Annotated in this window: 40 protein-coding genes and 1 tRNA gene; 10 read left to right on the top strand and 31 right to left on the bottom strand. The window is 72.5% G+C overall.

Annotated features, from left to right (window positions below):
• The 3 genes from JCO01S_RS08795 to JCO01S_RS08785 all read right to left on the bottom strand — a co-directional run.
• Window positions 1–1,008, bottom strand: a 1,008-nt coding sequence (locus JCO01S_RS08795; protein WP_068253937.1) for a glycosyltransferase family 4 protein, incomplete at its 3' end; no start/stop codon positions are given.
• Window positions 1,005–1,832 (bottom strand): glycosyltransferase family 2 protein, encoded by an 828-nt coding sequence (locus tag JCO01S_RS08790; RefSeq protein ID WP_068253934.1) that lies wholly within the window; start codon window positions 1,830–1,832, stop codon window positions 1,005–1,007. The genes JCO01S_RS08790 and JCO01S_RS08795, both read right to left, overlap by 4 nt.
• 9 nt (window positions 1,833–1,841) lie before the next feature.
• Window positions 1,842–6,089 (bottom strand): alpha-(1->3)-arabinofuranosyltransferase domain-containing protein, encoded by a 4,248-nt coding sequence (locus tag JCO01S_RS08785; RefSeq protein WP_169796918.1) that lies wholly within the window; start codon window positions 6,087–6,089, stop codon window positions 1,842–1,844.
• A 168-nt stretch (window positions 6,090–6,257) separates the two neighbouring features.
• On the opposite strand from JCO01S_RS08785, the gene JCO01S_RS08780 reads away from it, so the two are divergent.
• The gene (locus JCO01S_RS08780) at window positions 6,258–7,526 is read left to right on the top strand and encodes a lipopolysaccharide biosynthesis protein (protein ID WP_068253928.1); all 1,269 of its coding nucleotides are present in this window, start codon (window positions 6,258–6,260) and stop codon (window positions 7,524–7,526) included.
• Window positions 7,527–7,539: 13 nt separating this feature from the next.
• On the opposite strand, the gene JCO01S_RS08775 is transcribed toward JCO01S_RS08780, so the two are convergent.
• Window positions 7,540–8,376, bottom strand: a complete 837-nt coding sequence (locus tag JCO01S_RS08775; RefSeq protein WP_068253924.1) for a class I SAM-dependent methyltransferase — start codon at window positions 8,374–8,376, stop codon at window positions 7,540–7,542.
• Window positions 8,376–8,936 carry a hypothetical protein gene (locus JCO01S_RS08770; protein ID WP_068253921.1) on the bottom strand — a complete coding sequence of 187 codons (561 nt, stop codon included), beginning with the start codon at window positions 8,934–8,936 and terminating at the stop codon, window positions 8,376–8,378. Before JCO01S_RS08770 ends, JCO01S_RS08775 begins: the two co-directional genes overlap by 1 nt.
• Before the next feature lie 64 nt (window positions 8,937–9,000).
• Here JCO01S_RS08770 and JCO01S_RS08765 point away from each other — a divergent pair, with 64 nt between their 5' ends.
• Entirely contained in the window at window positions 9,001–10,971 is a 1,971-nt protein-coding gene (locus tag JCO01S_RS08765; protein WP_169796917.1) for an acyltransferase family protein, read from the top strand.
• 11 nt (window positions 10,972–10,982) lie between these two features.
• The gene (locus tag JCO01S_RS08760; protein WP_068253915.1) at window positions 10,983–12,008 is read left to right on the top strand and encodes a nucleotidyltransferase family protein; all 1,026 of its coding nucleotides are present in this window, start codon (window positions 10,983–10,985) and stop codon (window positions 12,006–12,008) included.
• Here JCO01S_RS08760 and polA read toward each other — a convergent pair.
• On the bottom strand, window positions 12,005–14,671 hold the full coding sequence (gene polA, locus JCO01S_RS08755) for a DNA polymerase I (protein WP_068253912.1): 2,667 nt from the start codon (window positions 14,669–14,671) through the stop codon (window positions 12,005–12,007). The two genes, JCO01S_RS08760 and polA, sit on opposite strands and share 4 nt — an antisense overlap.
• Before the next feature lie 160 nt (window positions 14,672–14,831).
• Here polA and JCO01S_RS08750 point away from each other — a divergent pair, with 160 nt between their 5' ends.
• The 4 genes from JCO01S_RS08750 (at window position 14,832) to JCO01S_RS08735 (ending at window position 19,668) form a co-directional block, all read left to right on the top strand.
• Window positions 14,832–16,763 carry an acyltransferase family protein gene (locus tag JCO01S_RS08750; protein WP_068253908.1) on the top strand — a complete coding sequence of 644 codons (1,932 nt, stop codon included), beginning with the start codon at window positions 14,832–14,834 and terminating at the stop codon, window positions 16,761–16,763.
• A 31-nt stretch (window positions 16,764–16,794) separates the two neighbouring features.
• Window positions 16,795–17,235: a PaaI family thioesterase gene (locus JCO01S_RS08745; protein ID WP_439645695.1), complete on the top strand. Its 441-nt coding sequence runs from the start codon at window positions 16,795–16,797 to the stop codon at window positions 17,233–17,235.
• Between the two features lie 66 nt (window positions 17,236–17,301).
• Window positions 17,302–18,894 carry a hypothetical protein gene (locus JCO01S_RS08740; protein WP_157074531.1) on the top strand — a complete coding sequence of 531 codons (1,593 nt, stop codon included), beginning with the start codon at window positions 17,302–17,304 and terminating at the stop codon, window positions 18,892–18,894.
• A 21-nt stretch (window positions 18,895–18,915) separates the two neighbouring features.
• A complete protein-coding gene (locus JCO01S_RS08735) occupies window positions 18,916–19,668 on the top strand; it encodes a DUF554 domain-containing protein (RefSeq protein WP_084342771.1) in 753 nt (250 codons plus the stop codon).
• A 2-nt stretch (window positions 19,669–19,670) separates the two neighbouring features.
• Here the strand turns inward: JCO01S_RS08735 and JCO01S_RS08730 are convergent, their stop codons facing one another.
• The 14 genes from JCO01S_RS08730 to hisI form a co-directional block, all read right to left on the bottom strand.
• A complete protein-coding gene (locus JCO01S_RS08730) occupies window positions 19,671–20,273 on the bottom strand; it encodes an ANTAR domain-containing response regulator (RefSeq protein WP_439645694.1) in 603 nt (200 codons plus the stop codon).
• A gap of 27 nt (window positions 20,274–20,300) precedes the next feature.
• A tRNA-Leu gene (locus JCO01S_RS08725) sits at window positions 20,301–20,383 on the bottom strand.
• Window positions 20,384–20,429: 46 nt separating this feature from the next.
• The gene (pyk, locus tag JCO01S_RS08720; protein ID WP_068253901.1) at window positions 20,430–21,914 is read right to left on the bottom strand and encodes a pyruvate kinase; all 1,485 of its coding nucleotides are present in this window, start codon (window positions 21,912–21,914) and stop codon (window positions 20,430–20,432) included.
• A gap of 17 nt (window positions 21,915–21,931) precedes the next feature.
• Window positions 21,932–23,389 (bottom strand): glutamate synthase subunit beta, encoded by a 1,458-nt coding sequence (locus JCO01S_RS08715; protein WP_068253898.1) that lies wholly within the window; start codon window positions 23,387–23,389, stop codon window positions 21,932–21,934.
• Complete coding sequence (gltB, locus tag JCO01S_RS08710; RefSeq protein WP_084342770.1) at window positions 23,382–27,947, bottom strand: glutamate synthase large subunit; 4,566 nt, start codon at window positions 27,945–27,947, stop codon at window positions 23,382–23,384. The genes JCO01S_RS08715 and gltB overlap by 8 nt, the downstream gene beginning before the upstream one ends.
• A 177-nt stretch (window positions 27,948–28,124) precedes the next feature.
• Window positions 28,125–28,949 carry a prolipoprotein diacylglyceryl transferase gene (gene lgt, locus JCO01S_RS08705; protein WP_169796919.1) on the bottom strand — a complete coding sequence of 275 codons (825 nt, stop codon included), beginning with the start codon at window positions 28,947–28,949 and terminating at the stop codon, window positions 28,125–28,127.
• A complete protein-coding gene (locus tag JCO01S_RS08700) occupies window positions 28,949–29,755 on the bottom strand; it encodes a DsbA family protein (protein ID WP_068253892.1) in 807 nt (268 codons plus the stop codon). The genes lgt and JCO01S_RS08700 overlap by 1 nt, the downstream gene beginning before the upstream one ends.
• On the bottom strand, window positions 29,752–30,234 hold the full coding sequence (locus tag JCO01S_RS08695; protein ID WP_068253889.1) for a DoxX family protein: 483 nt from the start codon (window positions 30,232–30,234) through the stop codon (window positions 29,752–29,754). The genes JCO01S_RS08700 and JCO01S_RS08695 overlap by 4 nt, the downstream gene beginning before the upstream one ends.
• Window positions 30,231–31,052: a tryptophan synthase subunit alpha gene (gene trpA, locus JCO01S_RS08690; RefSeq protein WP_068253886.1), complete on the bottom strand. Its 822-nt coding sequence runs from the start codon at window positions 31,050–31,052 to the stop codon at window positions 30,231–30,233. The genes JCO01S_RS08695 and trpA overlap by 4 nt, the downstream gene beginning before the upstream one ends.
• Entirely contained in the window at window positions 31,049–32,284 is a 1,236-nt protein-coding gene (gene trpB / locus JCO01S_RS08685; protein ID WP_068253883.1) for a tryptophan synthase subunit beta, read from the bottom strand. The genes trpA and trpB overlap by 4 nt, the downstream gene beginning before the upstream one ends.
• A complete protein-coding gene (gene trpC, locus JCO01S_RS08680; protein WP_068253880.1) occupies window positions 32,281–33,072 on the bottom strand; it encodes an indole-3-glycerol phosphate synthase TrpC in 792 nt (263 codons plus the stop codon). Before trpC ends, trpB begins: the two co-directional genes overlap by 4 nt.
• 10 nt (window positions 33,073–33,082) lie before the next feature.
• Complete coding sequence (locus JCO01S_RS08675) at window positions 33,083–33,667, bottom strand: Trp biosynthesis-associated membrane protein (protein WP_068253877.1); 585 nt, start codon at window positions 33,665–33,667, stop codon at window positions 33,083–33,085.
• Window positions 33,664–35,238, bottom strand: coding sequence for an anthranilate synthase component I (locus JCO01S_RS08670; protein WP_068253874.1), 1,575 nt, complete (start codon window positions 35,236–35,238; stop codon window positions 33,664–33,666). The genes JCO01S_RS08675 and JCO01S_RS08670 overlap by 4 nt, the downstream gene beginning before the upstream one ends.
• Window positions 35,235–35,618, bottom strand: a complete 384-nt coding sequence (gene hisI / locus JCO01S_RS08665) for a phosphoribosyl-AMP cyclohydrolase (RefSeq protein ID WP_068253871.1) — start codon at window positions 35,616–35,618, stop codon at window positions 35,235–35,237. The genes JCO01S_RS08670 and hisI overlap by 4 nt, the downstream gene beginning before the upstream one ends.
• A 96-nt stretch (window positions 35,619–35,714) precedes the next feature.
• Between hisI and JCO01S_RS08660 the strand changes: the two genes are divergently transcribed.
• On the top strand, window positions 35,715–36,359 hold the full coding sequence (locus JCO01S_RS08660) for a TIGR03085 family metal-binding protein (protein ID WP_068253868.1): 645 nt from the start codon (window positions 35,715–35,717) through the stop codon (window positions 36,357–36,359).
• A gap of 2 nt (window positions 36,360–36,361) precedes the next feature.
• On the opposite strand, the gene hisF is transcribed toward JCO01S_RS08660, so the two are convergent.
• On the bottom strand, window positions 36,362–37,150 hold the full coding sequence (hisF, locus tag JCO01S_RS08655) for an imidazole glycerol phosphate synthase subunit HisF (RefSeq protein ID WP_068253865.1): 789 nt from the start codon (window positions 37,148–37,150) through the stop codon (window positions 36,362–36,364).
• 36 nt (window positions 37,151–37,186) lie between these two features.
• On the opposite strand from hisF, the gene JCO01S_RS08650 reads away from it, so the two are divergent.
• Entirely contained in the window at window positions 37,187–37,723 is a 537-nt protein-coding gene (locus JCO01S_RS08650; RefSeq protein WP_245634379.1) for a nucleoside/nucleotide kinase family protein, read from the top strand.
• A 26-nt stretch (window positions 37,724–37,749) separates the two neighbouring features.
• Here JCO01S_RS08650 and JCO01S_RS08645 read toward each other — a convergent pair whose 3' ends face one another.
• From JCO01S_RS08645 to fmt, 7 genes are all read right to left on the bottom strand, one after another.
• Complete coding sequence (locus JCO01S_RS08645) at window positions 37,750–38,187, bottom strand: PH domain-containing protein (protein ID WP_157074530.1); 438 nt, start codon at window positions 38,185–38,187, stop codon at window positions 37,750–37,752.
• On the bottom strand, window positions 38,175–39,014 hold the full coding sequence (gene hisG / locus JCO01S_RS08640; RefSeq protein WP_084342769.1) for an ATP phosphoribosyltransferase: 840 nt from the start codon (window positions 39,012–39,014) through the stop codon (window positions 38,175–38,177). The genes JCO01S_RS08645 and hisG overlap by 13 nt, the downstream gene beginning before the upstream one ends.
• A gap of 10 nt (window positions 39,015–39,024) precedes the next feature.
• Window positions 39,025–39,288 (bottom strand): phosphoribosyl-ATP diphosphatase, encoded by a 264-nt coding sequence (locus JCO01S_RS08635; protein ID WP_068253859.1) that lies wholly within the window; start codon window positions 39,286–39,288, stop codon window positions 39,025–39,027.
• 11 nt (window positions 39,289–39,299) lie between these two features.
• A complete protein-coding gene (gene pnuC, locus JCO01S_RS08630) occupies window positions 39,300–40,013 on the bottom strand; it encodes a nicotinamide riboside transporter PnuC (RefSeq protein WP_068253857.1) in 714 nt (237 codons plus the stop codon).
• Between the two features lie 363 nt (window positions 40,014–40,376).
• The gene (gene rpe, locus JCO01S_RS08625) at window positions 40,377–41,033 is read right to left on the bottom strand and encodes a ribulose-phosphate 3-epimerase (protein ID WP_068253854.1); all 657 of its coding nucleotides are present in this window, start codon (window positions 41,031–41,033) and stop codon (window positions 40,377–40,379) included.
• A 31-nt stretch (window positions 41,034–41,064) separates the two neighbouring features.
• Entirely contained in the window at window positions 41,065–42,564 is a 1,500-nt protein-coding gene (locus JCO01S_RS08620) for an RsmB/NOP family class I SAM-dependent RNA methyltransferase (protein WP_068253851.1), read from the bottom strand.
• Window positions 42,561–43,493 carry a methionyl-tRNA formyltransferase gene (gene fmt / locus JCO01S_RS08615; RefSeq protein ID WP_068253848.1) on the bottom strand — a complete coding sequence of 311 codons (933 nt, stop codon included), beginning with the start codon at window positions 43,491–43,493 and terminating at the stop codon, window positions 42,561–42,563. Before fmt ends, JCO01S_RS08620 begins: the two co-directional genes overlap by 4 nt.
• Window positions 43,494–43,602: 109 nt before the next feature.
• Here fmt and JCO01S_RS08610 point away from each other — a divergent pair, with 109 nt between their 5' ends.
• Entirely contained in the window at window positions 43,603–44,205 is a 603-nt protein-coding gene (locus JCO01S_RS08610; RefSeq protein ID WP_218002250.1) for a heme-binding beta-barrel domain-containing protein, read from the top strand.
• A 33-nt stretch (window positions 44,206–44,238) separates the two neighbouring features.
• Here the strand turns inward: JCO01S_RS08610 and JCO01S_RS08605 are convergent, their stop codons facing one another.
• The 3 genes from JCO01S_RS08605 to coaBC form a co-directional block, all read right to left on the bottom strand.
• A complete protein-coding gene (locus JCO01S_RS08605) occupies window positions 44,239–46,206 on the bottom strand; it encodes a primosomal protein N' family DNA-binding protein (RefSeq protein WP_068253842.1) in 1,968 nt (655 codons plus the stop codon).
• Window positions 46,207–46,250: 44 nt separating this feature from the next.
• Complete coding sequence (gene metK / locus JCO01S_RS08600) at window positions 46,251–47,471, bottom strand: methionine adenosyltransferase (RefSeq protein ID WP_068253839.1); 1,221 nt, start codon at window positions 47,469–47,471, stop codon at window positions 46,251–46,253.
• Between the two features lie 68 nt (window positions 47,472–47,539).
• Window positions 47,540–48,766, bottom strand: a complete 1,227-nt coding sequence (coaBC, locus tag JCO01S_RS08595; protein WP_068253837.1) for a bifunctional phosphopantothenoylcysteine decarboxylase/phosphopantothenate--cysteine ligase CoaBC — start codon at window positions 48,764–48,766, stop codon at window positions 47,540–47,542.
• Between the last annotated feature and the right edge of the window lie 55 nt (window positions 48,767–48,821).

The following is a 48,821-nucleotide window of genomic DNA, read 5'->3' as shown; positions in this document are numbered from 1 at the left end:
GACCGCGGCGCGGCGGGCCGGGTCGGTGAGCCACCCGAGCAGCCGGTCGGCGAGGGCCTCGGCGGAGTCCTCGACGAGGTCGTTGGGCTCCCGGACAGCCTCGTCGTTGGTGCCGCACCGGGTGGTGACGACGGGCAGGCCACTCGCCTGGGCCTCGAGGTAGGCCAGACCGAGCTGCTCGGTCCACTTCCACGTCGGGCGGGGTGCGGTCGTGAAGACCGCGGCCGAGCGCATCAGCTCGGCGACGCCCGCGGTGTCGAGGGACCCGACGAGCTCGACGCCGGACCCGGGGCGGTCCGCCTCGGCCCGGACGAGGTGCTCGAGCGGGCCCCGGCCGGCCACCCGCAGGCGCGCCTCGGGCACGCTGCGGCGCACGATCCGCATCGCCTCCAGGACGCGGTCGATGCCCTTGTTCTCGGCCAGCGGCGAGGCGAAGACGACGATCGGCTCCTCGGTCGGTGCCTCCGCGGGGTGGAAGAGGTCGGTGTCGACGCCGGGCTTGACCACCCGGATCAGCTCCTGCGCGAATCCGTTCTGCAGGAGGTGGTCCCGGGCCGCATCGACCGTGCACAGCAGCAGGTCGGCGTCGCGGCAGGAGTTCAGCGCCTGCCGGTACGGCGGGATCCGGTACAGCGGCTGGTCCGGGAGGTTCTCCCAGGTGATGACCGCCTGCAACGGCCGGCGGGCACCGCTGCGGCGGGCGCGCCGACGCCAGGCCGAGGCCTGGCCCGTGACGAGCGAGCACAGCTCGAGGGAGGTCACCCAGTCGTACTCACGGGGGTCCTGCTCGGCCAGCCCCCGCACCCACGCGAGGGCGCCCGCCTCGATGAAGCGCTTGATCGGGCGCCGGTAGGTGCTGGGGATCCAGTCGACCTCGCCCGGGGGCTCCTGCCGGGCCATGGCCCGCACCCGGGTGCCGGGCATGAGGGACATCCAGTACAGCTCTCGGCGGGCCCGCTGGTCGGGCAGCGAGACCCAGAGCATCCGGCGCGCTCCCTCCGGGCTCATCGGGTGGCCCGGTCCTTGCGCCCGCGCCGGGCGCCGGCGGCGTAGCCACCGGCCTCCATGGCCCGCAGCAGGACCATGCCGACGGCGTGGGCCGGGTCGCGCAGCAGTCGCCGGTGGTTGCGCACGTAGGAGCGCAGCACCGCACGTCCCTGGGCGCTGACGGCACCCTCGTGCTCGCTGGCGAAGGCGGGGATGCTGCGGCCGTAGTAGTAGCGCTTGCGCAGCACCTCGGCGACGGTCAGGCGCCCTTCGTCGTGGTCGATGATGATCGGCGCGAGCTCGATCCCGGCACCCGTCGAGCGCATCTTCATGCGCAGGTCGGCGTCCTCCGGACCGGACATGTCCGTGTGGAAGGCCCCCGCCCCGAGCAGGTACTCGCGACGGACCAGACGCGGGTTGTGCAACCACGGGTCGTCCAGGTAGCACTCGCGCTCCAGGGCCCGGCAGGCCGTCCAGAAGCCGTCGCCGATCGTCCGCTCCGGCAGCGCGATGCCCACCGCCCCCGTCGCGGCGGCGGTCTCCAGCGCCGCCGCGATGCTCCGGGGCGGCAGGATCATGTCGCTGTCGAGCCACAGGACCCACTCCGACCCGGCCTCGGCGACGCCGGTGTTGCGCTGCGCGGAGCGTTCCGGCCCGGCGGTGATGACCCGGTCGGCGAGACGCCGGGCCACCTCGAGCGTTCCGTCGGTGCTGTGGTTGTCCACGACGATCAGCTCGACCGACGGCTCCTGCTCGACCACCGAGCGCAGGCAGGCCTCGATGGTGCGGAGGTTGTTGCGGGTCGGGACGACCACGGTCACCGAACCCGGGTCGGGTGACGTCACGGCTGCTCCTTACGGGTCACGCCTGAGGAAGGTGGCGAGGATCGCCAGGACCAACCCCGCACCGGCGATGTGGTGCGGGACCGTTGCCGACTTCACGGCATCCGCACTGACCGTACCCAAGGTTCCCGTGACCAGGCCCAGGTACGCGACGAAGACGACACCGGCGAGGACGACGAGACCCGCTCCGGCGACGAGCAGGGCTCCCGGCCGCGGGTCACCGCGCCGGATGAGCAGGACGACGGCCAGGGCGGCGAGCCCGCCGCCGATGCCGGTGAGGGCCAGCGCGCCGATGACGAGGGCGGCCTCGGCCAGGTTGCGGGAGGCCCCGCTGCGCGCCCGCAGCGCCGCCGTGAGCCCGCGGTGGCGGCGCTCCCGCCGGGTCCGCCCCCTTCGGCCCCCGGTGGTGGCCTCCTCGGGCTCCGGCGTGGCGACCGGCTCCTCGGGGGTGCCCTCCGACGGGCCGCCCACGGTCGCGGTCGCTGCCTCGGTCAGCTCGTCCACGGGCCAGTCGGCCGCCCGTTCGGTGCGTAGCTGGTCGCGCCGACGGCGCAGTAGCGGGGTGAGGAAGAGGACGAGGGCGGCGATGAGCGCGACACCGGAGACGAGCATCGCGACATTCGCCCGCCGCTGCGGGGTGTAGCTGATGTGGATGTCGTGCGCGGCGGTGTCGTCGACGTACCACCCCGTCGCGTAGCCGTCGACGACCACGGGCTCGCCGAGGTCGGTGCCGTCCTCGAGGGTGGCCCGCCACCGGGGGTCGTACCCCTGCCCGATCGCCAGGAAGTACGGCTGCGAGGCCTTGCCCACCTCGACGTCGATCGAGGAGGTGACGACCCCACGGTCGGCCTGCACCACGGGCGCGGGCACCTCGTGCGCCGCCGTGTTGCCCTGCGCGGCCGTGCTGCCCTGTGCGTCGCGCAGCATCAGCGAGTCCAACTGGATGCCGTCGACCGGGCGGAGCTGGTGCTCACCCCAGACGAGGGGTTCCTTACCGCAGCCGCGCCAGTCGCTCCCGGCCTCGCCGGTGCCGCTGATCCGCGAGGGGTCCTCCGGTCGCATGCGGACCGGCTCGCCGTCGATCCTCGCGACCGCGACGCAGCGGTCCTGCTGGCCCGTCTGCTCGATCTGCACGCCGGTGTCGATGGCGCTCACCCGCGGCGGGCGCTCCCCCGCCGAGTCGTCGACTCCCCCGAGCTCGACGCGGACCCGCTCGCCGGTCGTGCCGGCGGGCACCTCGACCGTGCTCGTGCCCTTGCCGATGCTGCCGCTCGCGACCTCCTCGCCGTCGACCAGGACGCGCGCCCGGGTGGCCCAGGCGGTGTCGTCGTCGTCGCCGGGGCCGGGCTCCTGGGTGATCTCGATGTCGGGGACCTCCCGCTCGGGCCCCTCGATCTGCCACCAGGCCTTGCCGAGCTTCCCGCCCGGGACCCACGCCGTCGCCTCGTCCTCGTCGGCGGCCCTCGAGGCGCGGCGGTCGAGGTCGTCGAAGTAGGTGCGGTTCGACCGCGCGGTGTACGTGGTGTCCATGCCGGAGAGCCGGTCGGCCAGCGGCTCGAGCGGGCCGTCCACGCGGACCGCGGCGCGGGCCTTGAAGGTGCGGTCGTCGGGCAGGGTGAAGTTCCGACGCAGGTCCTGCTCGGTGTCGTCACTGACCGAGTCGGTGTTGAGCGCCCGGGAGAAGCTCACGTCCAGCGGGACGCCGGTGAAGTCGCGTCGCTCGCCGGCGTCGAGCCTGCCGTAGAGGTCGTTCAGGGTGTTCGGCAGCCGGATCGTGCGGCGGGCGTGCGGAGCGTCCTTGCCGAGGTCGATCTCGGCGATCCCCACGAGGCTGACGCCCTCACCACGCAGGCTGTCCACGCGCAGCTTCACCGTCTTGGCGCGCACCCCGTCGAGGTCGACCCGGGCACGTCCCTTCGCGTCCGTGGTCACGGTCCTGTGGGTGTCCCCGGCGGTGACGGCCAGCTTCTCGATCTGCACCCCGCCGAGGGCGGTGGTGTCGATCGTCACCTTCCCGAGCCGCTGCTTCGTCGGCAGCGTCAGGGTGAGGCTCTCGCCCTTCGCCCGGCCGAAGTCGCCGAAGAGCCAGGAGGTGCTCGGGTCGCCGTCGATGGCGTTCTCCGGGATGCCGTGCGGCAGGTCGAAGAAGGCGCCGCCGGTCATCGTCGCCTTCACCTTGACCCCGCTGCGCACGAGGGTGCTCTGGTCCTTCGCGGTCCCGAGGGCCCGGCTCGTGCCCGGGTCCTCGTTCGCGGCGACCACCGCACCCTGCCCCTCGGTGAGCCGGTTGGTGATGGCGGACCTGCGACGGTTGGTGTCGGTCAGGACCATCCGGGCGTCCCGGTCCAGGAGGTGCTGCAGCTGCTTGCCGCTCATGTCGTGGGCGTAGCGGATCGACGGGGTGCCCTTCAGCAGGCCGGCCTGCTCCAGCGTGGGGATGGACCAGGCGTCGCCGGCGACGACGAGGGTGCCGGCGGTCGGCGTGGCGTGCACCATGGCGCGCGAGTTCTTGACCCCGTAGAGCTGGAGCGGGGGCAGCAGCGCCTCCTCCTGGGACTGCGGAGGCGTCGCCTTCGTGAAGGTGTTCTGCCCCGGCTCGCCGAAGTTCGCGATGCCCTGCAGGCCGTCGTCCTCGCTCAGCGCGGCGGCGGTCTCCCCCGGCCGGGCGCCGCCGGTGTCCTCCCACACGATGTCGTGGCGTAGCAGCACCTGGTCCACGCCCAGGTAGCGGGCGAAGGGGGAGACGTCCCGCGAGCCGGCGTTGCCCGACTGCAGCGTGTCGTCCAGGGCGGCGAGGAAGTTGCCGCCGGGAGGCGAGGTGTTGGGGTGGGTCTCCGGGATGACCGCGTCGCGGTGCAGCAGCGAGTTGGGCAGGTCGTCCGGCCGCTCCGGGGTCCACCGGTAGTGCGGCCGGGTCTGCCCCGGCAGCAGGAGCACCCGCTTGTCGGCGTCGCCCTGGTCGACCCGCTTCGCCGCCTGCTCCCAGTAACCGGGCACGTCCAGCGGCGAGACGTAGAGGTTGCCGGTCACCGCGGGCGCGATGAGCGCGGCGACCGTGGCCAGCCCGAGCCCGCCGGCGAGCGGCCCCAGCCCCGGGCGCCTGGCCAGGCGCGGCAGCACCCGCACCGCCGCGACGCCCAGGACGAGGGCGAAGGCGAGCGCGAGGCCGGCCCCGATCTTGTTCGTCGTGCGGAAGGCCTCGAGCGGCCCGACGGTCTCGAGCACCACGCGCAGCGCCGCGGCGAAGGGGGATGCCCCGTACCCGCCCGGGTAGAGCCCGACCATGATCACCGCGACCATCCCCGTCATCGCGGCGACGAGGCGGGCCAGCCGGACGGGCGCGACACGAAGGGAGGCGAGCGCCGCGGCGGGCCACAGCAGGGTGAAGAGGATGACGACGCCCGAGGTGAAGTAGATCGCGTACTCCGGCAGCCAGGGGCCGGCGTCCGAGGAGCCGTAGTAGGACCAGAGCCCGAGACCGCGCAGGACCTCGACGAAGGAGCTGACCTTCGCGATGCCGTCGAGGCTCTCGGAGCCCTCGACGATCTGGCTGCCGGTGCTGGTCGCCGCGGCGCCGGGTACCAGCCAGTAGGAGGAGACCGCGAGGACGAAGAGGGCCGACTTGCCGAGCGAGGTCGCGATCTCCCGCCAGGTCCGACCCCGCTCGGAGCGCACGAAGAGGGCGAGGGGGATGACGAGGAGGAGCTGGTAGACGGGCACGACCCCGACGTTCATGCCGCTCATCGCGAAGAACACGAGGCCGACCGCGGCGGGCCAGGCCCAGCTCGTCGGCTCGCGGAGGGAGCGGGTGAGCGCGATGAGCAGCCACGGCAGCAGCGCCATCGGGAGGGCGATCGCCAGGGTTCCTCCGGCGGCGACCGCGTAGGGGTTGGCGATGTAGGCCACGCCGGCGAGCAGCCCCGCCCAGCGACCCGCGGCGGGCAGCAGGGTGCGCAGCAGCCGGTTGGCACCCCAGGCGGCGAGTCCCCAGAGGATCAGGTGGTAGACCTTGAAGGCCATCTCGGGGTCCAGCCCCAGGGAGCGCAGCAGCCAGGTCACCGCGAGGACGGGCACCAGCCCGACGTTGAAGTTCGGGGAGCCGAGGTACGGCGAGAAGGTCCACGCGGAGAGGTACCTCGGCAGCACCTCCTGCGGGGCCAGGTAGACCTCCGGCTTGATGTCGGTGTTGAAGACACCCCAGCCATTGACGAAGACGATGACCGCGAGCACGATCAGCAGGACCCCGGAGAGGACAGGCACCCTCAGGAGCCTGGAGAGCCGGCTGCGCACTGGCACGTCTCCTCTCGTCCTGACCGATCCGTGACGCACCTGCAGCACGCCGACGAAACATCGTAACCGAGGAACCCGAGACCGCTACCGGGGCGTAACATCAGCCGGACAGCCCAGCCGTACCGCCCAGAGGATTCCATGTCGACACCCCTTCGCCGGGCGATCCCGTTCGCCGGGCTCGGACTCGGCGTCGCCATGGGACTGGCGAACGTCATGAGCTATGTCTTCGTGGCCCTGGTCTCCTCGACGCTCGGCCCGGAGGACTTCGGTGGCTTCTCGGCGCTGAACACCTACGGGATCCTGCTCGCGATGCCGGCGGGGGCCTTCCAGGTCGTCGTGGCGCGGCGCCAGACCGTGGCCACCCGCGACGCGGGTCACCACGTGACGGGGCTGGGCCCGGCACTGGCGGTCGGGATGATCCTGGCCGCCCTGAGCATCGCGATCGCCCCGGTGCTGCGCGACGTGTTGCGGCTGGAGAGCGCGTGGGCAGTGGTGTGGCTGGCGCTGATGCTGCCGCCCATGACCGTGACGGGCGCGCTCCAGGGGGTCCTCCTGGGCCGGGAGTCCTTCGGCCGGCTGTCCATGGTCTACATCGCGACGGCGGCCACCCGCCTCGGGGCTGCCGGGTGTGCCCTGCTGTGGAGCTTCGGGGTCACCGAGGTCTTCACCGCGATCATGGTCGCCTCGCTGGTCACGGCCGTGCTCGCGCTGCTCCTCACCCGGGCGGAGCTGGACCGGGGACGCGAGGCGCCCCGCTGGCAGGAGCTGCTCGACGAGCTGGTGCGCAACAACGTGGCGCTCGCCGGGCTGATGGCCATCTCCAGCGTCGACGTCGTCCTGGCGCGGACCGTCCTGGACGACCACTCCAGCGGGGCCTACGCGCTCGCCGCTCTCTTCGGGAAGGTCGTCTTCTGGGGGACCCAGTTCGTGGCCCTGACGATCGTGCCCACCATCGCCAGTGCCGGCACCCGCTCCACGGTCCGCACGACCCTCCACCGCTCGGGACTGGGTGTCCTGGCGATCGGTGGCCTCGTCGCGTTCGTGTGCTGGGCGCTGCCCGGCCCCCTCGTCGCGCTCTCCGGTGGTTCGGCATTCGTCGACGCCGAGCCCCTGCTCGTCTTCACCGCGCTCATCGGGACGATGTGGGCGGTCACCCAGGTCTGGCTCTTCGCGGGGATGAGCCAGGGGCGGCACGTGATGACCGTGGCAGTCTGGGTCGGTGCGGCCGTGCAGTCGGCACTCGTCCTGCTCTGGCTGAACGAGTCGCCGTACGAGGTGCTGGCGGCGGTGGGCGCGACCGCGACCGCCGTCGCCCTCGTGGGGTTGCTCCAGGTGCCGAAGGGGGCCCGCTCCCCCGCCCCGGAGTCGGCGGAGAACCTCGAGGCGCTGGACCTCACCCGGGAGTGAGCTCAAGAAGTGCTCAGTCGATCGAGCTGGCCTTCTTGGACGGGTAGAGCCGCTTCGCGAGCGGGATGAGACCGGGGAAGCGCTCGATGGCCGTCCAGGCGGCCTTCTGCCCCGGCCCGAGCGCCGCGCGGTAGGCCAACCGCCGCCACTGCACGTCCCAGGGCTCCGCGGCGCCCCGCGGGTTCGCGGCGTCCCGCCGGAAGGCGAGGGCGTGCAGGCCGTTGGCCCAGCGGGGGTCGTTGTTCTCCCGCGCGTCCCAGCGCCGGACGACCTGCCACTGGGGGTGCCGCGCGATGTACTCCTCGTGCGCGTCGCTGACCATCGGGTAGGTCGCGTCGTCGACGAGGACGATCGCCTCGTCCGCGAGCCACGGCTCGATGATCCCGAGCGCGAGGTAGTGCGAGAGGCCGGTGTGCTCGCCGTCGTAGAAGTAGACACCCACCGGCCGGTCGATGACCCCGGGGCGGCGCAGCAGCTCGAAGCAGTTGCCCTCCAGCAGGCGCACGTCCGCGTGGGAGGCATGGGCCCGCAGGTTGTGCTCCAGCTCCTCCCGGGCCCGCCGGCCCTGCATCCCGAACTCGAGGTAGTTCTCGAGGACGTAGAAGGTCTTGTCGGACACGCCCTGGACAGCTCCGCACATCGAGCGGCCCTTGTAGCTGCCGACCTCGAGGTAGCACTCGTCCGAGGGCATGACGCGCGCGGCGGCGTTGAGCACCGCCAGCTCGTTGGCCGAGGTGTAACCGGCGACGGCGCCGGCCAGCTCGGCGAAGTGGGGGTCGAGCGGGTCCCGCTCCTGCGGGTCGCCGCCGAAGGCGCGCTCGACCTCCTCGAGGAAGGCCTCGAGCTGCATCAACGCCACCCGTCCGAGGCCCAGTCGTCGTCGCTGCGGCGGTCCCTGGCGGGCCGCCGCCGGCGCTCCGTGTCCTCGTCCGAGCGCGCCGACCGGCGGTGCCGCGCGCTGCGGCTCTCGGCGGGGTCGAGGAGCTCGTCCCGATCGCGCTCGTCCTCGTCGCGGTCACGGTCGCGGTCGCGGCGCTCGCCCCGGTCCCGGTCGCGCTCCTCGTCCCGATCCAGCTCCTCGTCCTCGTCATCGAGGAAGGCACGGTTGCGCACGCTGTCGGTGCCGAAGAGCGCGAACCCGAGGACCACGACGAGCACGCCCAGCCCGAGCGCCAGCAGCGCCCTGGCATAGTGCAGCTGCTCGGGCGCGCCGCAGATGTTCTTCGCCTCGGTGTTCGGGGACGAGGGCGAACCGCACTCGAAGACGCCGCCCTCGGGCTTCAGGAGGTAGACGGGTGTGAAGTAGTAGTAGACGGCGACACCGATGAGGCAGAGCCCCACGATGACGGCTACCTTTGTCCCGGTCCGTATCGTGCTGATGGTGCGCGCCTCGCGCGTGGTCTCGCTCATGGCAGCAGTGTACGGACGAGTAACCGCCCGTCAGGTCCAGCCCCGGAATGTATTGGAGATCACCGTGCCACGCAGGTCGCCCGGTCCTCTCCTGACCTACCGGCCGGCCGTCGACGGGCTGCGCGCCCTGGCGGTGCTGTCGGTGATGGCCTTCCACATGCTCCCCGATGCCCTGCCCGGCGGCTGGTACGGGGTGGACACCTTCTTCATCATCTCGGGCTTCCTCATCACCTCGTTGCTCCTCGCCGAGTACCGGATGCGGCACGGGCACATCGACCTGCTCGGCTTCTGGCTGGCCCGCTGCCGACGGCTGCTCCCGGCGCTCTTCGCCGTCCTCCTGCTCGTGCTGCTCCTCGCCCCCTTCCTCACGGACCCGGGGCGGGTCTCCAGCGTCGGCACCGACGTCGTCGCCACTATCTTCTACGTGGCCAACTGGCGCTTCGTGCTCGGCGACGAGGCGTACTTCGGCGACATCGCCGCCCCCTCGCCCGTCCTGCACACCTGGTCCCTCGGGGTGGAGGAGCAGTTCTACATCCTCTTCCCGCTGCTCCTCATCGGGCTGCTCGCCGTCATCCGGCGGCGGGCGGCACTCGCCGGGGTGCTCGGCGTCCTGACACTCGGCTCGGCCGCGCTGATGATGGTGCTGCACCACCCCGGGCTGGAGCCGACCCGCGTCTACTACGGCACCGACACCCGGGCCCACCAGCTGCTCGCCGGGGCCGCGGTGGCCGTGCTGCTCAGCCCCGGTCCGGGGAGTCTTCCGCTCCGCGTGGTCCGCGGGATCGACCGATGGTGCCGATGGCTGTCCCCGGTGGCGCTGCTGGTGCTCCTCTCGGCGTACTGGTGGGCCGGCGACGCGCGCAACGCCCTCCTCGAGGGATGGCTGCTGCCGCTCTCGGGTGCCGTCCTCGTCGTGATCGTCGCGGCGACGAGCCCGTCTCGGTCACCGGTCCGGGAGCTGCTCTCCTGGGAGCCGCTGCGCCGCATCGGGGTCGTCTCCTACGGCCTCTACCTGTGGCACTGGCCGATCGTGGTCTTCCTCAACGACGAGCTCCTCGACCTCCCGACGCCGGCGCTCGTCGCGCTGCAGGCCGTGCTCACCGGTCTGCTCGCCGCCGTCTCCTACCGCTGGCTGGAGCGGCCGGTGCGCAGGCACGGTCTGCGCGCCCTCGTCCCCCGGCTCCCCCGGGTCGGCCCCACCGTGGCCGTCGCCGGGGTCCCGGTGGTGCTCGCGGGGGCGCTCGCCCTCGGTGTCGCCGGCACGTCGGTGAGCACCGCGCTCCCCTCGGGCCCCGGGGTGCACGTCGCCGAGGGCAGCTACGAGTCAGGGACCCGGATCACCCAGGCCGCCTTCATCGGCAACTCCGTCCCCGAGGGACTCATCGACTACTTCGACGAGGAGTCCTACCCCGACCTGCGCCTCACCGACATCACGAATCCCGGGTGCACGACGCTCGCTGCCCCGGGGTACGTGGACGGCGAGGAGAAGCCGGAGCAGGACGGCTGCACCCGGTGGCGGGAGAGCTGGCCGAAGCGCATCCGCGGCACCGACCCCGACCTCGTCGTGTACTTCGTCGGGCAGAACACCGTCACCGACCGCATGGTCGGGGGCGAGGTGGTCCGCTTCGGGACGCCGGAGTGGACGCGGTACATCAGGGACAGCCTCGATGACGTGCGCCGCATGAGCGGTGACCGGGCGATGGCGGTGGTCAACCTCTCGTGCCACGCCATGCCGACCTTCGGCAAGGAGGACCTCGAGCGGATCAACGACCGGAGCTACGTCGAGGAGGTCAACGAGACCGTGGCGGCGTGGGCCGACGACCACGACGTCGAGGTCATCGACCAGTACTCCCTGCTCTGCCCCGAGGGGCGCTTCAAGGACAGCATCAACGGCGTGCCGCTGTACCAGGACGCCCTCCACTTCAGCGACGAGTCCGGCGACATCTTCTGGCGCTGGCTGGCCCCCAGGCTGCAGCACGCCGCCGGGGCGCGCGAGGCCTCCCAGGACACCCCGTCGGACGGGGGCCGGTCCTGACCGCCGCCGTCGTGCTCGCCGGGGGTCGCGGCCAGCGGATGCACCCGCTGACGCTCGACTGCCCGAAGCCCCTGCTGCCCGTGGGCGGGCGCACCCTGCTCGAGCACCAGGTCGAGCGCCTCGCCGCGGCGGGCGCCGAGCGGATCGTGGTCTCGACCGGGTACCGGCACGAGGACTTCGCCGACGTCGTGGCGCGCTCGCGGGCCGCCGGGGTGGACGTCGTCACAACCCGCGAGGAGGAACCCCTCGGCACCGGCGGGGGTCTGCGGGAGGCGTTGCGGGCGCTGCCCGGGGCCGAGACGGTCATCGTCCTCAACGGGGACCTGCTCACCGGTCACGACCTGGGGGCACAGGTGGCCCGACTCGAGCTCGCCCCGAGCGAGGTGCTCGCGTGCCTGCACGTGCGTCGCGTGCCCGAGCCGCAGCGGTACGGCAGCGTCCTGCTCGGGCCCGGGCACCGGATCACCGAGTTCGCCGAGAAGTCCGCGGCGCCACCCGCTGCGACGATCAATGCCGGCACCTACGTCGTCCGGCAGCAGCTGCTGGAGCAGATCCCCGCCCGGGGGCGCGTCTCCCTGGAGCGGGACGTCTTCCCGCTCCTCGTCGACGCCTCGGCGCTCGTGGGACATCCGCAGGAGGCCTACTTCCTCGACGTCGGCTCCCCCGCCGCGCTGCTCCGGGCCAACCGCGACCACGTCCGCGGCCGCCTCCCCGGCACCGACGCGAAGGGAGACCCCCACCGGGAGAGCCTGTGCCTTCCCGGCGCGGACGTGGCGCCCACCGCGCGCGTGACGGGCGGCGCGGTGATCCACCCCGGCGCGGTGGTCGGCCCCGGGGCCGAGGTCACCGGTTCGCTGGTGCTCCCCGGCGCCGACGTCGGCGCCGGCTCCGTGGTGCGGGAGAGCGTCGTGGGCCGTCGCGTCGTCGTCGGGGCCCGGGCACGGCTGCTGGGCTGCGCCGTCGGCTCCGGGCAGCGGGTCGCGCCGGGAGAACGCCTGGACCAGGTACTGCGGCCGGCGGAGCCGACCGGGGCCTAGTGCGCCGCTTCGTGCCAGCTGGCGCCGAGGCCGACCGAGACGTCCAGCGGGACGTCCATCTCGCCCGCGGCGCCCATCTCGGAGCGGACCAGCTCCTCCACGGCGGCGGCCTCCCCCTTCGCGATCTCGATGACCAGCTCGTCGTGCACCTGGAGCAGCACCCGTGAGTCCAGGCCGGCGGAGACCAGCGCGCCCTGGACACGCAGCATGGCGGCCTTCATGATGTCGGCCGCCGAGCCCTGGATCGGGGCGTTGAGCGCCATCCGCTCGGCCATCTGCCGGCGCTGCCGGTTGTCGCTGCCGAGATCGGGCAGGTACCGGCGTCGGCCGAGCATCGTCTCGGTGTAGCCGGTGGCCCGGGCCCGGTCGACGACCTCCTCGAGGTAGTCGCGCACCCCGCCGAAGCGCTCGAAGTACTCCTCCATCAGCCCGGTGGCCTCGCCCGTGGAGATCCCGAGCTGCTTCGACAGGCCGAAGGCGCTCAGCCCGTAGGCCAGGCCGTAGGACATCGCCTTGACCTTGCTGCGCATCTCGAGGGTCACATCGGCCGGCTCCACGCCGAAGACCCGGGCCCCGACGAAGCGGTGCAGGTCCTCCCCGGTGCGGAAGGCGTGGATGAGGCCCTCGTCCCCCGAGAGGTGGGCCATGACCCGCATCTCGATCTGGCTGTAGTCGGCCGACATCAGCGACTCGTACCGGTCGCCGACGACGAAGACCTGCCGGATCCGGCGGCCCTCCTCGGTGCGGATCGGGATGTTCTGCAGGTTCGGGTCCGTCGAGGAGAGGCGCCCGGTGGCGGCGATCGTCTGCTGGTAGGTGGTGTGGATGCGGCCGTCGTCGGCCACCGACTTCAGCAGTCCCTCCACGGTCACCCGCAACCGGGTCGCGTCCCGGTGACGCAGCAGCGCCTCGAGGAAGGGGTGCTCGGTCTTGGCGTAGAGGTCGGCCAGCGCGTCCGCGTCGGTCGTGTAGCCGGTCTTGGTCCGGCGGGTCTTCGGCAGGCCGAGGGTCTCGAAGAGCACGACCTGCAGCTGCTTCGGCGAGCCGAGGTTGATCTGCTCGTCGCCGATGGCCGCCCACGCGTCGGCCTGGGCCTCCTCGACCTTGCCGGCGAAGTCGGACTCCAGCCTGGTGAGGGCGTCCATGTCGACGGCGATGCCGGCACGCTCCATCCGCGCCAGCATGTCGACGACCGGCAGCTCCACCTCCCGCATGAGCCGGGTGCCGCCGGTCTCCTCGACGAGCTCCACGAGCACCTCGGCGAGCTCGACGGCGGCCGTCGCCCGGACCATGGAGGTTCGGCCGGCCTCGGCGTCGTCGGCGGAGAAGTCGAGCATCCCCTGGTCCGGCTCCTCCCCGCCGCTGCCCAGGTCACGCCCGAGGTGGCGCACCGACAGGTCCTCGAGGTCGTAGGAGCGCTGGTCCGGGCGCACGAGGTAGGCCGCGATCGCGGTGTCGACCGCGAGGCCCGCCAGCGGGAGGCCGGTGGCGGCGAGCGCGAGCATCGGCCCCTTCGCGTCGTGCATGACCTTCGGCCGGTCGGGGTCGGCCAACCACGCGCGAAGGGAGTTCTCGTCGCCCGGGGTCAGGTCCGCGATGACGACGTGGGCGGCCTCGCCCCCGGACGTCGCGAGGCCCAGCCCGACCGCCTCGCCGGTCCCCCGGCCCCACTCCCCCGACACCTCGAGGCCGATCCGCTGGTCGCCGTGCTCGGTGAGCCAGCCCGCGAGCTCGTCCTCGCCGAGGACGCGTCCGCTGATCTCCACGCCGCCGGCGACCTCGGCCTCGTCGGTCTCGAAGGTCTGGAAGAGGCGGTCGCGCAGCACCCGGAACTCCAGGCTGTCGAAGAGGGTGTGCACCCGCTCGCGGTCCCAGGTGCGTCGCTCGAGGTCCGCGACCTCGACCGGGACGGGGGCATCGCGCACGAGGGAGTTGAGCCGGCGGTTGCGCAGCACCTGGTCCAGGTGGTCCCGCAGCGACTGCCCGGCCTTCCCCGTGATCTGGTCGACCCCGGCGACGATGCCCTGCAGGTCACCGTGGGCGTTGATCCACTTCGCGGCGGTCTTCGGCCCGACACCGGGCACGCCCGGCAGGTTGTCGCTGCTCTCCCCCACGAGGGCCGCGAGGTCCGGGTAGCGCTCGGGACCGACCCCGTACTTCTCGGTGACCGCCTCGGGGGTCATCCGGACCAGGTCCGAGACCCCCTTGCGCGGGTAGAGCACCGTCGAGTGGTCGTCGACGAGCTGGAGGGTGTCCCGGTCGCCGGAGCAGATGAGGACGTCCATGTCCTTCGCGCGGGCCTGCGTGGTGAGGGTGGCGATGACGTCGTCGGCCTCGTAGCCGTCCATGGAGACGTGGGTGATGTTGAGGGCGTCGAGGACCTCCTTGAGCAGCGGCACCTGCCCGGAGAAGGCGTCCGGGGTGGCGCTGCGCCCGGCCTTGTACTCGGAGTACTCCTCGCTGCGGAAGGTGGCCCGCGAGACGTCGAAGGCCACCGCGACGTGCGTGGGGTCCTCGTCGCGCAGCACGTTGATGAGCATCGCGACGAAGCCGTACACGCCGTTGGTGTGCTGGCCCGTGCTCGTCGAGAAGTTCTCGGCGGGGAGGGCGAAGAAAGCCCGGTAGGCCAGAGAGTGTCCGTCCAGCAGAAGAAGTCGACTCACCCGCGTCACCCTATGCGCTCCCCCTGACATCCGCGGCGGAGGTGACCGCCGGTGACGAACCCGTCACGTCACCCAGGCGTTCCCGACTACCGCCGCGTAGCATGTGCGCGGCCCGTCATCGGGCCCGCTCGGCCTGAGCGACCGAAGGAAGGAGCCGTGCGTGTCCGAGAGCCCCGTACCGCGCGGCTACCGCCCTCCGCTGGACGGCCTGCGCGGGATCTCCGTCATCGCCATCGTCCTCTTCCACGCCGGGGCGACGTGGGTGGCCGGCGGCTACTGGGCGGTCAACGTCTTCTTCATCGTGTCGGGCTACCTCATCACCGGTCTGCTGCTCGCCGAGTACGACCGTTGGGGCACCATCGACCTGGTCAAGTTCTACGTCCGGCGCGCCAGGCGCCTGCTGCCCGCGCTGGTCACCACCGTGGCCCTCACCGCGGTCGCCACCCGCTTCCTCCTCGGCACGTCGATGCCCGAGACGAGCAAGGGCGATGCCATCTCGAGCCTGTTCTACGTGGCGAACTGGCGCTTCATCCTCACCGGGCAGTCCTACTTCGCCGAGTTCGGCTCCGCCTCGCCCTTCCGCCACATGTGGACCCTGGCGATCGAGGAGCAGTACTACCTCATCTTCCCGACGCTCCTCCTCGTGCTGCTGACGTGGCTGCGCCGCAAGTGGCACGTCACGTGGGGGCTGGTCGTGCTCATCGGGGCGTCCGCGACCCTGATGTTCCTGCTCCGGCCGGAGCCGGGCGCGGACACCTCGCGCATCTACTACGGCACCGACACCCGGATGCAGGACATCTTCTCCGGCTGCGCGCTGGCGCTGGCGGTGTGGGCGGCACGCACCCGCGACCTCGCCCGGCTCGCCTCGCGGCGGCGGCTGCTCGACGTCGTCGGCGTCATCGGCGCCGTGGGCCTGATCGCCGCGCTGCTCCTCCTCCAGCTCTTCCACTGGGTCTACCCGTGGGGGTACCTGCTCTTCAACACCGGCTTCGTCGTCCTCGTCCTCGGCGTCGTCGAGATCGCGCCGGGCGGCCTGCTGGCCCGCGTGATGTCGGTGGGACCGCTCGTGTGGGTAGGCAAGCTCTCCTACTCCCTGTACCTGGTCCACTGGCCGGTCATCGTCCTGCTCGACGAGTCCGTCACGGGGCTGGACGGTATGGCCCTCTTCGCGCTGCGGATGGCGATCTCCTTCCCGCTCGCGGCCGGCTCGTACTACTTCATCGAGAACCCCGTACGCAGGGGCCGGCTCTCCACGCTGCTCACGCCCTCCCGGACCGGTCTGGTGGGTGTCACGGCCATGGCGCTCGGCGTCGCCTGCGTGCTGACCTCCTTCCAGGGCATCAAGGGCACGCCCAATGTCGCCACCGGTGATGCCCAGCGCGTCTCCGCCGACGCGGGATCCGGGGACTTCCCGCTGCTCATCGTCGGGGACTCCGTGGGCTTCTCCCTCGGGTACAACTTCCCGAAGGAGGACTTCCCGGACGTTGCGCCCACCGCCCAGGTGCGCTTCGGCTGCGGCACCGCGATCCAGCACCTGGCCGTCGACGGCCACCAGCAGGAGCCCGGCACCGAGAAGTGCGAAGGGATGTTCCAGGAGTGGACCACCGCCGCCGAGGAGACCCGGCCCAAGGCCGTCGTGTGGAGCCTCGGGGGCTGGGAGGTCTTCGACCACGTCGTCGACGGCAAGATCGTCTCCCCCGGTTCCCCCGGCTACACCGAGCACCTCGAGAGCCGACTGGAGGAGGGCCTCGCGGCCCTGCCCGAGGACGTCCCGGTCTTCATCCCCGACGTGCCCTGCTACCACCAGGAGTCCTTCGTCGTCGACGGCGAGGACCTGGCCCCCGACCGCAACGACACCAGCCGCAGCAAGGCCGTCAACCGGGTGCTGGAGGACTTCGCGAAGAAGCACGACCGGGTGCACGTCCCCGACACCTACTCCTACCTCTGCCCCAACGGCAGCTACGAGAAGCGGATCGACGGGGTGTGGATGCGCGATGATGGCGTCCACTACAGCGCCGAGGGCGCCCACGAGTTCTGGTCCTGGCTCATGCCGCAGATCAACGAGACCGTCAAGCGGGAGGGCGGCCGATGATGCCCCTTCCCACCACAACAGGAGGACCCACGTGAAGGACCTGACGTCCCCGCCCACCTCGACACCGACCCTGGAGGAGCTCAACGCCCACCGCGGCGCGCTCAACGAGCGAGTGGGCCTCGAGCTCATCGAGGCCACGCCCGAGCGGTGCAGCGCCCGGATGCCGGTGGAGGGCAACACCCAGCCGTACGGGATCCTGCACGGCGGAGCCAGCGTCGTCATGGCGGAGGCCCTGGGGTCCACCGGCGCGGCACTGCACGCGGCGACGCTGGGCAAGATCGCGATCGGCCTGGACATCAACGCGACCCACCACCGGGCGGCGCGGCACGGCAACATCACCGGTACGGCGGTCGCCCTGAGCCTCGGCGGCAGCATCGCCAGCTACGAGGTCACCATCGTCGACGACGACGGTCACCGCATCTGCACCTCGCGGATCACCTGCATGATCCGGGACCTGCCCCCGGGCGCCTGAGTGCGCCGACCCCGGTCCCGTGCGGGGTCCGGTCTCCGCGCGCTGCTGCGCGGACACGACCTCCTCATGGTGCTCGCGGTCCTGGCCGTGCTCATCGCGCCCGCAGCGGCGCTCGGCCAGGCCCTCGCCCACGGATGGGCCCCGCACGGTGACGACGCGACCATCGCCCTTCGGGCCGCCGACGTGCTGGACGGGCGCTTCCCCCTGACCGGGATGCGCAGCACCGCCGGTGCCGGCGTCGACCCCACCCTCTCGACCCACCACCTGGGGCCGGTGCAGTTCTACCTCCTTGCCGTGCCGTTGGCCCTCGCCGGTGGTTCCGCGGTCGGCATCGCCCTCGGTGGTGTCCTCTTCGTCGCCGTCTCCTCCGTCCTGACGGTGGTGTGGGCACGCCGGCTCGGTGGCTGGCCGGCGGTCCTGGTCCTCAGCGGTGGGCTGCTGCTCACGCAGTGGGCGATCGGTCCCGCCGTGATGTTCCGGCCCTTGAACCCCTTCGCCCCGCTGCTGCCGCTCTACCTGGCCCTGGTGCTCCTGTGGGCGCTCACCGCCGGTGACCGGCGCGCGCTGCCCGCGCTCGTGGTGGCGCTCTCCCTGCTCGCCCAGGCCAACCTGGCCTTCCTGCCCCTGGCCGCGGCCCTGGCGGTGGTCGCGGTCGTCGCGGTGCTGGGTCCCGGGCGCCTCACCTCCCCCCGGGCCGCGCGCCGGGTCCGGCGGGACCACCGGCTGGCCCTGCTCCTCGGCCTCCTCGTCTGGCTGCCCAGCATCGTCGAGCTGTTGGTCCACCGTCCGAACAACCTGATCCAGCTCGTGCGCTGGCTGGCCTCCGGATCCGGCTCGCAGGCCCAGGACCCGATCGGTCCGGCGGCGGCGTTGCAGCACCTGAGCCTACTCGCGCCCGTCCCCGGGGGCTTCCAGCGCTACCGCCTCTCCCTCCTCGACGAGACGAGCACCACGGCCGTCGTCGTCGGCTGCGTGGTCCTCGCCCTCCTGCTCCTCGCGAGTGTGGGCTGGCTGCGGGCCGACGGGCGCCCGGTCAGCGTGTGGCCCGCCCGGATCGCGCTCGTGGCCAACCTCGCGGTGCTCGCGACGGCGTCACAGTTGCCGCCGGCGTGGGCACCGCCGTACTGGGTGATCACCTGGTTGCCGGTGGTCGCCTTCAGCTATGCCGCGCTCGTCTGGCGCGTGCTCTCCCACCTCGGCGGGACCAGCCCGGACCTCACTGCCCGGCTGCGCCTCCCCGTGGGCGGGGCGCTGGTGGTCGGGGGCGTGCTCGCCGCCGCGCTGGCGCTGTTCCCGAGCTGGACCGTCAGCGATGCCATGACCGGCGTCGGGCGCACCGCCGCCGCCTCGCTCGGCCCCGGGGAGGGCCGCGCCGCACGCATCACCGGGTACGGGGCCACCGCCAACCTCGGGGCGGTGCCGGCCGTCGCCTGGCACCTGCACCGTGCGGGGTGGCAGCCGCACTACTTCTGGGCCTGGCCCTACGACGAGGGCACCGAGCACCTCTGGTCCGACACCGCACCACCGGAGGCGGTCGAGGTGTACGTCACCGACAGCGACGACCCGCAGGGAGCCGAGCACCTGCCGGGTCCGGTCCACGAGGTGGACACGATCCCCTTCGGGGAGGACCGGCACTTCACGGTGTACCGGAGCGAGTGAGAGCGGAGCGAAGGGAGTGACGTGGACTTCGTCGGTGCGGGCACGGCGCTGAACGTGCTCACCGTGGTGGCCGGTGCCCTCGCGGGCATGGCCGTGGGCAACCGGCTACCGGAGCGGACCCGGGTGGTCGTCACCGACTGCCTCGGCCTCGTGACGCTGCTCATGGCGGCGCTGTCGGCCTTCGAGGTCCTCTCCCCCGAGCTGTCCGGCCTCGTCGGCACGAGCGCCCCCACGCTCATCGTGCTCGGCTCGCTGCTCGTCGGGAGCATCATCGGCTCGCTCCTGGGCATCGAGCACCACCTCGGTTCGCTCGCGGGCCGGGTCCATGCCCGGATGGGGCGCGGCGGGGACGACCACGCCGCCCGGGAGCGCTTCGTCGAGGGCTGGCTGACCGCGACCCTGCTCTTCTGCGTGGGGCCCCTGACGATCCTCGGCACGCTGGACGACGGACTGGGCCGCGGCATCGACAAGCTGGCCCTGAAGTCGGTGCTCGACGGCTTCGCCGCGCTCGCCTTCGCGTCCACCTTCGGCTTGGGCGTGCTCTTCTCGGCGCTCAGCGTGGCCGTGGTCCAGGGTGGCCTCACGATCGTGGGCGCTGCCCTCGGCACCGTCCTGCCCGCCGCCCACGTCGCGGCCCTGACCGCCACCGGCGGCCTGATCCTCGTGGGGATCGCCCTGCGGCTGCTACGGATCCGGGAGATCCCGGTCGGCGACATGCTCCCGTCGCTGGTGGTCGCGCCGCTGCTGACCCAGCTGGTCGCCGTGCTCGGCTGAGGTCAGGCCTTCTCCATACCGGCGACCACCGCGTCGGCGACCTCACGCATGCCCATGCGCCGGTCCATCGCCGTCTTCTGGATCCACCGGAAGGCCTCGGCCTCGCTGATCTTCAGCTTCTTCATCAGGACGCCCTTTGCCTTCTCGACGGCCTTGCGGACCTCGAGCCGTTCGGCGAGATCGGCGACCCCGGACTCCAGGGCCTTGACCTCGGCCCACCGCGAGAGGGCGACCTCGATCGCGGGGGTCACGTCCGAGACCGTGAAGGGCTTGACGATGTAGGCCATGACGCCGGCGTCCCGGGCCCGCTCCACGAGCTCCTTCTGGGAGAAGGCCGTGAGCATGATCACGGGGCAGATGCGCTGCTCGCCGATGGTCTCGGCAGCGGTCAGGCCGTCCATGACCGGCATCTTCACGTCCATGATGATCAGGTCCGGCCGCAGCGACTCGGCCATCGAGACGGCTTCCTCGCCGTTGCTGGCCTGCCCCACGACCTCGTACCCGGCGTCGGCGAGCATCTCGGCGAGGTCGAGACGGATCAGCGCCTCGTCCTCGGCGAGCAGTACCCGGTGGCCTTCGGGGGCCTCGTTGTCCGCCGTCATCATTCACCCTTCGTCGTTGGCTGGTCCCGGTGCCGGGAGCGGGACTCGAACCCGCACGCCCTTGCGGGCAGAGCATTTTGAGTGCTCCGTGTCTGCCGTTCCACCACCCCGGCTGGAGTGCGCGGCCAGCATACCCAGCGGTCGGGGGCAGACCGCCAATCAGCCCATGCCACCGGGCAGCGCGCCGGCGGGCCGTTCCCCACCCTCCCGGTACGCGGTCGCCCGCTGGTTCCGCGCGTCACCGATCCGGTGCACCCGCAACGCATTCGTCGAGCCGGGCACTCCGGGCGGCGAGCCGGCGACGATGACCACGCGGTCCCCTTCGTCGCACCAGCCCAGGGCGAGGAGCGCCTCGTCGACCTGCATCGCGTACTGGTCGGTGTGCGTGACGTCACCGGTGAGGAAGGTCTGCATCCCCCACACGAGGGCGAGCTGGGAGCGGGTGTCCTGCTTCGGGGAGAAGGCGAGCATCGGCAGGCGGGGCCTCGTCTGGGCGAGGTGGCGTGCCGAGGCGCCGGTCTGGGTGAAGGCGATGAGGTACTTCACGCCGAGGGCCTCCCCGACCTCGGCCGCGTGGGCGGTGACGACACCGCCCTGCGTCGTCGGGGGGTCGACGAGCTCCTGCATCCGGGCGAGCCCGCGCTCCTCGGTGGCCTCGATGATCTTGGCCATCGTCCGGACCGCCTCGGTGGGGAACCTGCCGGCCGCGGTCTCGCCGGAGAGCATGAGCGCGTCGGCGCCGTCGAGCACCGCATTGGCGGCGTCGGAGGCCTCCGCGCGGGTGGGACGGGAGTTCTCGAGCATCGAGTCCAGCACCTGTGTGGCCACGATGACCGGCTTCGCCTGCTGCCGGCAGAGCTCGACGGCCCGCTTCTGCACGAGGGGGACCCGCTCGAGGGGCATCTCGACCCCCAGATCACCCCGGGCGACCATGATGCCGTCGAAGGCGTCGATGACCTCCCCGAGGTGCTCGACCGCCTGGGGCTTCTCGATCTTGGCGATGACGGGCAGGCGCACCCCGATCTCGTCCATGACCGCGTGGACGGCGCGGACGTCCTCCGGCGAGCGGACGAAGCTCAGCGCGATGTAGTCGGCCCGCAGCCGCAGGGCCCAGCGCAGGTCCACCTCGTCCTTCTCCGTCAGGGCGGGGGCGCTCACGGCCGCGCCGGGGAGGTTGATCCCCTTGTTGTCCGAGAGCGGGCCACCGTAGACCACCCGGCAGCGCACGTCGGTGTCGTCGACGGACTCGACCGCGAGGGTGATCTTGCCGTCGTCGATGAGGATGCTGTCCCCGGCCGTCACGTCACCGGCGAGGCCGGAGTGGGTCGTGCCCACGATCTCCCGGTCCCCCGGCACGTCCCGGGTGGTGATGGTGAAGTGCTGCCCGGGGACGAGCTCGATCGGGCCGTCGGCGAACCGCCCGACGCGGATCTTGGGTCCCTGCAGGTCCACGAGGACCCCGACGGCACGGCCCGAGTCGTCGCTCGCGGCGCGCACCTGCTCGTAGTTGCGCTCGTGGACCGCGTGCTCGCCGTGGGAGAGGTTGAGCCGAGCGAGGTCCATGCCGGCGTCGACGAGCTCGCGGATCGCCTCCGGGGTGGAAGTCGAGGGGCCGAGGGTCGAGACGATCTTCGCGCGGCGCATGGCCCCAAGACTAACGTTCAGAGGCCGGTGGGCCGATCGGTCGGGTCGATGGCCCGGGGCAGGCGCACCTCGCCCAGCAGCCAGGCGTCGACGGCGCTCGCGGCCGAGCGGCCCTCGGCGATGGCCCACACGATGAGCGACTGGCCGCGACCGGCGTCCCCGGCGACGAAGACCCCGGGCACGGAGCTCATGTAGTCCCCGTCACGTTCCAGGCCCGATCGTTCGTCGAGGTCCAGCCCGAGCTGGTCGACCAGTCCCTCCGACTCGGGCCCGAGGAAGCCCATGGCCAGCAGGACCAGCTGGGCGGGCAGCACGCGCTCGGTGCCGGGGACCGGCTCGGGGCCGGAGGCGCCGAGGGTGACCTCCTGGACACGCAGGCCGCTGACCCGCCCCTCCTCGTCCCCGATGATCTCGGTGGTGGAGACGGAGTAGAGGCGCTCACCCCCTTCCTCGTGGGCCGAGGCCACCCGGAAGATCGTCGGGTACGTGGGCCAGGGCTGGCCCTCCGGGCGCTCGGCCCCCGGTCGCGGCATGATCTCCAGGCTGGTCACGGAGCGGGCCCCCTGACGGATGGCCGTGCCGAGGCAGTCCGCGCCGGTGTCCCCGCCACCGATGATGATGACGTCCTTGTCCAGGGCGGTGACGTGCTCCGCCACCTCCTCGCCGAGCGCGACGCGGTTCGCCGGCGGCAGGAAGTCCATGGCCTGGACCACCCCGTCCAGCTGACGTCCCGGGACCGGCAGGTCCCGGGGGACGGTGGACCCGGTGGCGAGGACGACGGCGTCGTAGCGGTCACGCAGCTCTCCCCCGGTGATCTCCGTGCCGACGTCCACGCCGCACCGGAAGCGGGTGCCCTCGGCCTGCATCTGCTGGATCCGTCGGTCCACGATCCGCTTCTCCATCTTGAACTCCGGGATGCCGTAGCGCAGCAGCCCGCCGGGGCGGTCGGCCCGCTCGTAGACCGCGACCGTGTGCCCGGCCCGGGTCAGCTGCTGGGCGGCGGCGAGCCCCGCGGGACCTGACCCGACCACGGCCACCGTCTTGCCGGTGAGCCGGTCGGGGATCTGCGGCGGTACGTCACCGCGGCCGAAGGCCTCCTCGATGGTGCGCACCTCCACCTGCTTGATCGTCACCGCGGGCTGGTTGATGCCGAGCACGCAGGCGGTCTCGCAGGGGGCGGGGCAGAGCCGACCGGTGAACTCCGGGAAGTTGTTCGTGGCGTGCAGCCGCTCGATGGCGTCGTGCCAGTGGCCGCGCCAGGCCAGGTCGTTCCACTCGGGAATGAGGTTGCCGAGGGGGCAGCCGCTGTGGCAGAAGGGGATGCCGCAGTCCATGCAGCGACCCGCCTGCCGACGCAGCTCGGCCTCGGCCTGCTCCTCGTAGACCTCGTGCCAGTCCTTGATCCGGACATCGACGGGGCGGCGGGCGGGCAGCTCGCGCCCGCGGGTGGTGAGGAAGCCGCGGAAGTCAGCCATGGGAAGCCTCCATGATCCGGCCCCAGACGAGCCCGCCGTCGACGTCGAGGCCCTCGGCCTCGGCCTCGGCGCGCACATCGAGGACGCGCTGGTAGTCGCGGGGCAGGACGAGCGATATCCGTCCGAGGTCCCCGCCCTCGAGGATTCGGCGCGCGGGCGTCGACCCGGTCCGCTCGAGGTGGTCGCGCAGCAGCCCGAGGAGGACGGGTCGGTCGCTCTCGCGCAGCGGGAGGACGTCGACGAGCCCGGGGTTGACCAGGGACTCGTCCAGGTCCAGGACGTAGGCCCGCCCGCCCGACATGCCGGCCGCGAAGTTCCGGCCGACCGGGCCGAGCACCAGGACCGTGCCACCGGTCATGTACTCGCACCCGTGGTCGCCCACCCCCTCCACGACGGCGGCGGCGCCGGAGTTGCGCACGCAGAAGCGCTCACCGACCACGCCGCGGAGGAAGAGCTCGCCGGAGGTCGCCCCGTAGCCGATGACGTTGCCCGCGATGACGTTGTCCTCGGCGACGAAGGGGGCCGGGTCCGGTGGCCGGACGACGATCCGGCCACCGGAGAGCCCCTTGCCGACGTAGTCGTTGGCGTCCCCGACGAGGTCGAGGGTGATCCCCCGCGGCAGGAAGGCACCCAGGCTCTGGCCGGCCGACCCGGTGAGCGACAGCTCGATGGTGCCGTCCGGGAGTCCGTCGGGGTGGCGGCGGGAGACCTCGTGCCCGAGCATCGTGCCGACGGTCCGGTTCACGTTGCGCACGGCGACCGCCTCCCTGACCGGGCTCCCGTCACGCAGGGCGGGTGCCGCCAGCTCGATGAGCCGGTGGTCCAGGGCCTCCTCCAGGCCGTGGTCCTGCGGGCGCTGGTGACGGTTGCCGGACCCGTCGGCGGCGGCGACCCGGGTGAAGATCGGCGACAGGTCGAGGCCGGCGGCCTTCCAGTGCCGCACCGCCCGACGGGTGTCGAGCAGGTCCACCCGCCCGATGGCCTCGTCGAGCGAGCGCAGGCCGAGCTCGGCGAGCAGCTCGCGCACCTCCTGGGCGATGAACTCGAAGAAGGTCTCGACGAACTCGGGCCGGCCGGAGAAGCGTTCCCGCAGCTCGGGGTTCTGGGTCGCGACGCCGACCGGGCAGGTGTCCAAGTGGCACACCCGCATGAGGATGCAGCCGCTGACCACCAGCGGGGCGGTCGCGAAGCCGTACTCCTCGGCGCCCAGCAGCGCGGCGATGAGCACGTCCCGACCGGTCTTCAGCTGGCCGTCGGCCTGCACCACGATGCGATCCCGCAGCCCGTTGAGCACGAGCGTCTGCTGGGTCGCGGCGAGGCCGAGCTCCCAGGGTCCGCCGGCGTGCTTGAGCGAGGTCAGGGGGGCGGCGCCGGTGCCGCCGTCGTGACCCGAGATCAGGACGACGTCCGCGTGCGCCTTGCTCACTCCGGCGGCGACGGTGCCCACGCCGATCTCGCTGACGAGCTTGACGTGGACCCGGGCCCGCGGGTTCGCGTTCTTCAGGTCGTGGATCAGCTGGGCCAGGTCCTCGATGGAGTAGATGTCGTGGTGGGGTGGCGGGCTGATCAGGCCGACCCCCGGCGTGGAGTGGCGGGTGCCGGCCACCCATGGATACACCTTCGTGCCGGGGAGCTGTCCCCCTTCGCCCGGCTTGGCCCCCTGCGCCATCTTGATCTGGATGTCGTCGCTGTGGGTCAGGTAGGTGGAGGTGACGCCGAAGCGCCCGGAGGCGACCTGCTTGATCGAGCTGCGCCGCTGCGGGTCCAGCAGGCGCTCCAGGTCCTCACCACCCTCCCCCGTGTTGGACCGGGCCCCGAGCCGGTTCATGGCCACGGCGAGGGTCTCGTGCGCCTCCCGGCTGATCGACCCGTAGCTCATCGCCCCGGTCGAGAAGCGCCGGACGATCTCGCTGACCGGCTCGACCTCGTCGACGTCGACCGAGGCCCGCTCGTGTCCCTCGGCGAGCGCGAAGAGGCCGCGCAGCGTCATCAGCCGCTCGGACTGCTCGTCCACCCGGCGGGTGTACTGCCGGAAGATGTCGTAGCGACGGGCTCGGGTCGAGTGCTGCAGCCGGAAGACCGTCTCCGGGTCGAAGAGGTGGGGCTCCCCCTCCCGGCGCCACGTGTACTCGCCGCCGGCCTCGAGGGTGCGGTGCGGCAGCCGGGTGCCGTCGGGCGGGTACGCCGCCGCGTGCCTGGCGGCCACCTCGGCGGCGATCACGTCCAGCCCGACTCCGCCGAGCTGGCTCACGGTTCCGGTGAAGTACTCCTCGACGAGGTCCTGGCCGAGGCCGAGCGCCTCGAAGACCTGGGCACCGCGGTAGGAGGCGACCGTGGAGATCCCCATCTTGGACATGACCTTGAGGACACCCTTGCCGAGTGCCGTGATGAGGCCCGCGACCGCGGTCTCCTCGTCCACGTCGGTGATCACCCCACGACGGACCATGTCCTCGACTGACTCCATGGCCAGGTAGGGATTCACGGCAGCGGCGCCGTACCCGATGAGCAGCGCGACGTGGTGCACCTCGCGCACGTCGCCGGCCTCGACGATGAGCCCGACCTGGGTCCGGGTGCGCTCCCGGATCAGGTGGTGGTGGACCGCCGAGGTCAGCAGGAGCGAGGGGATCGGCGCCCGGTCGCGCCCGGAGTCGCGGTCGGAGAGGACGATGAATCGGGCGCCCCGCTCGATCGCCTCCGAGACCTCCCCGCAGACCCGGGTGAGTGTCGCGCGCAGCGCCTCCTCGCCGCCGGTGACGTCGTAGAGGCCGCGCACGACGTGGGTGGAGCGCTCGGGCCCGTCCCGGTCGGCGTCGATGTGGACGAGCTTGGCCAGCTCGTCGTTGTCGATGACGGGGAAGGGCAGCACCACCTGTCGGGCGTGCTCCGGGTCCGCCGCCAGGGCATTGCCCTCCGGCCCGATGGCCGTGCCCAGCGCGGTGACGACCTCCTCCCGGATCGAGTCCAACGGCGGGTTGGTCACCTGCGCGAAGAGCTGGGTGAAGTAGTCGAAGAGCAGCCGGGGCCGCTGCGAGAGCACCGCGATCGGCGAGTCGGTGCCCATGGAGCCGAGGGCCTCTGCGCCCGACGAGGCCATGGGGGTCAGCAGGAGGTCCAGCTCCTCCCGGGTGTAGCCGAAGGTCTGCTGCCGGCGGGCCACCGACGCCGGGGTGTGCAGCACGTGCTCCCGGGGAGGCAGGTCGCCGAGCATGATCCGCCCCTGCTCCAGCCACGCGCCGTAGGGCTGCTCGCCGGCCAGCCGGGACTTGATCTCCTCGTCCTCGACGATCCGCCCCTCGGCGGTGTCCACGAGGAACATCCGGCCGGGCTGCAGGCGCCCCTTGCGCACCACGCGCTCCGGGTCGATGTCCAGCACCCCCGTCTCGGAGGCGAGCACGACGAGGCCGTCGTCGGTGACCACGTAGCGACCGGGGCGCAGCCCGTTGCGGTCGAGCACCGCGCCGACGAGGCGCCCGTCGGTGAAGGTCACGCAGGCCGGGCCGTCCCAGGGCTCCATGAACATCGAGTGGAACTCGTAGAAGTCCTTGCGGGAACGCTCCAGCGTCGCGTGCCGCTCCCACGCCTCCGGGATCATCATCAGCACCGCGTGCGGCAACGACCGGCCGCCGAGGTGGAGCAGCTCGAGCACCTCGTCGAAGGAGGCCGAGTCCGAGGCTCCCGGGGTGCACACGGGGGTGATCCGCTGCAGGTCCCCGGGGACGAGGTCGCTGCGGAGCAGGGACTCCCTGGCACGCATCCAGTTCCGGTTGCCCGTGACGGTGTTGATCTCGCCGTTGTGGGCGATGAGCCGGAAGGGGTGGGCCAGCGGCCAGCTCGGGAAGGTGTTCGTCGAGAAGCGGGAGTGCACCAGCCCGATCTCGCTCTCGAAGCGCGCATCGGTGAGGTCGGGGTAGAAGGGGGCCAGCTGGGAGGTCGTCAGCATGCCCTTGTAGGTGATGGTCCGCGCGGAGAGGGAGGCGATGTAGGCACCGCTCTCCTTCTCGGCACGCCGGCGGGCCACGTAGCAGCGACGCTCCAGGGTCAGCCCCGACACCTCACCGCCGGGGGCGGCGACGAAGAGCTGCCAGAAGTCGGGCATGCAGTCACGGGCGAGGCGGCCGACGATGCCCCGATCCACCGGGACGTGGCGCCAGCCGAGCAGCTCCAACCCCTCCTCGGTGACGATCTGCCGGATGCGCAGCATCATCGCTTCGCGCTCGGCGGGGGCGGTCGGCACGTAGGCGGTACCGACGGCGTAGTGGCCGGGCTCCGGCAGCTCGAAGTCGACCACCTCGCGGAAGAAGCGGTCCGGGACCTGGGTGAGGATCCCGGCACCGTCGCCGACGTCGGGGTCGGCACCCGTGGCTCCCCGGTGCTGCAGGTTGGTCAGCGCGAGCAGCGACTGCTCCACGATGTCGTGGCCGGCACGGCCGCGCATCGTGGCGACCATCGCGACGCCGCAGGAGTCGTGCTCCTGCTCGCGTGACCAGAGGCCGGTGTCGGGGGGCAGCGCGGACCATCGCTCGAAGGCAGAAGGGGTCGCGGGTGTCACGTCGGTCACCGTCCTCACGGGAGGCGAAGGGGGAGTCGGATCCCCCGTTCGGGTGGGGACGGGGAGTGCGGCTCGGGCGTCTGTGGACGGCGCCGGCCACCTTGGGAGGCAAATCCTAGCACGAGAAATCTCGCTAGGTGAGACCTTGCTCTCGCCAAGTGGACGGAGCGGCTCCCGCGGGGTCACTCAGCGCCGGGCGTGCCGCCTGCTCCACACGACGATGGCCACACCGAGGATGAAGACGCCGATCGAGGTCCAGATGTTGACGCGCAGGCCGAGGATCGTGTTCGCGGCGTCGGTGCGCATCATCTCGACGACGATGCGCCCCACGGGGTAGCCGGCGACGTAGAGGCCGAGGAACTGCCCGGGCGCGAGCCGGGTCCGCCGCTCGATGACGAGCAGCAGGATGGCCAGCAGCAGCAGGAAGAAGGACTCGTAGAGGAAGGTCGGCTGGAAGGTCCCCAGCACCACGGGATCACCGGAGGCGTCGAGCACCGCCCGACCCCTGCTCGCATCCCACTCGTGGATCCGCAGTCCCCAGGGACGATCGGTCGGCTCGCCGTAGATCTCGTTGTTGAACCAGTTGCCCCAGCGGCCGAGGGCCTGCGCGACGAGCACCCCCGGGGCCGCCGCGTCGGCGACGTCGAGGAAGCGCAGGCCCGCCTGGCGGGCACCGATCCAGGCACCGAGGGCGCCGAGGGCGACCGCGCCCCAGATGCCGAGTCCGCCCTGCCAGATCTTCAGGGCGTCGATCGGGTGCCCGCCCTCCCCGACGTAGGGCTGCGGGGTCGTGATGACGTGGTACAACCGGCCGCCGATGATCCCGAAGGGGACCGCCCACATCGCGATGTCGAGCATCACCCCGGGCTCGGCCCCCCGGTCCCGCAGCCGCCGGTCACCGATCCAGACCGCGAGGAAGATCCCCGCGAGGATGCACAGGGCGTATGCGTGGATGGTGAGCGGGCCGAGCTCGATGACCCCGACGGTCGGCGAAGGGAGGACCGCCGGCATCACTGCTGGAGCACCATGTCCTTCGGGACCTTGCCGTTGGTGAGGATCTTGGCGAACTTCTCGGTGTCGAAGCTCTCCAGGCTCTGGCCGTCGGTCAGCTTGGTCCAGTCCAGCTGGGTGCCGTTGACCTTCGTGGCCGGCGTGCCGTTGATGCCGGACTTCGTCGCGGCCTCGTCCACGCTCTTGACGTAGTCGACGTAGGTCTGGTTGTCAGTGCACTGCTGCCACTTCTCCAGGCCCTTCCCGCTCAGCCCGGCCTCCTTGGCCGCCTTGGTGTAGTCACTCTCCGGGAAGCCCTCGGCGTTCTCCTCCGACGGCTGCAGCTCGAAGAGCGCGCGGTGGTACTCGGTCCACTTGTCCTGCTCGAGGGCGCAGACCGCGCTGGAGCCGGCGACGGCCGAGGAGTGACCACCGGTGTTGGCGTCGATCACGGTCATCAGGTGCACGCGCAGCTTGATCTTGCCCTGCTCGGCCAGCTTGGTGATCGTCTGGCCGGCAGCACCCTCGTACGCCTTGCAGATGGGGCAGCGGAAGTCCTCGTAGACGTCGACGACGGGGGCGTCGTCGGCGGGCTCGGCGTCCTTGTACGGCTGCAGCGGCTGGCCGGACTCCACGGAGGTCGGCAGCTTCTGCTCGCCCTTGGCCGAGTCGCTCCCGTCGCTGGTGGCTCGCCAGATGGTGAAGACGAGGACGAGCACCATGATGACGACGATCGCCAGTCCCCCGATGATGATCGCGTTGGCCCCGCGGCCCGAGCTGGTGTCGGCTGCCCGGGCCTTGGCCTTTCGGTCCTGGGGGGTGCTCATGTGCTCTCCTTCCGGTCCCCGAAGAGGACCCGATCGGTGCTGAGGATGGAACGGGGACGGATCACCAGCCAGGCCCCGCACAGGGCGAGCCCGAGGTCCCGGGCGATCTCCTGCCCGTACTTCGTCTGCTCGGGGGCCACCTGACCACCACCGCCGAAACAACCGCAGTCGATGGTAAGGCCCCTCGCCCATGCCTGCGCGATGCCCACGACGAAGGCGAGCATGAGCAGGCCGCCGACGAGCGCCGAGACCCGGGTGAAGAGGCCGATGACGATGAGTGCCCCGACGGCGATCTCGAGCACGGGCAGGCCGTAGCCGACGTACTCGGCCACCTCGAAGGGCATGACGTCGTAGGCCTGGACGGCCCGGGCCGAGCCGAGGGGCTTGTCGACCTTCAGGGCACCGGCGACGACCAGCGTCCCGCCGAGAACCAGCCGGGCGAGCAGCCCGACGACGTCGCGCAGGCGGCCGGCGCTCATGCGCGGCCCCGCACGCCCCGCGCCAGCTCCGAGGTGAGCTCGCGCAGCGAGGCCAGGCGCTCGGCCGACGAGCCTTCCATGAGTCGCTCGACGAGCGCGGAGCCGACGATGACGCCGTCGGCGAAGGAGGCGACCTCGGCCGCCTGGGCCCCGTCGCGGACCCCCAGCCCGACGCACACCGGCAGGTCGGTGACCTCGCGGAGTCGGGTGACGAGGTCGGGGGCGGCCGAGCCGACCTCTCCCCGCACACCGGTCACGCCCATCGTCGAGGCGGCGTAGACGAAGCCGCTCGTGGCCGCGGTCACGGCGGCCAGCCGTTCGGTGGTCGAGCTCGGGGCGACGAGGAAGATCCGGTCCAGACCGTGGGTGGTGGAGGCCGCGATCCAGTCCCGGGCCTCCTCGGGGACGAGGTCCGGGGTGATGATCCCCGCTCCCCCGTGGGCCGCCAGGTCACTCGCGTACCGCTCGACGCCGCGCCGGAGCACGAGGTTCCAGTAGGACATGACCACAGGGACGCCACCGGCGCCACGGACCGCCTCGACGGCCCGGAAGACGTCATCGATGTGCACCCCGCCGGCCAGGGCCTCGGTGGCCGCCCGCTGGATGACGGGACCGTCCATCATCGGGTCGGTGTAGGGCATGCCGACCTCGACGACGTCCGCACCGGCCTCGACGAGCGCGACCATGGCCTCGATGGATCCGTCGACGGTGGGGTAGCCGACGGGCAGGTAGCCGATGAGGGCGGCGCGGTCCTCGGCGCGGCAGCCCCGGAAGACCTCGGCGAGCCCGCCCCCGGGCTCGTGGGTGGGGCTGCTCACCTGGCGCTCCCTTCGTCGTCGACGAGGCCGAACCAGGCCGCGGCGGTGTGCATGTCCTTGTCGCCACGCCCGGAGAGGTTGACCAGCAGCAGCGCGTCCGGCCCGAGCTCGCGGCCCACCTCGAGGGTCGCGGCGAGCGCGTGCGCCGACTCCAGCGCCGGGATGATGCCCTCGGTGCGGCACAGCAGCTCGAAGGCGTGCATCACCTGCTCGTCGGTGGCGTACCGGTACTCGGCCCGTCCGCTGTCACGCAGGTGCGCGTGCTCCGGTCCCACGCTCGGGTAGTCCAGGCCGGCGGAGATCGAGTGGGTCCCCAGGGTCTGGCCCTCCTCGTCCTGCATGAGGTAGCTCATCGCGCCGTGGAGCACACCCGGCTCGGCGGTGGCGAAGCGTGCCGCGTGCCGGCCCGAGTCGATGCCCTCGCCGCCGGCCTCGACGCCGATGAGGCGCACGCCGGCGTCGGGCACGAAGCGGTGGAAGATGCCCATGGCGTTCGAGCCGCCGCCCACGCAGGCCAGCACTGCATCGGGCAGCCGACCGGTGAGCTCGAGGACCTGCTCGCGTGCCTCCTCGCCGATGATCTGGTGGAAGTCCCGGACCATCTCCGGGAAGGGGTGGGGGCCGGTGACGGTACCGAGGACGTAGTGGGTGTGGTCGACATTGGTGACCCAGTCCCGCATGGCCTCGTTGATGGCGTCCTTGAGGGTGGCGCTGCCGTGCTCGACGGGCACGACGGTGGCGCCGAGGACCTTCATCCGGGCGACGTTGAGCGCCTGCCGCTCGGTGTCGACCCGGCCCATGTAGATCGTGCACTCCAGACCCATGAGCGCGGCCGCGGTGGCCGTGGCCACCCCGTGCTGTCCGGCGCCGGTCTCGGCGATGACGCGCCGCTTGCCCATCCTGCGGGTGAGCAGCGCCTGGGCCAGGACGTTGTTGATCTTGTGGCTGCCCGTGTGGTTCAGGTCCTCTCGCTTGAGGACCACCCTGGCGCCGCCGGCGTGCTCGGCGAAGCGCGGCACCTCGGTGATGATGCTCGGGCGGCCGGTGTAGGTCCGGTGCAGCCGGGCGAGCTCGTCGGTGAACTCCGGGTCCACGCTCGCCTTGCGGCGTGCCTCGTCCAGCTCCTCGAGGGCGGGGACCAGCGCCTCGGGCACGTAGCGCCCGCCGAAGGCACCGAAACGGCCCGGCCGGGAGCGCTGCTCGGCGCCCTCGGAGGCCTCTCCCCCGGTCATCGGGTGACCGCCGCGCCGAGCATGCCGCGCACGCCCGCGACCGGGTCGCCCCCGACGACGAGCGCCTCACCGACGAGGATCGCGTCGGCGCCGGCACGGCGGAAGAGCGCCGCCTCCTCGGGTCCGCGGACCCCGGACTCGGCGACCCGGACCCGTTCCTGCGGGATGAGCGGGGCGAGCCGGGCGAAGGTCGTGGTGTCCACGTCGAGGGTCTTCAGGTTGCGGTTGTTCACGCCGATGACCCGGGCACCGAGGTCGACTGCCCGCCCGGTCTCGGCCTCGTCGTGCACCTCGACCAGGCTGGTCATGCCGAGCGAGCCCGCCAGGTGCATCAGGTCGCGCAGCTGCTCGTCCGGGAGCGCGGCGACGATGAGCAGCACGATGTCGGCCCCGTGGGCGCGTGCCTCCCAGACCTGGTACTCCGAGACGACGAAGTCCTTGCGCAGGACCGGCACGTCCACCACGGTCCGCACCGCGTCGAGGTCCGCAAGGCTGCCGTTGAAGCGACGCTCCTCGGTGAGGACGGATATCGCGCTCGCGCCGCCCTCGACGTAGGAGGCGGCCAGGGCCGCGGGGTCGGTGATCTCGGAGAGCTCGCCCTTGCTCGGGCTGGAGCGCTTCACCTCGGCGATGACCGACAGTCCGGGTCGCCGCAGCGCGGCCTCGGCGTCCTTGGCCGGTGGTGCCGCCTCGCAGGCGTCGCGGAGGCGGTCGACGGGAAGGGCGGCCTCCCGCCGGCCGGTGTCCTCCCGGACACCGGCGATGATCTCGTCGAGCACGCTGGGCATGGCAGACAGGCTAGTCGACGCTCGGGTCGTCACCACGGCTGACCCGGTCCCATGCCGAGTCGACGCGTTCGCCCCGGGCGCCCCGGGTTTCGGCGTCCTCCGGAACCGGGGAGTCGTACCTGCTGGAGAGGCCGGCCCACCGCTTCGAGCCGAGGAGGGCGCCCAGGCAGGAGAGCAGCAGGAGCACCCCGGAGACGCTCGCCAGCCACGGCCATGCGGAGGCCGACCCGGTCGCCTCGAAGGCCCCGGTGCCACCGGACTGCGCCGCGGCGACGGACCCGAGCACCCCGGCCGGATCGAGCAGCGTCCGGGCGCTCAGGGCGATGACGCCGAGTCCGACGGCCGCGAGGGCGACCAGGGCGATCCAGCGTCCGATGCGGCCGGAGGTGGCGGTGGCCACGGCGGCGGCGATGCCGACGAGGGCGAGTCCGGCGAGCCCGGGTGCGGCGTCGCTGCCCGGTGCGGCGGCTGCCGCCGGGCCGGTGACGCCGTCCACGGTCCCGGTCACCCAGTCGGCCCGACCCGCCGCGAGCAGCAGGATCCCGGCGGCGACGGCGATGAGGATGACGACGGGCTTCTTCGTGATGAGGTTCATGCCTCCCCCTTCGCCACCGGGCGGGTGGCCCGGGCCTCGGCCACGGCGGTGAGCGCGGAGCGGGCCTTGTGCACCGTCTCCTCCTGCTCCAGCCGCGACACGGAGTCGGCAACGATGCCGGCGCCGGCCTGCACGTGCGCGGTCCCGTCCTTGATGAGGGCGGTGCGGATCGCGATCGCCATGTCCATGTCGCCGTGGAAGTCGAGGTAGCCCACGACGCCACCGTAGATGCCGCGTCGGCTCCGCTCGTAGCGCTCGATGAGCTGCAGGGCACGGGGCTTCGGCGCCCCCGACAGGGTCCCGGCGGGGAACGTCGCGACGAGCGCGTCGAAGGCGGTGCGCCCCTGCCGCATCGTGCCCACGAGGGTGGACTCGAGATGGATGACGTGGCTGTACCGGCGCAGGCTCATCAGCTCCACGCAGTCCACGGTCCCCGCCTCGCAGACCTTCTGCAGGTCGTTGCGGCCCAGGTCGACGAGCATGAGGTGCTCGGCGCGCTCCTTCGGGTCGCCGAGGAGGTCCTCCTCGTTGCGCAGGTCCTCCTCGGGGGACTTCCCACGGGGGCGGGTGCCGGCGATCGGGCGGGTGATCGCCTGCCGACCGGTGGCCTTGACGAGCGCCTCCGGGGAGGAGCCGACGACGTCGTAGACGCTGCCGTCGGGGTGGGGCAGCCTCACGAGGTACATGTACGGGCTGGGGTTGTTGCGCCGCAGCGCCCGGTAGACCTCGAGTGCGTCCGAGGGGCACGGGAGGGAGAAGCGCTGGGAGAGGACGACCTGGAAGACCTCGCCGTCGCGCACGTCCTCCTGCGCGGTCTCGACCAGCTCCTCGAAGGCGTCGACGGTGGTGTCGCTGCCCACCTCGGAGCGCGCCCTCGCCACCTCCTCGGAGTCGATGGTGGCCACGGTGCTCTCCGCCGGGGTCGCGAGGCGCTCCACCATCGCGTCCAACCGGGCGACGGCGTCCTCCCAGGCCTCGTGCACCCGCTCGTCGGTGTCGTCGTAGTTGATCGCGTTGGCCACGAGGAGCAACGAGCCGTCGCTGTGGTCGAGGACCGCGACGTCGGTGGCCAGCACCATCCCGAGCTCGGGCACCTGCAGGACGTCGGGAAGCTCGCTCGGGATCCGCTCCCACCGGCGCACCGCGTCGTAGGAGATCGCCCCGACCATGCCGCTGGTCAGTGGCGGCAGCCCCTCCAGCGGCTCCGTGGCGAGCACCTCGAGGGTGGCGCGCAGCACCTGATCGGGTTCGCCCTCGGTGGGCACGCCGACCGGCGGCTCGCCGATCCAGTGCGCCCGGCCGTCCTTCTCGGTCAGCGTCGCCCGGCTCCGCGCGCCGATGATCGACCATCGGGACCACACGCCGCCGTGCTCGGCCGACTCCAGCAGGAAGCTGCCCGGGACGTCCCCGGCGAGCTTGCGGTACACGCCGATCGGGGTCTCCCCGTCGGCCACCACCCGGCGCACCACCGGCACCACGCGCCGGTCCCGGGCGAGCAGGGCGAAGGTGTCCGCGTCCGGCCAGGTGGCGCCCGGCACCAGGTCCGGCACCCGCGGGGCGGCCCCGGTCATGCCGATCCCCCGACGACCGCACCGAGATCACCGGCGTCGAAGCAGGTGTGATCGCCCGTGTGGCACGCCGCCCCCACCTGGTCGACGCGCACGAGCAGCGCGTCCCCGTCGCAGTCCAGGGCCACCGAGCGCACGTGCTGGACGTGGCCGGAGGTGTCGCCCTTGCGCCAGTACTCGCCGCGACTGCGGGACCAGAAGGTCACCCGGCCCGTGGTCAGCGTGCGGTGGAGGGCCTCGTCGTCCATCCAGCCGAGCATGAGCACCTCGCCGGAGTCGTGCTGCTGGACGATGGCGGCGACCAGGCCTGCGGGGTCCCGGCGCAGCCGGGCCGCGATGTCAGCGGGCAGGGGTGATGGCGAAGGGGTGGACACCCTGCACATTGTGCCTCCCGTCCCCCGGTCCCACCGCAGCCCCCTTCGCCCATCGCGGGGCGTTACCCTGCGGGACCAGAGAGCCGTCCGCCACCCGGAGAACCGATGACCCGTCACGCCCAGACCGAGCGCCAGGCCCTGTGCCAGACGCTGCTCGATGCCGGCCCGGAGGAGTCCACCCTGTGCAGCGGGTGGACCACGGGGGACCTGGCAGCCCATCTCGTCGTCAGGGAAGGACGCCCCGACCGGGCGGCGGGCGTCGTGGTCAAGGCCCTGGCGGAGCGTTCCGCGCGGGCGATGCGGCAGCTGCGGGAGCGCCACAGCCACGAGGAGATCGTCGAGCAGATCCGGCAGGGACCACCGAAGTGGAGTCCGGCCCGGGTCCCCGCCATCGACGAGCAGCTGAACCTCGTGGAGATGTTCGTCCACCACGAGGACGTGCTGCGCGCCCACCTGGCCGCACCGCGCCGCTCCCCGAGCACCGAGTTCGTCGCCGCCCTCGGGGACCGGCTCGCCCTCATGGGGCCGATGCTGTTCCGGAAGGTCCCGGGAGTGGACATCGAGGTGGTCACCGCCGTCCGGCACCAGCGCGTCCGCCGCGGCAACGAAGGGGACCCGGTCGTGCAGGTGCACGGCCGGCCCGGGGAGGTCCTGCTCTTCGGCTTCGGTCGGACCGCGGTCGCCGAGGTGGAGCTCATCGGTCCCCCGGACGCGGTGGAGACCCTGCGCACGGCCCGCCTCGGGGTCTGAGCTCAGCTCGAGCTCGCCCGCCGCACGGGGTGGCCGGCGCCGGCGAGGGCGTCCTTGGCCTCGGCGATCGTCACGTCGCCGAAGTGGAAGATGCTCGCGGCGAGCACGGCATCGGCGCCCGCCCCGATCGCCGGCGGCAGGTCCTCGGCGCGTCCGGCCCCGCCGCTCGCGATCACCGGGATGCTCACCTCGCGGCGCACCGCGGAGATCAGCTCCAGGTCGAAGCCGGACTTCGTGCCGTCGGCATCCATGGAGTTCAGCAGGATCTCCCCCGCCCCCAGCGCGGCGGCCCGGGCGCACCACTCGAGGGCGTCGATCCCGGTGCCCCGACGACCACCGTGGGTGGTCACCTCGAAGCCCTCGACGGGTGAGCCGTCCTCGCCCCGCCGACGGCGCACGTCCGCGGAGAGGACGAGCACCTGGGCCCCGAAACGCTCGGCGACCTCGCTGATCAGCTCCGGACGGGCGATGGCCGCGGTGTTGACCCCGACCTTGTCGGCACCGCTGCGCAGCAGCCGGTCGACGTCCTCGACGGTGCGCACTCCCCCGCCGACGGTGAGCGGGATGAAGACCTCCTCCGCGGTGCGGCTGACGACCTCGTAGGTGGTGCTCCGGTCCCCGCTGCTCGCGGTGATGTCCAGGAAGGTCAGCTCGTCGGCCCCCGCCTGCCCGTAGCGGCGGGCCAGCTCGACCGGGTCACCGGCGTCACGGAGGTTCTCGAAGTTGACGCCCTTGACGACGCGGCCGGCGTCCACGTCGAGGCAGGGGATGACTCGTACGGCGACAGACACGGGGGCAGCCTATCCCGCGGCAGTAGGGTCGTCCCGGTGTCCCCGCTGCAGCAGGTCCTCGCCCACGCCGAGCACGCCGCGCCCTCGTGCGGCACGGTGCACGTCGTGGCCATCGACGGCCGCAGCGGGGCGGGCAAGACCTCCCTGGGGCGGGAGGTGGCCACCGCGTGGGCGGCCACGCTCGTCTCGATGGACTCGATCTACCGCGGGTGGGACGGGCTCGCCGCGGCGGTACCGCTGCTCGTGGAGCGCGTCCTGCGCCCACTCTCGCGAGGCGAGGGGGCCGAGGTCCCCACGTGGGACTGGTCGCTCGGACGCCCCGGGGCCATCATCCCGCTCGGAACCCCGGCACGGCTCGTGGTCGAGGGGTGCGGGGCGTCCGTCGGCGAGGCGGGGCGGTACGCCGGCACCCGGGTCTGGCTCGAGCTGGACGCCGCGGAGCGCAAGGAGCGCGCGCTGGCACGCGACGGAGAACTCTTCGCCCGGCAGTGGGACCGGTGGGCCGCCCAGGAGGAACGCCTCTTCTCCGCCGACGGCACGGCCGGCCGGGCACACCTGGTCATCGGCACCTGAGGGCGCCAGCACCGACCCTCGAGGGGTCAACGACCGATGAGGTCGGCGAGCCGCTGGGCCTCCTGCACCGAGCGCTCCCCGTCCGAGCGCTGGATCGCCATGAGCGTCATGTCCATCCCGTTGCTGAGGTCCAGGCGGGGGAAGGGCATCCCCTGGGAGAAGCGGATCGCCTCGATGTCCTCCCACGGGACGCGCTCGCCGGGCCCGAGGTTGCGCACCCAGAGCCCGTCCGCCTCCGGCCGGGCGTGGATCGTCGCGAACCGGGAGAGGAAGATGCCGGCGGCGATGCCGATGCCGCCGGCGATGAGGCGGTCCATGACCCCGAACTGGTCGCCGGGCAGGGCCACCGCCAGGGCGATGCCGCCGAGCGTCACCGCGACGCCGAGGACGCCGGCGATCCAGGTGCCTCGCACCGGTCGGAAGACGGGCGCGTCGGCCCGACCGCGGCCCGTCACAGCCGGCACGCGGTGATCTCGGTGACGAGGATCCCTCGCGCGCCGAGGTCGTACAGCGCGTCCATGACGCCGTTGGTCCGGCTCCGCGGGACCATCGAGCGCACCGCACACCACTGCTCGTCGTGCAGCCCGCTCACCGTCGGCGACTCCAGCCCCGGGGTGAGGCGCACGGCCTCCTCGAGGTCGTCGATGTGGCAGTCGTAGTCCAGCATCACCCAGCCGCGGGCGGTGACGACACCGGTGAGCCGGCGGTGCAGCACGTCCAGTCCCGACTCGCTGGCGTCGTTGCGGCGGATGAGCACGGCCTCGCTGCGCAGGATCGGCTCGCCGAAGATCTCCAGGCCCTGCTGGCGCAGTGTCGTGCCCGTCTCCACGACGTCGGCGATCGCGTCGGCGACACCGAGGGTGATGGCCGTCTCGACAGCACCGTCCAGGTGCACGACCTCGGCGTCCACCCCCTTCGCCGCGAGGTGGTCACGGACCAGACGGGAGTAGGAGGTGGCCACCCGCTTGCCCTGCAGGCCGGTCACCTCGGTGACCTCACCCGGCCGGGCCGCGAAGCGGAAGGTCGAACCGGCGAAACCCAGCCCCATGACCTCGCTCGCCGCGGACCCGGAGTCCAGCAGCAGGTCACGGCCGGTGATCCCGGCGTCCACGCGGCCCTTGCCGACGTACACGGCGACGTCGCGGGGGCGCAGGTAGAAGAACTCGATCCCGTGGACCGGGTCGGCGACGATGAGCTCCTTGTTGTCCCGACGGACCCGGTATCCGGCCTCACGGAGCATCTCGACGGCGGGTTCGGACAGGGATCCCTTGTTGGGTACGGCGACGCGCACGGAAGTCCTCTCAGAGGTGGGTGTAGACGTCGTCGAGGTCCAGACCCCGATCGATCATCATCACCTGCAGGTGGTAGAGCAGCTGGCTGATCTCCTCGGCCAGCTCCTCCTTGCTCTGGTACTCGGCCGCCATCCAGACCTCTGCGGCCTCCTCGATCACCTTCTTGCCGATGGCATGGGTGCCCGCGTCGAGCTCGGCGACGGTGCCGGAGCCCTCGGGTCGCGTCGCGGCCTTGTGCGTCAGCTCATCGAACAGGGTCTCGAAGGTCTTCACGTTGCCCCAGCCTAGTTCGCGACGGCGCTGGGCAGGTCCGCGGGTTCAGCCTCCGGACGCTCCGTCGGGGTGGCGCGGCGCCACACGACGAAACCGGAGATGACGAAGCCCGCATACACCGCGTAGAGGACGGCGGTCGGCAGGTATCCGCTGTGCCACAGCAGCGGGACACCGACGAGGTCGACACCGATCCACACGAGCCAGAACTCGTTCCAGCCACGCGCCATCGCGTAGGTCGCGAGCAGGCTGCCCATGAAGATCCAGGCATCGGCGACGTGGTACCAGCGGGGCGCGGGCCACCCGGCACCGAGCATCGTGAAGACCTGCTGCACGACCGCCACACCGAGGAGCATCGTCACGGCCAACCCGGCGCGCTCGGCCCAGCCGGCCCAGCGCGGGGTGATCGCGTGCTCGGCACCCGGGTGGCGAGCCGCCCTGGCCCGTCGCCAGCGCCACCAACCGTAGACGGAGGTGATGATGAAGAAGACCTGTCGGGCGGACTGCCCGAAGAGCGGCGCCTTGTCGTCGACCCCCATCGTCACGCCGATGTAGACGAAGAAGAGGATCGCGTTGCCGACGATGCCGATGGGCCAGGCCCAGACGCGGCGGAGCATCCCCCCGATCGCACAGGCGAGACCGAAGCCGATCCCGATGACCTCCATGAGGGAGAGTCGGTAGCCGGCGATGTCGGTGCCGGTCGAGTAGATCCATTCGATGATGGACATGCGTGGTCCGATCCGCGCGTGCCGCTCTCGTCCGGACTCTCACCGTCGGCCCCGGGGTCCTGACCGGAGTCCACCGTCCGCCCTCGGGCGGCCGGGTCGCGGGCTCTCACCGCCGGTGCGGAATTCCACCGCGTCACGTGGCACGTGCGTCTCCATTGTGCGAAGGGGGCCTGCCTCCGGCAATCTCGTGCTGCCGTGAGGTGGACCACCCGTCAGGGCCTGAGCCCTCGCACCGGGTGGAGGACGCCTCCCGGCAGCTCGCACGGCAGTTCGGCTGGGGCGCGAGTCGCAGGCCCCGGAATCCGGGGGGTGCTGCTGGCGATGAGGAGCGAACTGCCGCACGACACGCCGTGCACCGGTGGGTCAGTGGCCGTGGCGCAGTGCCAGACCTCGCAGCTCGTCGACGGCAACGGCCGCCGACTCGGCCCCGTAAACCGCGGACCCCGCGACGAAGACGTCGGCACCGGCCTCGGCGCACTGCTCGATGGTCTCTGCGGAGACTCCCCCGTCGACCTGGACCCAGATGTCGCCGCCGTGCTTCCTCACGGCCTCGCGGACCTGCTCGACCTTGGGCATCTGGTCGGCCATGAAGGACTGCCCGCCGAAGCCCGGCTCCACCGTCATGACGAGCACCATGTCCACCTCGGGGAGCAGCTCCTCGTAGGGCGCGAAGGGGGTCCCCGGCTTGATGGCCATGCTCGTCCGGGCCCCCTGGGCACGGATGTCGCGGGCCAGGGTGACCGGGTCCTTCGCCGCCTCGACGTGGAAGGTCACGCTCCCCGCCCCGGCCTCCGCGTAGGGCGGAGCCCAGCGGTCGGGGTCCTCGATCATCAGGTGGCAGTCGATCGGGATCGGGCTGACCTTCAGCAGCGACTCGACGATCGGCAGCCCGAGGGTGAGGTTCGGCACGAAGTGGGCGTCCATCACGTCGACGTGCGCCCAGTCGGCGTTGCTGATGGCGTCCAGCTCGGACTCCAGGTTGGCGAAGTCGGCCGAGAGGATGCTCGGTGAGATCTGCACGTGGGTTCCTTGCTCGGTGGTGGTGGACGGGTCAGGGCAGCTTGCGCAGGAGGGCGAGGAACATCCCGTCGGTGCCGTGCCGGTGCGGCCAGAGCTGCGCGTGCGGGCCGGTCCCGAGGGAGTCCGCGGCCAGGCGGCCGTCCGTGACCCCGGAGAGCACCTCGCGGGCGTCGAGCACCTCGACATCGGAACGCTTCCGCGTCACGTCCGAGACGACGAAGTTCGTCTCCGACAGGTGCGGGCTGCACGTGGCGTAGCCGATGACCCCGCCGGGGCGGGTGGCCTCGATGGCGCTGCCGAGGAGCTCACGCTGCAGCGGGCCGAGGCCGACGAGGTCCTCGGGCTGGCGACGCCACCGGGCATCGGGCCGACGCCGTAGCGCGCCGAGCCCGGTGCACGGAGCATCGACGAGGACTCTGTCGTAGGTCCCCGGCTCGTCGGCACCGATCTCGCGTCCGTCCCCGGTCCGCACGGTGAGGGTGCGCCCGGCGCCCACCGCGGCCTCCAGTGCGGGGCGAAGGGTGCCGCGCACCAGGTCGCTGCGCTGCTCGTTGACCTCGTTGGCGACCAGGTCGCCGCGCTGCTGCAGCGCGAGGGCGGCGAGCAGCCCGGCCTTGCCGCCGGGTCCGGCACACAGGTCCAGCCACTGCTCGGGCGAGTCGTCCCGCGCCGCGCCCGGGACCGCCGCGAGCGCCAGGGCCAGCAGCTGGCTCCCTTCGTCCTGGACGGCGGCGCGACCCTCACGGACCGCGTCGATGGCTCCGGGGTCGCCGCCGGGCAGCTCCGCGGCGACGGGCGACCACCGGCCGGCGGTGGCTCCGGCCGCGACCAGCTCCTCGACGTCGGCCAGTCCGGGGCGGGCGACGAGCGCGACGGGAGCCGGCTCGTTGTGGGCGAGGAGCAGCTGGTCGAGGACCTCGTCGATGTCCTCCTTCGTCGCGGCACCGTGCCCGATGAGCGCCTGGCGCAGAGCCTTGACCACCCACTCCGGGTGCGAGCGCAGGACGGCGAGCCGGCGCGCCACTGGTTCGGCGGGGACGACGGTCTCCTCCCACTCCGAGCGGCTGCGCTCCCCCACCCGGTGGAGCACGGCATTGACGAGACCGGCCGCGCCCTGCCCGGCGACGGCGCGAGTGAGGGCCACGCTCTGGTCGGCGGCCGCGTGGGCCGGGACCCGCATGCCGAGCATCTGGTGCGCGCCGAGCCGCAGCACGTCGAGTACCGCCCCGTCGAGGCGCCTCACCGAGCGGTCCGCGGCGGCGGCGATGACCGCGTCGTAGAAGCCCTGCATCCGCAGCGTCCCGTAGGTCAGCTCCGTGGCGAAGGCGGCATCACGCCCCCGCAGCCGGGCTCTTCGGAGCTGCCCGGGCAGCTCGAGGTTGGCGTAGGCCCCCTCGGCGACGGCCCGCAGCACCCGGTGGGCGGTGGTGCGCGCCGGGTCACCACCGCGGGAACGCTGGGAGGGTGCCGTCGCGGACCGCTGTCGGGGACCGCGTGCCCCGCCGCGCCCGCTGCGTCGCTCCTGGCTCATGGGCTCTCCTCACCGAGCTGTTCGTCCTCGCCGATGCGCACCCCGCGGGCCCAGTCCGCGGCGGCCATCGGCTTCTTGCCCAGCGGGGTGACCTCGCCCAGCCGGACCGCGGTGTCGCCGGTCCCGACGAGCACCTCGCGCTTGCGTGCCTCGATGCGCCCGGGCGCCAGCGTCTCGTCGGTGACGGTGACCGGTCCGATCTTCAGCCGGTCCCCGCGGAAGGTGCTCCACGCCCCGGGTGACGGGGTGGCGCCGCGGATGTGCCGGTCGACCGCCGCCGCCGGCAGGCCGAAGCGCACCCGCGCCTCGTCCACGGTCAGCTTCGGTGCGTGGCTGACCCCGTCGGCTGGCTGGGGCCGCGCCTCGAGCTCACCGGAGGCGATCCCGTCCATCGTGGCCACGAGCAGCGGGGCCCCGCCCTCCGCGAGCCGCTCCAGCAGCGTGCCGGCGGTGTCCTCGGGACGGATCCGCTCGGTCATCGACCCGAGGACCGGACCGGTGTCCAGGCCCGCCTCGATGCGGAAGGTGCTCGCCCCCGTGATCTCGTCACCGGCCATGAGGGCCCACTGCACGGGGGCCGCCCCGCGCCACGCGGGCAGCAGGGAGAAGTGCAGGTTGATCCAGCCGTGCTCCGGGATCGCCAGGACCTCCGGGGGCAGCAGCGCGCCGTAGGCGACCACGGCACAGGCGTCCGGGGCGATGTCGGACAGCTCGGCGACGAAGTCGGGGTCCTTCGCGCTCGCCGGGGTGAGCACCGGCAGCCCGGCCTCCTCGGCGGCCACCCGCACGGGTGAGGGCGTGAGGCGGCGGCCGCGTCCCACCTTCGCGTCCGGTCTGGTGACGACGCCGACCACCTCGTGCTCGGACTCCAGCAGGGCACGAAGGGATGGGACGGCGACCTCGGGGGTCCCGGCAAAGAGCAGTCGCACCCGCGAGAGTCTAGGCTGCGCCCGCTCCCGCCGTCCCGGGGGCCGGTGTAATGTCCGAAGCATCGGCCACGAGCCGAGAGTTTCAATGGCGAAACACAAGGAGATTGTCGTGAAGGACATCCGAGGTCCACGGAAGCTGGGACCGCTGACCCCGCTGGTCGGTGAGTGGGAGGGCGACGTCGGAGTCGACCTCTCGTATCACAACAAGGATGACGAGACGAGCGAGACGGGCTACTTCGAGAAGGCCTGGTTCAGGCCGATTCCGCTGCACGAGAACGGGGACCAGCAGCTCGAGGGCGTCACCTACCAGATGACGGCCTGGCGGCACGGGGAGGAGGCGATGGTCCCCTTCCACGACGAGGTCGGCTACATCATGTACGACAAGGCCAACCGTCAGGTCATCCGCACCTTCGCGGTGCCGCGCGGACTGGCCATCCTCGCCGGCGCCACCGCGGACCCGTACGACACCCGGATCGACTTCACCTGCACCCCGGGGGACCCCTGCTACGGCTTGGTCCAGAACAAGCACCTTCTCGAGCGGGCCGAGGCGAAGTCCCTGGACGCGGTCTTCTCCTTCAACGATGACGGGACCTTCAGCTACACCTCGGACCTGGTGCTCAAGCTCAAGGCCACCGGCGAGGAGATGCACCACACCGACCGCAACACCCTCCACCTGGTCAAGCGCTACCACCCCGGCTCGGAGTTCCAGTAGGAGCATCCGTCCGGTCCCGGCCACCTCGCGCCCTCACAGGGGGCCGAGGTGGCCGACCTTCACCGACGTGAGCTGCTCGGCCTTCCGCGCGCTCTCCCCGGCACGCAGCTGCCCGAGGGCCTCGGCCACCCGGTCACCGGCCTCGTGCGGTGCCTTCAGGATGACCCGGCGGCGCCCTTCGTCCCCCTCCAGCGGGAGGGGCCCGAGCAGCTGCACGCCGTCCACGGACCCGACCGCCGCCTCGAGCTGCCCGACCTGTCGCCGGGGCGCGATGACCTCGGCGCACCACGTGACCGGGGGCAGACCCAGCTCGGCCCGCTCGGCCACCTCCCGCCCGACGAACCACTGCGGGTCCCAGCGCACGAGTGCCTCGACCGCCGGGATCGTGGCGTGGGTCGGGGCGCCGCACAACACGACCACTCCCCCGTCGCGCCAGGACCGTGCCAGCGCCGCCGCCGCGAACCAGCGACGCACCGCCTCCTCCCCCGCACGCAGGTCCGGCCGGTCCAGGCTCGCCCAGGCGTCGAGCAGCAGGGCCGCCGCATAGCCACCCTCGGCGACCGGCTCGGCGCCCGGCGTGGCCACGACGATCGCCGGATCCGACCCGACCACCTCGAGGACCTCGCCCGCACCGGAGGTCAGCACCGGGAACCCGGGGAAGGAACGGCCGATCTCCTCCGCCGTCCGCCGGGCCCCGATGATGCCCGCGCGCAGCCGCGTGCCGTTGCACTCGGGACACCGGAAGCCCTCGGGCGCCCGGCCGCACCACCGGCAGCGCGGCGGCCCGGAGGGGCCGGCCAGCGCCAGCGGGCCGCTGCACTCGGGACACCGGGCCGGGCGCCGGCAGGTCGCGCAGGACATGGCGGGCAGGTACCCGCGGCGGGGCACCTGGATGAGCACCGGCCCCTCGGCGAGGGCCCGGCTGGCGGCCCGGTGGGCCGACGAGGGCAGGTGCGCGCGGGCGCCCGGCCCGTCACGCTCGAGCTCTGCTCCCTCACCGGCGACGAGCACCCGGGGCGCCTCCGGTCTGGGGATCGCGCCGCCGACCGGGTGCGCGCCGCCCGCCGAGACCAGCGCGGCGACGTCGGTGGAGACGGTCAGGCCGCCGGCCAGCAGGGCGGCACCCTCGAGGTCGGCACGGGCGGTGAGCACGTCGCGCACGTGGGGGTAGGGCGCTCGCGGCTCGGTGTGCGAGTCATCGCCGTCGTCCCACCAGGCGACGAGGCCGAGGTCGTGGACGGGCGCGTAGGCGGCCGCGCGCGTGCCGAGGACGACCCGGACGTGCCCGCGCAGGACCTTCAACCACGCGGTGTAGCGGGCCTGCGGCCCCTGACCGGCGGTGAGGCTCACGTGCCGGCCCGCCCCCAGCACCCGCGTCAGCTCGGCGTCGACCCGGGCAACGTCCCGCTGGTCCGGGACGACGAGCACGCTCCCCCGGCCGGAGGCCAGTGCGGCCCGACCGGCCTCGGCCAGCGCCCTCGGCCAGTCCTCCTCCGGTGGCCGTGACGGTGCCGCCAGCCACGCCGCCCGCGGGGACTCCCCCTTCGCCACCCGGGACCACCACGCGGCACCGGCGCGGTAGCCGGACCACACCGACGGCACCCGAGCGGGCGAAGGGGGTGGCCCCTCCTCCGGTGGGTCGGCGGGCAGCGCCTTCTCGGCCCGGGCGTGCCGCGGGGGGATCGCCAGGCGCAGCACGTCCATGACGGTCCCGGCCTGCTCACCCGCGATGCGCCTCGCGAGCTCGAGGACGGCCGGGGTGAGCACCGGCTCCTCGGAGACGACCGTGCGCAGCGCGGCCAGCTTGCCGGAGTGCTCCGGCTCCTCGACCCGCTCGACGAGGTAACCGGGGCGGTCACGACCGGCGAAGCGCACCTTGACCCGCACGCCCGGGCGGGCCGTCTCGTCCAGCTCCTCGGGCACGAGGTACTCGAAGGGACGGTCCAGGTGGACCAGTCCCGTGTCGACGAGGACCCGGGCGACGGGCTGGGACGGTGGCACGGGGCCAACCTAACCGGGAGGGGTGACAGGCCACCCGGCGGCGCTCAGCGGACGGCGGCCTGCAGCTCCTCGACGCGGTCGGTGCGCTCCCACGGGAAGGGGTTGTCGTACCCGTGCGCCTCGGTGCGGCCGAAGTGGCCGTAGGCGGCCGTCGGCGCGTAGATCGGCCGGAGCAGGTCCAGGTCCTCGACGATCGCGAGCGGGCGGAGGTCGAAGACGGTGTCCACGGCCCGCTGGATCTTCTCCACCGCGACCTTCTCGGTCCCGAAGGTCTCGATGTAGAGGCCGACGGGCTGGGCGGCGCCGATGGCGTAGGCGACCTGCACCTCGCAGCGGCCGGCGAGGCCGGCGGCGACGACGTTCTTGGCGACCCACCGCATGGCGTACGAGGCGGAGCGGTCGACCTTCGAGGGGTCCTTGCCGGAGAAGGCACCACCACCGTGGCGGGCCATCCCGCCGTAGGTGTCGACGATGATCTTGCGGCCGGTCAGACCGGCGTCGCCCATGGGACCGCCGATGACGAACTTGCCGGTGGGGTTGATCAGCGTGCGGTACCCGCTCGTGTCCAACCGGACGCCGGAGTCCAGCAGCTCCCCCATGACCGGGTCCAGGACGTGGCTGCGGATGTCCGCGGGCAGCTGCCGGTCGTGGTCGATCTCGGCGGAGTGCTGCGTGGAGAGGACCACGGTGTCGAGGCGCACGGCGTCGTCACCGTCGTAGTCGATGGTCACCTGGGTCTTGCCGTCCGGGCGCAGGTACTCCAGCTCCCCGGACTTGCGCACCTGCGTCAGGCGCTGCGCGAGGCGATGGGCCAGCGAGATCGGCAGCGGCATCAGCTCCGGCGTGTCCTCGCAGGCGTAGCCGAACATCAGGCCCTGGTCGCCCGCGCCCTGCTTGTCCTTGGGGTCCACCCCGCCGGTGCGGTTCTCGTAGGCGGTGTCCACGCCCTGGGCGATGTCCGGGCTCTGCTGGCCGATGGAGACCTCGACCCCGCAGGAGCGCCCGTCGAAGCCCTTCTCGGAGGAGTCGTACCCGACGCGCTCGGCGATGACGTCCCGCACGAGGTGCGGGATCTCGACGTAGGCCTCGGTCGTGACCTCACCCGCGATGTGGACCAGACCGGTCGTGACCATCGTCTCGACGGCCACACGACTGCGCGGGTCGCTCTCGAGCAGGGCGTCGAGGATCGAGTCCGAGATCTGGTCGCAGATCTTGTCGGGATGACCCTCGGTCACCGACTCGGAGGTGAAGAGTCGTCCGGTCACGCAGTACTCCCATCGTCATTGGCGGTCAACGCCGCTCTGGCGGGCGGCCCTCAGTCTAGGACCCGGGGTCAGCGCGTCGGGAGGCTGTCCAGCACCGCGTCCCAGATGCCGTCGGCGACCACCCGCTTGCTGGCGGGGCCGAGCTCCACGGGCTCCCCGCCGTCCCGGCGCAGGACGATCACGGTCGTCTCGTCCCGGCCGAAGGTCAGGTCCCGTCCGACCTCGTTGACCACGAGCAGGTCGCAGCCCTTGCGCTCCAGCTTCGCCCGGGCGTGCTCGAGCACGGAGCCACTGCCGTCACCGGTCTCGGCGGCGAAGCCGACGATCATCGGCCGCTCTCCCCCGGTCCGCTCGGCGACGAGGCCGGCGAGGATGTCCGGATTGCGCACGAGCCGGATGGTCGGCGCCGCGTCGGGGTCGGCCGGGTCGTGCGTCTTCTTGATCTTGCTCTCGGCGTAGTCGGCCGGGCGGAAGTCCGCGACGGCCGCGACCATGACGACGACGTCGTGGTCCGCCGCCCGGGCGCTCATCTGCTCCTGCAGCTCGAGCGCGGTCTGCACCGGGACCACCTCGATGCCGGCAGCGACCGGGAGGGAGACGTTGGCCGCGACGAGGGTGACGGTGGCCCCGCGGGCCGCAGCGGCCTCGGCCAGGGCCACACCCTGCTTCCCCGAGGAGCGGTTGCCCAGGTAGCGCACCGGGTCCAGCGGCTCGCGGGTGCCGCCCGTGGAGACGAGCACCCGGGTCCCGGTGAGGTCCTCGGTCGCGTCGCCGTCGACGGCGGCGAGTGCGGCCTCGTGGATGGTCTCGGGGTCGGGCAGCCGGCCCGGACCGGTGTCGGCGCCGGTGAGGCGACCGGAGGCGGGCTCGATGACGTGCACCCCCCGCTCGCGCAGGGTGGCCACGTTGGCTCGGGTCGCCGGGTGCTCCCACATCTCGGTGTGCATGGCCGGCGCCACGACCACCGGGCAGCGCGCCGTGAGGAGCACGTTGGTCAGCAGGTCCCCGGCCAGACCGTGTGCGGCCTTGGCCAGCAGGTCGGCGGTCGCCGGGGCGACGATCACCAGGTCGGCCTCCTGGCCGATCCGCACGTGCGGGACGTCGGTGATGTTGCTCCAGACGTCGGTCTGCACGGCACGGCCGGAGAGTGCCTCCCACGTGGGGGCGCCGACGAACTGCAGGGCCGCGTCCGTGGGGACGACGGTGACGTCGTGCCCGCCCTCACTGAGCAGACGCAGCAGCAACGCCGACTTGTAGGCGGCGATCCCGCCGCCCACGCCGAGGACGACCCGCACGGGTGCCTACCGGCTCAGGACTCGTCGGAGGCGGGCGGCTCGTCGGCCCCGCCGG

It is taken from the genome of Janibacter corallicola NBRC 107790, from assembly GCF_001570965.1.
Classification (GTDB): domain Bacteria; phylum Actinomycetota; class Actinomycetes; order Actinomycetales; family Dermatophilaceae; genus Janibacter; species Janibacter corallicola.
The sequence above is the reverse complement of the archived record's forward strand: the minus strand, read 5'-3'. Positions and strand labels throughout refer to the sequence as shown.

Bases quoted from the DNA above. Each gene is read 5' to 3' on its own strand.
- JCO01S_RS08695 (WP_068253889.1), bottom strand. From the start codon at position 30,234: ATGAGCGCCGGCCGCCTGCGCGACGTCGTCGGGCTGCTCGCCCGGCTG.
- lgt (WP_169796919.1), bottom strand. From the start codon at position 28,949: ATGCCGGCGGTCCTCCCTTCGCCGACCGTCGGGGTCATCGAGCTCGGC.
- JCO01S_RS08660 (WP_068253868.1), top strand. From the start codon at position 35,715: ATGACCCGTCACGCCCAGACCGAGCGCCAGGCCCTGTGCCAGACGCTG.
- JCO01S_RS08670 (WP_068253874.1), bottom strand. From the start codon at position 35,238: ATGACCGGGGCCGCCCCGCGGGTGCCGGACCTGGTGCCGGGCGCCACC.
- pyk (WP_068253901.1), bottom strand. From the start codon at position 21,914: ATGCGCCGCGCGAAGATCGTCTCGACCCTCGGCCCCTCGACTTCCACC.
- JCO01S_RS08770 (WP_068253921.1), bottom strand. From the start codon at position 8,936: ATGAGCGAGACCACGCGCGAGGCGCGCACCATCAGCACGATACGGACC.
- pnuC (WP_068253857.1), bottom strand. From the start codon at position 40,013: ATGTCCATCATCGAATGGATCTACTCGACCGGCACCGACATCGCCGGC.
- JCO01S_RS08715 (WP_068253898.1), bottom strand. From the start codon at position 23,389: ATGGCTGACTTCCGCGGCTTCCTCACCACCCGCGGGCGCGAGCTGCCC.
- JCO01S_RS08675 (WP_068253877.1), bottom strand. From the start codon at position 33,667: ATGAACCTCATCACGAAGAAGCCCGTCGTCATCCTCATCGCCGTCGCC.
- JCO01S_RS08700 (WP_068253892.1), bottom strand. From the start codon at position 29,755: ATGAGCACCCCCCAGGACCGAAAGGCCAAGGCCCGGGCAGCCGACACC.
- hisI (WP_068253871.1), bottom strand. From the start codon at position 35,618: ATGTGCAGGGTGTCCACCCCTTCGCCATCACCCCTGCCCGCTGACATC.
- JCO01S_RS08620 (WP_068253851.1), bottom strand. From the start codon at position 42,564: ATGAGCCAGGAGCGACGCAGCGGGCGCGGCGGGGCACGCGGTCCCCGA.
- JCO01S_RS08740 (WP_157074531.1), top strand. From the start codon at position 17,302: ATGGTGCTCGCGGTCCTGGCCGTGCTCATCGCGCCCGCAGCGGCGCTC.
- trpC (WP_068253880.1), bottom strand. From the start codon at position 33,072: ATGCCCAGCGTGCTCGACGAGATCATCGCCGGTGTCCGGGAGGACACC.
- trpB (WP_068253883.1), bottom strand. From the start codon at position 32,284: ATGACCGGGGGAGAGGCCTCCGAGGGCGCCGAGCAGCGCTCCCGGCCG.
- JCO01S_RS08775 (WP_068253924.1), bottom strand. From the start codon at position 8,376: ATGCAGCTCGAGGCCTTCCTCGAGGAGGTCGAGCGCGCCTTCGGCGGC.
- JCO01S_RS08730 (WP_439645694.1), bottom strand. From the start codon at position 20,273: ATGATGACGGCGGACAACGAGGCCCCCGAAGGCCACCGGGTACTGCTC.
- JCO01S_RS08780 (WP_068253928.1), top strand. From the start codon at position 6,258: ATGTCGACACCCCTTCGCCGGGCGATCCCGTTCGCCGGGCTCGGACTC.